Annotated in this window: 43 protein-coding genes, 3 pseudogenes and 1 riboswitch (2 of these 47 only partly in view); of the genes and pseudogenes, 16 read left to right on the top strand and 30 right to left on the bottom strand. The window is 71.5% G+C overall.

Annotated elements, in window-relative coordinates:
* The 3 genes in view from ACZ7M7_RS14810 to ACZ7M7_RS14800 are tightly spaced (each overlapping or abutting the next) and all read right to left on the bottom strand, a layout consistent with a single transcriptional unit that may run on beyond the window.
* On the bottom strand, window positions 1-3,060 hold the 5' portion of the coding sequence (locus tag ACZ7M7_RS14810; protein ID WP_472116353.1) for a TIGR02680 family protein. It extends 1,263 nt beyond the left edge of the window; 3,060 of the gene's 4,323 nt are visible here — the first part of the coding sequence; the start codon lies at window positions 3,058-3,060; the stop codon falls past the left edge of the window.
* A complete protein-coding gene (locus tag ACZ7M7_RS14805; protein ID WP_472116350.1) occupies window positions 3,057-4,394 on the bottom strand; it encodes a TIGR02678 family protein in 1,338 nt (445 codons plus the stop codon). The genes ACZ7M7_RS14810 and ACZ7M7_RS14805 overlap by 4 nt, the downstream gene beginning before the upstream one ends.
* Complete coding sequence (locus ACZ7M7_RS14800; protein ID WP_472116347.1) at window positions 4,394-6,514, bottom strand: TIGR02677 family protein; 2,121 nt, start codon at window positions 6,512-6,514, stop codon at window positions 4,394-4,396. The genes ACZ7M7_RS14805 and ACZ7M7_RS14800 overlap by 1 nt, the downstream gene beginning before the upstream one ends.
* A gap of 152 nt (window positions 6,515-6,666) precedes the next feature.
* Between ACZ7M7_RS14800 and ACZ7M7_RS14795 the strand changes: the two are divergent.
* Window positions 6,667-6,999: pseudogene (locus ACZ7M7_RS14795) on the top strand (carbohydrate ABC transporter permease); the annotation flags it as partial.
* A 54-nt stretch (window positions 7,000-7,053) separates the two neighbouring features.
* On the opposite strand, the gene ACZ7M7_RS14790 reads toward ACZ7M7_RS14795, so the two are convergent.
* A complete protein-coding gene (locus ACZ7M7_RS14790) occupies window positions 7,054-8,574 on the bottom strand; it encodes a catalase (RefSeq protein ID WP_472116344.1) in 1,521 nt (506 codons plus the stop codon).
* 426 nt (window positions 8,575-9,000) lie between these two features.
* On the opposite strand from ACZ7M7_RS14790, the gene ACZ7M7_RS14785 reads away from it, so the two are divergent.
* On the top strand, window positions 9,001-9,498 hold the full coding sequence (locus ACZ7M7_RS14785) for a hypothetical protein (protein WP_383599970.1): 498 nt from the start codon (window positions 9,001-9,003) through the stop codon (window positions 9,496-9,498).
* 18 nt (window positions 9,499-9,516) lie between these two features.
* Here the strand turns inward: ACZ7M7_RS14785 and ACZ7M7_RS14780 are convergent, their stop codons facing one another.
* The 3 genes from ACZ7M7_RS14780 to ACZ7M7_RS14770 form a co-directional block, all read right to left on the bottom strand.
* Window positions 9,517-11,124 (bottom strand): serine/threonine-protein kinase, encoded by a 1,608-nt coding sequence (locus ACZ7M7_RS14780; RefSeq protein WP_472116341.1) that lies wholly within the window; start codon window positions 11,122-11,124, stop codon window positions 9,517-9,519.
* Between the two features lie 149 nt (window positions 11,125-11,273).
* Window positions 11,274-15,197, bottom strand: coding sequence for a glycoside hydrolase family 2 TIM barrel-domain containing protein (locus ACZ7M7_RS14775; protein ID WP_472116338.1), 3,924 nt, complete (start codon window positions 15,195-15,197; stop codon window positions 11,274-11,276).
* A 93-nt stretch (window positions 15,198-15,290) separates the two neighbouring features.
* A complete protein-coding gene (locus tag ACZ7M7_RS14770) occupies window positions 15,291-17,228 on the bottom strand; it encodes an ABC transporter ATP-binding protein (protein WP_472116677.1) in 1,938 nt (645 codons plus the stop codon).
* A gap of 171 nt (window positions 17,229-17,399) precedes the next feature.
* Here ACZ7M7_RS14770 and ACZ7M7_RS14765 point away from each other — a divergent pair, with 171 nt between their 5' ends.
* The 3 genes from ACZ7M7_RS14765 to ACZ7M7_RS14755 all read left to right on the top strand — a co-directional run bounded on the left by ACZ7M7_RS14765 (window position 17,400) and on the right by ACZ7M7_RS14755 (window position 20,710).
* A complete protein-coding gene (locus ACZ7M7_RS14765; RefSeq protein ID WP_383599979.1) occupies window positions 17,400-18,365 on the top strand; it encodes a lysylphosphatidylglycerol synthase transmembrane domain-containing protein in 966 nt (321 codons plus the stop codon).
* Window positions 18,366-18,453: 88 nt separating this feature from the next.
* Window positions 18,454-19,218, top strand: coding sequence for a crotonase/enoyl-CoA hydratase family protein (locus ACZ7M7_RS14760; protein ID WP_472116336.1), 765 nt, complete (start codon window positions 18,454-18,456; stop codon window positions 19,216-19,218).
* A gap of 382 nt (window positions 19,219-19,600) precedes the next feature.
* Window positions 19,601-20,710, top strand: coding sequence for a mechanosensitive ion channel family protein (locus ACZ7M7_RS14755; RefSeq protein WP_383599985.1), 1,110 nt, complete (start codon window positions 19,601-19,603; stop codon window positions 20,708-20,710).
* Window positions 20,711-20,725: 15 nt separating this feature from the next.
* Here ACZ7M7_RS14755 and ACZ7M7_RS14750 read toward each other — a convergent pair whose 3' ends face one another.
* A complete protein-coding gene (locus ACZ7M7_RS14750; RefSeq protein ID WP_472116333.1) occupies window positions 20,726-22,294 on the bottom strand; it encodes a M1 family metallopeptidase in 1,569 nt (522 codons plus the stop codon).
* A 235-nt stretch (window positions 22,295-22,529) separates the two neighbouring features.
* Between ACZ7M7_RS14750 and ACZ7M7_RS14745 the strand changes: the two genes are divergently transcribed.
* The 5 genes from ACZ7M7_RS14745 to ACZ7M7_RS14725 all read left to right on the top strand — a co-directional run bounded on the left by ACZ7M7_RS14745 (window position 22,530) and on the right by ACZ7M7_RS14725 (window position 27,557).
* Window positions 22,530-24,749 carry an NADP-dependent isocitrate dehydrogenase gene (locus ACZ7M7_RS14745; RefSeq protein WP_383599991.1) on the top strand — a complete coding sequence of 740 codons (2,220 nt, stop codon included), beginning with the start codon at window positions 22,530-22,532 and terminating at the stop codon, window positions 24,747-24,749.
* Window positions 24,750-24,981: 232 nt separating this feature from the next.
* Window positions 24,982-25,845 carry a helix-turn-helix domain-containing protein gene (locus ACZ7M7_RS14740; protein ID WP_472116330.1) on the top strand — a complete coding sequence of 288 codons (864 nt, stop codon included), beginning with the start codon at window positions 24,982-24,984 and terminating at the stop codon, window positions 25,843-25,845.
* Complete coding sequence (locus tag ACZ7M7_RS14735; protein ID WP_383599994.1) at window positions 25,842-26,060, top strand: DUF397 domain-containing protein; 219 nt, start codon at window positions 25,842-25,844, stop codon at window positions 26,058-26,060. Before ACZ7M7_RS14740 ends, ACZ7M7_RS14735 begins: the two co-directional genes overlap by 4 nt.
* Before the next feature lie 49 nt (window positions 26,061-26,109).
* Entirely contained in the window at window positions 26,110-26,760 is a 651-nt protein-coding gene (locus ACZ7M7_RS14730) for a hypothetical protein (protein ID WP_383621766.1), read from the top strand.
* Between the two features lie 8 nt (window positions 26,761-26,768).
* A complete protein-coding gene (locus ACZ7M7_RS14725; protein WP_472116327.1) occupies window positions 26,769-27,557 on the top strand; it encodes an N-formylglutamate amidohydrolase in 789 nt (262 codons plus the stop codon).
* A 9-nt stretch (window positions 27,558-27,566) separates the two neighbouring features.
* Here the strand turns inward: ACZ7M7_RS14725 and ACZ7M7_RS14720 are convergent, their stop codons facing one another.
* Genes ACZ7M7_RS14720 through ACZ7M7_RS14710 form a run of 3 tightly spaced genes read right to left on the bottom strand, consistent with a single transcriptional unit; the run spans window position 27,567 to window position 30,138 of the window.
* Window positions 27,567-28,058, bottom strand: a complete 492-nt coding sequence (locus tag ACZ7M7_RS14720; protein WP_383623327.1) for a hypothetical protein — start codon at window positions 28,056-28,058, stop codon at window positions 27,567-27,569.
* Window positions 28,059-28,066: 8 nt separating this feature from the next.
* Window positions 28,067-28,642, bottom strand: coding sequence for an RNA polymerase sigma factor (locus ACZ7M7_RS14715; RefSeq protein ID WP_328877796.1), 576 nt, complete (start codon window positions 28,640-28,642; stop codon window positions 28,067-28,069).
* Between the two features lie 59 nt (window positions 28,643-28,701).
* Window positions 28,702-30,138, bottom strand: coding sequence for a S8/S53 family peptidase (locus ACZ7M7_RS14710; protein WP_472116324.1), 1,437 nt, complete (start codon window positions 30,136-30,138; stop codon window positions 28,702-28,704).
* A gap of 148 nt (window positions 30,139-30,286) precedes the next feature.
* Between ACZ7M7_RS14710 and ACZ7M7_RS14705 the strand changes: the two genes are divergently transcribed.
* Complete coding sequence (locus ACZ7M7_RS14705; RefSeq protein ID WP_472116674.1) at window positions 30,287-32,854, top strand: CHAT domain-containing protein; 2,568 nt, start codon at window positions 30,287-30,289, stop codon at window positions 32,852-32,854.
* 25 nt (window positions 32,855-32,879) lie between these two features.
* Here ACZ7M7_RS14705 and ACZ7M7_RS14700 read toward each other — a convergent pair whose 3' ends face one another.
* Window positions 32,880-34,847, bottom strand: a complete 1,968-nt coding sequence (locus ACZ7M7_RS14700; RefSeq protein WP_472116321.1) for a LuxR family transcriptional regulator AbsR2 — start codon at window positions 34,845-34,847, stop codon at window positions 32,880-32,882.
* A 94-nt stretch (window positions 34,848-34,941) separates the two neighbouring features.
* Here ACZ7M7_RS14700 and absR1 point away from each other — a divergent pair, with 94 nt between their 5' ends.
* Window positions 34,942-36,027, top strand: coding sequence for a beta-glucuronidase AbsR1 (absR1, locus tag ACZ7M7_RS14695; protein WP_383600009.1), 1,086 nt, complete (start codon window positions 34,942-34,944; stop codon window positions 36,025-36,027).
* A gap of 329 nt (window positions 36,028-36,356) precedes the next feature.
* Window positions 36,357-36,453: riboswitch (SAM riboswitch) on the bottom strand.
* Window positions 36,454-36,520: 67 nt separating this feature from the next.
* Here the strand turns inward: absR1 and ACZ7M7_RS14690 are convergent.
* Window positions 36,521-37,417, bottom strand: coding sequence for a glutathione S-transferase family protein (locus tag ACZ7M7_RS14690; protein ID WP_472116318.1), 897 nt, complete (start codon window positions 37,415-37,417; stop codon window positions 36,521-36,523).
* 66 nt (window positions 37,418-37,483) lie between these two features.
* The gene (locus ACZ7M7_RS14685; protein WP_328877807.1) at window positions 37,484-37,582 is read right to left on the bottom strand and encodes a putative leader peptide; all 99 of its coding nucleotides are present in this window, start codon (window positions 37,580-37,582) and stop codon (window positions 37,484-37,486) included.
* Window positions 37,583-37,744: 162 nt separating this feature from the next.
* Between ACZ7M7_RS14685 and ACZ7M7_RS14680 the strand changes: the two genes are divergently transcribed.
* Window positions 37,745-38,317 (top strand): MarR family winged helix-turn-helix transcriptional regulator, encoded by a 573-nt coding sequence (locus ACZ7M7_RS14680; RefSeq protein ID WP_383600045.1) that lies wholly within the window; start codon window positions 37,745-37,747, stop codon window positions 38,315-38,317.
* Window positions 38,318-38,330: 13 nt separating this feature from the next.
* Here ACZ7M7_RS14680 and ACZ7M7_RS14675 read toward each other — a convergent pair whose 3' ends face one another.
* The 3 genes from ACZ7M7_RS14675 to ACZ7M7_RS14665 form a co-directional block, all read right to left on the bottom strand.
* Entirely contained in the window at window positions 38,331-39,032 is a 702-nt protein-coding gene (locus ACZ7M7_RS14675) for a gamma-glutamyl-gamma-aminobutyrate hydrolase family protein (RefSeq protein WP_383621798.1), read from the bottom strand.
* Window positions 39,029-40,519 carry an aldehyde dehydrogenase gene (locus ACZ7M7_RS14670; protein WP_472116314.1) on the bottom strand — a complete coding sequence of 497 codons (1,491 nt, stop codon included), beginning with the start codon at window positions 40,517-40,519 and terminating at the stop codon, window positions 39,029-39,031. The genes ACZ7M7_RS14675 and ACZ7M7_RS14670 overlap by 4 nt, the downstream gene beginning before the upstream one ends.
* Before the next feature lie 117 nt (window positions 40,520-40,636).
* Window positions 40,637-41,983 (bottom strand): APC family permease, encoded by a 1,347-nt coding sequence (locus ACZ7M7_RS14665; protein WP_472116311.1) that lies wholly within the window; start codon window positions 41,981-41,983, stop codon window positions 40,637-40,639.
* Here ACZ7M7_RS14665 and ACZ7M7_RS14660 point away from each other — a divergent pair.
* Window positions 41,972-43,144 (top strand): annotated as a pseudogene (locus ACZ7M7_RS14660) (cytochrome P450); the annotation flags it as partial. The gene ACZ7M7_RS14665 and the pseudogene ACZ7M7_RS14660 sit on opposite strands and share 12 nt — an antisense overlap.
* 65 nt (window positions 43,145-43,209) lie before the next feature.
* On the opposite strand, the gene ACZ7M7_RS14655 reads toward ACZ7M7_RS14660, so the two are convergent.
* Window positions 43,210-44,799: an FAD-binding oxidoreductase gene (locus ACZ7M7_RS14655; protein WP_472116308.1), complete on the bottom strand. Its 1,590-nt coding sequence runs from the start codon at window positions 44,797-44,799 to the stop codon at window positions 43,210-43,212.
* A 173-nt stretch (window positions 44,800-44,972) separates the two neighbouring features.
* On the opposite strand from ACZ7M7_RS14655, the gene ACZ7M7_RS14650 reads away from it, so the two are divergent.
* Window positions 44,973-45,716, top strand: a complete 744-nt coding sequence (locus ACZ7M7_RS14650; protein ID WP_472116305.1) for a class I SAM-dependent DNA methyltransferase — start codon at window positions 44,973-44,975, stop codon at window positions 45,714-45,716.
* 51 nt (window positions 45,717-45,767) lie between these two features.
* On the opposite strand, the gene ACZ7M7_RS14645 is transcribed toward ACZ7M7_RS14650, so the two are convergent.
* From ACZ7M7_RS14645 to ACZ7M7_RS14615, 7 genes and pseudogenes are all read right to left on the bottom strand, one after another.
* Complete coding sequence (locus ACZ7M7_RS14645) at window positions 45,768-46,226, bottom strand: RrF2 family transcriptional regulator (protein ID WP_472116302.1); 459 nt, start codon at window positions 46,224-46,226, stop codon at window positions 45,768-45,770.
* A gap of 52 nt (window positions 46,227-46,278) precedes the next feature.
* Entirely contained in the window at window positions 46,279-47,484 is a 1,206-nt protein-coding gene (locus tag ACZ7M7_RS14640) for an acyl-CoA dehydrogenase family protein (protein ID WP_472116299.1), read from the bottom strand.
* Between the two features lie 150 nt (window positions 47,485-47,634).
* Window positions 47,635-48,786, bottom strand: a complete 1,152-nt coding sequence (locus tag ACZ7M7_RS14635; RefSeq protein WP_472116296.1) for an LLM class flavin-dependent oxidoreductase — start codon at window positions 48,784-48,786, stop codon at window positions 47,635-47,637.
* A 41-nt stretch (window positions 48,787-48,827) separates the two neighbouring features.
* A pseudogene (locus ACZ7M7_RS14630) lies at window positions 48,828-50,077 on the bottom strand (SfnB family sulfur acquisition oxidoreductase).
* Entirely contained in the window at window positions 50,074-50,631 is a 558-nt protein-coding gene (gene ssuE / locus ACZ7M7_RS14625) for an NADPH-dependent FMN reductase (RefSeq protein WP_472116292.1), read from the bottom strand. Before ssuE ends, ACZ7M7_RS14630 begins: the two are co-directional and overlap by 4 nt.
* Before the next feature lie 63 nt (window positions 50,632-50,694).
* Complete coding sequence (sfnG, locus tag ACZ7M7_RS14620) at window positions 50,695-51,822, bottom strand: dimethylsulfone monooxygenase SfnG (protein ID WP_472116289.1); 1,128 nt, start codon at window positions 51,820-51,822, stop codon at window positions 50,695-50,697.
* A 212-nt stretch (window positions 51,823-52,034) separates the two neighbouring features.
* Window positions 52,035-52,115 (bottom strand): putative leader peptide, encoded by an 81-nt coding sequence (locus ACZ7M7_RS14615; protein ID WP_351078001.1) that lies wholly within the window; start codon window positions 52,113-52,115, stop codon window positions 52,035-52,037.
* 137 nt (window positions 52,116-52,252) lie between these two features.
* Here ACZ7M7_RS14615 and ACZ7M7_RS14610 point away from each other — a divergent pair, with 137 nt between their 5' ends.
* Window positions 52,253-53,161 carry a LysR family transcriptional regulator gene (locus ACZ7M7_RS14610; protein ID WP_472116286.1) on the top strand — a complete coding sequence of 303 codons (909 nt, stop codon included), beginning with the start codon at window positions 52,253-52,255 and terminating at the stop codon, window positions 53,159-53,161.
* Between the two features lie 11 nt (window positions 53,162-53,172).
* Here ACZ7M7_RS14610 and ACZ7M7_RS14605 read toward each other — a convergent pair whose 3' ends face one another.
* From ACZ7M7_RS14605 to ACZ7M7_RS14585, 5 genes are all read right to left on the bottom strand, one after another.
* The gene (locus tag ACZ7M7_RS14605; protein ID WP_383600095.1) at window positions 53,173-54,462 is read right to left on the bottom strand and encodes a sulfite oxidase; all 1,290 of its coding nucleotides are present in this window, start codon (window positions 54,460-54,462) and stop codon (window positions 53,173-53,175) included.
* Window positions 54,463-54,659: 197 nt separating this feature from the next.
* Window positions 54,660-55,424, bottom strand: a complete 765-nt coding sequence (locus ACZ7M7_RS14600) for an amino acid ABC transporter ATP-binding protein (RefSeq protein WP_472116283.1) — start codon at window positions 55,422-55,424, stop codon at window positions 54,660-54,662.
* Window positions 55,421-56,392: an ABC transporter substrate-binding protein gene (locus tag ACZ7M7_RS14595; protein WP_472116280.1), complete on the bottom strand. Its 972-nt coding sequence runs from the start codon at window positions 56,390-56,392 to the stop codon at window positions 55,421-55,423. Before ACZ7M7_RS14595 ends, ACZ7M7_RS14600 begins: the two co-directional genes overlap by 4 nt.
* A complete protein-coding gene (locus ACZ7M7_RS14590; RefSeq protein ID WP_383600104.1) occupies window positions 56,389-56,904 on the bottom strand; it encodes a GNAT family N-acetyltransferase in 516 nt (171 codons plus the stop codon). The genes ACZ7M7_RS14595 and ACZ7M7_RS14590 overlap by 4 nt, the downstream gene beginning before the upstream one ends.
* Window positions 56,901-57,671, bottom strand: the 3' portion of a protein-coding gene (locus ACZ7M7_RS14585) for an LLM class flavin-dependent oxidoreductase (RefSeq protein WP_472116277.1). It continues 381 nt past the right edge of the window; 771 of the gene's 1,152 nt are visible here — the last part of the coding sequence; its start codon lies off the right edge, out of view; its stop codon occupies window positions 56,901-56,903. Before ACZ7M7_RS14585 ends, ACZ7M7_RS14590 begins: the two co-directional genes overlap by 4 nt.

Here is a 57,671-nt window from a genome sequence, read left to right as displayed (position 1 = left end):
CTCTTCCGCCCGCACTCTCCGGTCGTGTACGTCGGCCATGTCCCTTCGTGCGCCCGGGAGCTGGCGTCCGGCGGCGTCCAGGCGGCGCTTCGTCTCGGCCTCGCGGGCGAGGATCTCCTGCTCCGTGGCACCGAGAGCCTCTTCCAGGGCCCGGACGGTGCGGCGGGCGGCTTCCAGACGAGCCAGCGGCTCCGCGTAGTCGGACTCGGCCTCCTGGCGCGCCGACTCGGCACGCTCGTAGTCCGCGCGGCCGACGCGGTGGCCGTCGGCGGCGGAGAGGACCGCGCCGACCCGTCGGCGCAGCCGCTGCGCACCCTGCCCGAGGCGGTCCAGGGCCAGTCGAACCGTCTGGAGTGCGGCTGGGTCCGCCGGGAGGTCGTGGGCACTCGCCGTGGCCTCGGCTTCGCGCCGGGCGACGACCGCGCGGGCCCGTGCCTGTTCCGCCTCGCGGGCCGCGGTGTACGCCTGTGAGGCGAGGGTTTCGGCGGCACGCTCGGCCTCGGCGGTACGAGCCCAGGCGTCCGTCAGCCCACGGGCCGGGGGCGGGCGGCGCAGGGTGTCCGTGACCAGGTCGCGGTGTTCGGTGAGAATCCGCAGACCGCGCCTGCGTTCCAGCAGCTCCTTCTCCAGGTCGAGCAGTCGACGGTCGAGTTCCGCCAGCGCCCGGCGGCGGGTCTCGGCACGCACCTCGGCGCCCACGTACTCGGCGGCCTCCTTGGTGTGGCGGCCGTGGGCGATGCCGAGCCACCAGGAGCCGTCGGTACCGATCGCGGTGTGCGGCTCCACCACCTCCACATCCACGTCCGCGCCGACCTCCACCTCCGCGCCCACGTGCACGCCCACGCCCACGGTGCCGGGCTCGCCGGTGAGGGTCTCACCGCCGACGAGAGCCACCGCGCCCAGCACCCGCTCGACCTGCTCCGCCGTCACACCGCTGTCGGGCGCGGCAACCGGTCGCAGCACGTGGGCGAGTGTCGCCCCGGGCACGGGTGCTCCTGGAACGAGAAGGGTGTCCCGCATGGTCGGGTCGAGGACGGTGCCGTCGGCGCGCACCCAGGCGTCGAGCAGGCCGCTCGCCTCCAGCGCGGCTTCCAGCCCTGCCCGCGCGTCCGGTCCCACGTCGTGGGCGAAGTCCACCAGGCGGTACAGGGGGGCTCCGGTGCCGGGTGTGCGGGGAGCCGTGCGGTGGGACGGGGGCGGGGGCTCGGGGTCGGTGCGGCGTTCCCAGTCCTCGCGCCGCTGCCGGAGGCGGTGCTGTTCCGTCTCCCGTTCGCGGACGGTCAGGGAAAGGTCGTCGCGCTCCGCGCCCAGTGCCGCCAGCCAGGGGTCGACGGCCGAACGGGCCGCTTCGACCACGGCCTCGGGGGTCTGCGCGGGCAGGGGGCCGTCGGCCAGCTCCGGCACAAGCAGGGCAAGCAGGGCGTCCAGGGGCACCCCGGTGGACTCCCGCAGCCGCTCGCTCCAGGCAGTGGCCGCGAGGGCGTACGCCTCGGACTCGTGCACGGTTTCCTGCAGCCGCTGCTCAGTCCGGCTGCGCGCGTGTTCCGCCTGTTCCTCCAGGCGCTCCCGGGCCGCGTCTGCCTCGGCGGCCTCCCTTCGGGCCTCGTCCGACTGTTCGATGAGGGTGCCGAGTTCGGTGACGAACCGGGAACGGTTCCTGATCACCGGCTGGGCGGTGTCCAGCCGTTCGCCCCAGGCTTGCAACGCGGCCGCGCACGTCTCTGTATCGACCGCCAGCACCGCACTGTGTCGTACGAGGTGGAAGTCGCCCTCCGGTGCGATCAGTTCGACGGTGGAGGCCGGCACGACAGGTGCGACGGGGGTCGCCACGGGCTCCCCCAGGTGCACGGGGTCAAGCCCGGACCGCTCTGCCTCCCGCACCAACTCGCCGTAGCTGGTGTTCAGTTCGACGATCTCTTCGCCGAGCCGCCCGGCTTCCGCCGTGAGACGGCCTCCGGCCTCCTCCTGGTTGCCGTGCGCCTGACGGACGGCCTTGAAGGCGGCGGCGGCCGCGCTGTGCAGGGCGGTGACGGTGGCGCGCTTCTCCCCGAGTTGCGTCAGGCTGCGGTATCCGGCGCCTGCGTGCAGCGCCGCCAGGTCCGTCGCGGCGGCGTTCGACTCGCCCTCAAGTGCCTCGACGCGGGCGCCGAGTTCCTGCTCGCGCTCGCGGAGCCCGTCCGCCGTGCGCGCCGCGTCGCCTGCGGACCTGCGGTGCGCCATAAGCTGCTCGAGCTCACCGCTGGCCTGGTCCGTGCGGCGGCGCAGCACCCCGTGCAGGTAGCCGCGGTAGTCGGTGAGGAAGGCGCGCAACGCCTGGTCGGTGCGTTCGAGGCGCCCGAGGTAGGCCCTGACCGAGTCGAGATCGTCCAGGCTGCGGGCCACCTTCTCCACGATCTCGTCGTCGAGGGCGGGCAGGGTCTCGGCGAGGACCGAGATCAGTCCGCCGGAGTCGATGCGGTCGCCGATGGTGGGGCGTCGCAACCGGTGCAGCAGGTGCAGCAGGTTGCGGTAGCGCGCCGGGTCGGTGAGGCCGAACAGTTCGCGGGCGACCCTGGCCCGGTGCTCGACGGGGCGATCGGTGACGTTCTCGGAGCCGACGAGCGACTTGAGCCGGTCGACGGGGAGTGGCTGCCCGGCGGGGGCGAGGTCGAGTCCCTCGCCGACCCGCAGCCGCGTGGTGAAGAAGAACGGCTTCGCCGTCTTGGTCGACTGGGAGGCGCGGACGGCCGCGCCGATCGTCAGGTGATGGTCGTTGCCCTCCTCGTCGGTGCGCGCGAACTCCAGCCACAGGTGACCCAGGCGGTTGGTCTGCCCGAAGCCGTCGAGCATCAGCCAGGCCAGGGTGGTGCGTCCGGTTCCCGTGGCGTCCAGCGCGCGGGCGTCGCCGTCGAGGAGGTAGGGCAGCAGCATCTCCAGGGCCTTGGACTTGCCGGCGCCGTTCTTGCCGCGCAGCAGCAGGCGCCCCTCTCCGAAGGTGAACTCCTGCTCGTCGTACTGCCAGATGTTGCGGATGCCCGCGCGGTGCAGTCGGTAGCGGTGCGGGGCCGGCGGGCGGTTCATCGGGGTGGCTCCTTGGAGTCGTCGTCCGCCGGGGACCGGTCGGTACGGTGCTTGACCGCCACGGTGGTGGCGTACCGGGCGGCCGCGGCGAGCAGGATCCAGCCGCCGTCCGCACTGCCTTGGCCGCGTGCCCGGGAGACGTCGGTGACGGAGCGGCCGTCGGCCACCGTCTGTTCGTATCCCTCGGGCAGGCCGTGTCCTTCCGCGCGCACGGGCCCGGCCGGGGCCATCAGACGCATCCGGACGAGCAGGTCGAGTACGGCCGCGAGGAATCCGTCCCGGTCCTCCAGGTGGCCGCGCTGCCAGCCGCTGCGCCTGCCGTACTCCTCGATCAGCTCGTCCAGCAGCTCGTCCAGCAGCCCGTCCGGGACGGGTACGCCGATGACCAGCCGTCCGCCGACCGCCGGATGCCCGGCTTCTTCGGGACGCAGCCGGTCGGCCAGCCGCTCCAGGAGGAGCAGCGCGGCTTGTGCGACCGTCCCGGTCCCCGGCAGGTGCAGGTCGGTGAGTTCGTCCTCGGTGTCGACCAGGGCGATGCCCTCGGCGCGGATCTCGGCTTCCAGGCCGAGCAGTTCGGAGAACGCCTGCGCCTCGCGGCGCTGCCGGGTGCGCAGCCATTCGCGCTCGGTGTCCGTGAGGTCGTCGAGGTGGACGACGGGGGTTTCGACGAGACGCCTGCGCACGTAGGTGCGCGGCCCTCCGAAACCGGGGTCGGCGGCCCGGCGCACGAGGTCCGCGCCGTCGCGGCTCTGGGCGAGCGGGCCGGCGACGACGACGCGTGCGATCTCGCGGTCCACGGTCAGCAGTGCCTCCCCGCCCCGTTCCTCGGCGACGGCCGCGACCTGGCCCTCGGTCTCCACCAGGACGCCCCAGTCGACGAGTTGCCGCAACGCGGCCGCGAGGGTTCGCCGCTCGGCCTGCCGTCCGGTGTCGGCGATCTCGATGCCGGCGTCGACGGCCGCGGCCCGCAGGTCGGCGACGAGCTGGGAGAGCAGGAGCTGTTCCGGGGCGGTGACGAGGACCGACAGCGCGAGGGCCAGGTAGGCGTACGTCCGTGGGCTGAACGGCGTTCCGGTCGAGGGACGTTCCAGGCGGTGGCCCGAGCCCGTGCCGAGGCCTGCCTTGAACAGCCGGGCGTAGGACGCCTCCACCAGCAGGCGGTATCCGAAGACCTGCTGGAAGCGCTGGGCCAGCCAGTCGGCGTGTCGCCTGATGAGCGGGAAGGCGTCGCTGTGCGGTCCGGTGCTGGTGACCAGGGGGTGGGCCAGCAGGAGCCGGGCGGCGGTGCGGCGCTCGGCCGCCAGAGCGACGTCATGCGCGGACGGCAGGGGCATCAGGCGCTCGCCTCCCCCACCGCGGGCCCGGACGCGCTGTCGACGGCGACGGTGAGATCATCCGCCGTCAAATCACCGTCCACGGACTTGAGGACCATGGACCTGCCGGGTGTGCGCCACGCGGTCAGCCGGATGCCGAGGTCCGCGTCGGCCGCCCGGGCGCCGTCGAGCAGGAAGTCGTGGGCGTCCTTGTGCAGCTGGGCGTTGCCGAGAGCGGTGGTCAACAGCTCCAGCAGGAGTTGCATCGCCGGCGCGCTGAGGCGCACCTGCTCGAACCTGCCCGAGGCGCTGCGCAGTTCGTCCGCCGCCGCCTGGCGGGCCTCGGCCTGCTGTCGTGCCTGCTCCACAAGGCGGAGTTTCTGCGCGGAGTGGTCCTCGGCCGCCGCGGCACGTCCGCGCGGAGCCCTGCTGCCGCGCTCGCGCAGCGCCACCGGCACCTCCACCACGGGTCCGGTCCACCAGCTCACATACGCCGGCACGGACCGGTCGGGATCCGGCGCCACCCCCAGATGGCGTGCGCCGTAGAGCCCCAAGGCGGCGACCGCCAGGTCGTGGGCCTCTTCCGGCTCCGCGGCGTCGAACCAGGCCGCGAGCCGCAGCAGGTCCTTGCGCCGGGACATCTCACCGGAGGCAGAACGCAGCATCCGCTTGGCGTTGGCGAGCAGCGACTGCAGCGCGCGCAGGGTGGCGTCCCGCAGCTGATCCACCTGGCTGGAGTGCCCTCCGGTGACGGTGAACCACTCCCGCAGCCCTTCCCAGTCCGCGCGGTCGCGTCCGCGGCTGCGCTGCACGCGCGTCTCCGGCAGCCCGTCGGCGAGCGCGCCGATGCCCGCCGCGTGCGCGTCGATCCGGGCGAGCAGCGCCGGCAGATGCGGCCAGACCGTGTCCAGGTGGGCCGCGATGCGCGGGGCCCGGAAGGAGACGTCCTCGGTGATGGCCTCCACGTAGTCGAGCAGCAGTTCCTTGAACCCCTGGTACTCGGCCGTGTCGAGGTCGTAGCGCGCCAGCACTTGGCCCAGGTAGGCGTAGAAGTCCCGGACGGACTCGGCGAATTCGGCGAACTGCACGAAGAGCGTGCTGATCCGCTCCAGCGCCTGCTGCGGATCGGCGCCGCCCGGGGTCGCGGCCATCGCGGCGATCTCCCGCAGACCGCGGTCGACGAGGGCCAGCAGCTCACTGCTGACCTCGCGTGCCGCGTCGGCCCCGGCGAGTACCTCGTCCGCGTCCCGCTGCACGCGCTCCCCCAGCTTCGACAACTGGTAGCGGGACCGCGAGCGCTGGTACTCGGCGATGCTGGTCGCTCTCACGGTGTGCGTGCTGCGCAGCAGATTGCCCCAGCGCACGAGTTCTTCGAGCCTGCGGGTGAGCGTTTCCGCATCCAGCGCCGCCCCCGGGCCGTCCGTCTCGGCCAGCTTGGCGAGAAGGTCCGGTACCGACAGGTCGGCGAGCAGCGTGCCGCAGAACACCCGCATCACGGCGACGTACTCCAGGCGCTCGGGCGCGCTGAGGTAGGCGTACGCACTCAGTCGCTGCCAGGCCTCGGCGCCGGCTTCCTCCCCGTGTGCGGTCTTCTGCTCGTTCCCCTCCATGACCTCGAGCCTACGGACTGTCACTGACAATCCGGAGTGGAGTGGGGAAACCTCGTGCCAGGGCTCCAGGCCGGGCCACCATGCGAGGTGAGGTGCCTCGCCCGGCGGTGCGACCAGCGTCTTGGGCTGGGCGAGCATGCCGCGGCAGCGGTCGCCGGTGTCGGTGAGGCCGACGCGGCGGGGGGTGGTGTGCAGCACGACGCGGGAACCGTCGGGGGCGTCGACGACACGCGGGGCGTACGCGCCCGTCGGGCCGAGCGGACCGCGGCGGGTCCACGGGCCGCGCAGCCGGGGCGCGGTCCACGCCTCGAAGCCCCGGGTGGCGCCGATCGAGCCGAGCAGCAGCCAGCTGCCGTCGTCGAGGCGTCCGAGGACCGGGCACTTCAGCTCGTCGACGTCGCCGGGGGAGACGAGCGGCGGGTGGACGGTCCAGTGCTCCAGGTCGTCGGAGGTGGCCCAGGCGACGCAGATCACCATGACCCAGCCGTCGGACTCGTCGTCGCGCACGACGAAGGGGTCGCACCAGCCCATGCGTTCGCCCGTGCGGTACCAGCGCGGGTCGGCCTCGACGACCGGGCCCGTGCCGTGGCGGCGCCAGCCAGTGCCGTCGGTGCACTCGGAGTGGGCCAGGCCGACTGACTGCAGGGGCCAGCCGGCCGGGGTGAGTCCTGGGCTCGATCATCGTGCTGTCGGTGTGGCAGGGCGTCGGCTTCCAGATGGTCATCCTGCTGGCCGGCCTCCAGCAGATCCCGGGCGAGCTCTACGAGGCCTCCCAGCTGGACCGTGCCTCCGGCTGGCAGCAGTTCCGGCACGTCACCCTGCCCTGCATCCGCGGCACCCTGGTGTTCGTCGCGATGCTGACCTCGGTGCTGTCCTTCCGGGTGTTCGACCAGGTGTACATCCTCATCCGGGGCGGTGGTCTGGACGAGGACGCCACCCGCACCGTGATGTACCAGGGAGTCACCACGGCCTTCGACCAGAACGACATCGGGCAGGCCTCGGCCGTCAGGGTGGTGTTCTTCCTGATCGTCGGCGTCAGCCGTCCTGGCCGCGGGGCCCGACCGGGCGATTCACGCCTTGTGCTGCATGGAACTCCGTGCCGGGCTGCCCTGTTCGGCGGCCTTGGGGTCCTTCTCGTCGGCCTTGGCCCGTACGCCGTCGGCGATGCGCTTGCCGATGGTCTCGTCGATGTTCGACCAGTAGGCAAAGGCGCGCTCGAGGACGGGCTCACTCACTCCGTTGAGGAGATGTCCGGTGACGTTGTCGACCAGACGGTCGCGGGCGGCGTCGTCCATGACCTCGCGCACCAGGGTGCCGGGCTGCCCCCACTCGTCGTCCTCGGGGTGGGAGACGTAGGCGGCCCGGGTGATCTCGCCGTCGGCCGTCCAACTGGGCGGGGATCCGTAACGCTCGGTGTCCGCCGCGGGGCCGCCTCGGGAGTTCGGGGCGTACACCGGGTCGGTCGTGTTCCGGTAGGCCATCGCCCCGTCCTTGGAGTAGGTGTGGACGTCGACGACGGGGGCGTTCACCGGAAGCTGCTGGTAGTTGCCGCCGATCCGATGGCGGTGGGCGTCCGCGTAGGAGAACAGCCGGGCCAGCAGCATGCGGTCCGGGCTCGGACCGATGCCGGGGACGAAGTTGTTGGGCTGGAACGCCGCCTGTTCGATCTGGGCGTGGTTGTCGGTGGGGTTGCGGTCGAGCGTCATACGGCCGACCGGGATGAGCGGGTGGTCCCCGTGCGGCCACACCTTGGTGAGGTCGAACGGGTTGAAGCGGTAGCCCGCGGCCTCCTCGTACGGCATCACCTGCACGTACAGGGTCCAGCTGGGGTGGTCACCGTCCCGGATGTGCTCGAAGAGATCCCGGGTGTGGTAGTCCGTGTCGGCCGCGGCCATCTGGTCGCCCTCGTGCTGGGTGAAGAACTCGACGCCCTGGTCGGTCTTGAAGGTGTACTTCACCCAGAACCGCTCGCCGGCGGCGTTGATCCACATGTAGGTGTGGGAGGTGTAGCCGTTCATGTGGCGCCAGGTCCGCGGGATGCCGCGGTCTCCCATCAGCCACGTGACCTGGTGGGCGGACTCCGGGGAGAGGGTCCAGAAGTCCCACTGCATGTCGTGGTCGCGCAGGTTGTTGTCCGCGCGGCGCTTCTGGGACCGGATGAAGTGCTGGAACTTCATCGGATCCTTCACGAAGAAGACCGGCGTGTTGTTGCCGACCATGTCGTAATTGCCCTCGCTGGTGTAGAACTTCACCGCGAAACCGCGCGGGTCACGCCAGGTGTCCGGGCTGCCGCGCTCGCCGGCGACGGTCGAGAAGCGGATGACCAGGTCGGTGCGCGTACCGGGCTGGAACAGAGCGGCCTTCGTGTACGCACTGACATCGTGTGTCACCTCGAAGTGGCCGAAGGCGCCGCTTCCCTTGGCATGCGGCTGCCGCTCGGGAATCCGCTCTCGGTTGAACTGCGCCATCTGTTCGATCAGATACGCGTCCTGGAGCAGGATCGGCCCCCCGGGGCCCACGGTGAGCGAGTGTTCGTCACTCTCCACCGGTGCGCCGGAATCGGAGGTGGTGGCGGGTCGGATCTCCGTCATGAGTCGTCCCTTTCCTGGTGTGTCGACGGCCAGGTCGCGACTCCGGTGCGGACGCGGCACAGACGATCCCAGCCGACACTTTTCCCCTATGGCGCGTGACCCGGAGCAGGCGGGATAAACGCCCTGGCCTCGACCCACCGGCATCGGGAGCGCAGGTGAGGAGCACGTGGGAAAATGTGCCCGCCGCGTCTCAGCCGACCTCATGCGCACCCGTGAAGGTCCTGCGCTCAGCGCGCAATACTCGGGTCCCGATCCATCCCCACCTGGCATTATGGGAGCGGACGGAGATCCACCCGTTCTGTGTCGCAGTGGGGGCTAGAGGCAGTGCCACAACGGAATTCAGCGGACGATCACTTGCGCGCCCTTCACCAGCAGGGATGGGAGGCCGCGTGTTCTCTCCACCGCCACCTCAGCAGCGGAGGGGAGTTGTCCCCGATCGCCACTCCAGGTGTGCTGCTCGAACAGGGTGAGATCGCCTACGGCGACGTAGGGGCGGACTACTCGCGCTTCTACGGCACGAACGTGACCTACAACCAGCGCTCGGGCTTCTACTTCGGGTCACCGATGTTCGTCGCCGCCGGGCTGGTCGGAGACGCGCTCGCCAACAACAGCGCCCGCAACCGGGCGCAGGCGATGGCTCAGGCGCAATGGCGGGACTTCTCCTCCTGCCGCGCGATACTCACCGACCGTCGCATGCTGCTGCATGTCGCGGCCGAGAACCGTTGGGTGACGGTTCGGCACCACGAGATCATCAGTTTTCTTCCCGTGCTCGACCAATGGGCGCTGTTCACCGACTACCAGCAGTGGGAGCCGATGCGGCTGGCCGGGCCGACCGTGCCGTGGTTGACCGCCGCGACGATCTCCGTGCTCAACCGGGGCCGCTCCGAGTACCAGCAGCTGCCTCCACTGCCGCTTCCGGACTGATCTGCTCATCTCTGCCCGTCACTTGCTGCGCCGCAGCGTTCCGGTGTCCTCCACGCTCGTCACCTGGTAGCGCAGACCGTCGTCGCCCGAGGGGGTCAGGATGAGATCGACCTCGTCGACGCAGTTCATCGGGTCGCTCTCCTTGGTGATCTCCTCTCGGACCTGGACCGAATGCCCCGTGTCCATGGTGAGGACCCATCGGCCGCTGCACGCCAGCGACGGGTACTCGACGGTGGCCACCTGGTCGCCGATCTCCCCGCCCTTGTAGTTCACCTGGATCGAGTAGAGGCTGCCGTCCGACTCGCGGATGTTCCCGGTCCACTTGCCCTTGTAGTCGGCAGGGGACGCCGTCGAGGAAGCACTCTCGGACGCCTCGGAGTCGGCCCGGTCCTTTTTCCCTCCGAGGCCGGGAACCACCACGGCCAGAACGATGGCGAGTACGACGATGGCGGCAAAGGCGAGCAGCACGGGGCCGACCCGGCTCGTGCTGCGGCCGCCGGGCTGGAAGCCGCCCGGTACCGGCGGCATCGGCGGTGTGGTCACCGTTGTCCGCGGTGTCGGCATCGGCGGCATGGGGGTCGGCGTCGGCGTGGGTACGGGAGGCATCGGTACGGGCGTCGGAGTGCCCGGCGGCGGAGGCGGGACGCGCCCGCCCAGCACGGTCGGCAGGGCGTGCACGTCGTCCCCGACACGACGGGCCGGGTTGTCGACCTGGGTCGGCGGCGGCGCCTCCTCGAGGTCGAGGAGGGCGGCGGCGTGCCGGCCGAGCTCCGCTGTCAGGGCGCCCGGAAGCCACGCGTCCGCGGTGGCGTCCGTCGTGGCCGCCGTGGCCGTCGCCACGATCTCCGGCAGCTGAATCCGGTGCTCGGGCTGCTTGGCGAGGCACCGCCGCACGAACTCGGCCAGCGGCTCGGACATCCCCTCCAGGTCCGGTTCGTCCTCGGTCACCCGCAGCATGACCGCGTGGGCGCCGCTGTCAGGGGCGCCGAACGCCTGGCGGCCCGTGGCGGCGAACACCAGCACCAGGCCGAGGCTGAACACGTCGCTCAGCCCGGTGACCTCGCTGCCCAGGATCTGCTCCGGCGACATGTACCCCGGAGAGCCGACCATCGCACCGGTGCGGGTCAGCACACTGGCCTCCGCCGCGCGGGCGACACCGAAGTCGATCACCCGGGGACCGTTGACCGTCAGCATGACGTTCGACGGCTTGAGGTCCCGGTGCACCAGCCCGCAGCCGTGGATGCTCTGCAGCGCACGCGCCAGACCGGCGGCCAGGTGCCACACCGATTCCTCCGGCAGCGGCCCGCCGATCCCGGTCACCGCGTCGTGCAGTGTGGGACCGGCGACGTAGCCGGTGGCGACCCAGGGCGTCTCCGCCTCGGTGTCGGCGTCCAGGACGGGGGCCGTCCACTCCCCGCCCACCTGTCGCGCCGCGGCCACCTCCGCACGGAACCGGCGGCGGAACTCCGCGTCGTACGCCAACTGCGCATGGACCAGCTTCACGGCGACCGTGCGCCCGCGCTGCGAGCGCCCGAGGAACACCTGCCCCATGCCCCCGGCCCCGAGCCGTCGGAGCAACCGGTAGTCCCCGACCTGCGTGGGATCGCCGGGCCGCAAGTTCTCCATGATCGTTCGTCCCCCTGATCGGCTGGGCGTGGCACTACAGCCCGACGCTCATTACAACATCACCGGTTGCGCCTGCGGGCGTCACAGATGGATCACGCCGGGAGCGGACGAGGTCGGCCCAGGTGTGGGGAGTTGGCGGTCGCGCCCGGTCACTCCACCGCGGTGGGCCGGCGGGACGCCGCCATCGCCTCGTCCACGTCCGTCAGCGGGCGCAGCCGGTAGGTGTAGGAGTAGTCGCGGCTCGGGAACAGCTTGTACCGGTCGTGGGTGTGCGCGCCCCAGCTGTTGTCACCGCCCAGGCCCATCTGGCGGTGGTTGACGCGCAGGACCACCTCGTCGCGCGGGGCGAGCTGGTAGTCGTGGCGGACGCCGGACGACAGGTCCTCCGGGGTGAAGTGGGAGGCGTTGACCTCCAGCAGGGGTTCGCCGGAGACGAGGAGGCCGGTACCCCTGGCGTCGGTCAGGGCGATCCAGCGGACGTCGGTCTTGTTGCCGTTCTCCTGGGGGCGGATGTACGGCGTCCACTGCTCGGTGACGGTTCCGGAGTACACGCCCACATCGGTGGCGTCGCGGCGGTCGACGTAGTTCTCCTCGGGCCCGCGGCCGTAGTAGCGCAGCCGCTCGAAACGTCCGGGCAGGTACAACAGCGCGCCGACCTCCGGGATGTAGGGCAAGGACGCGGCGCCCGGGTGCAGGGTGGTGTCGACCTTGATCTCGCCGTTGCCGAACACCGTGTAGGTGGTGGTGTACGTCGACTCGACGGAAGTCGGCAGCGTGCCGCTGACCTTGATCTCCACCGCCTTGTCGCGCAGGGCGCGCACCGCCACGTCCGTCACCTTGCGGTGGGTGCCCGCGTCGCGCCAGGTCTGGTTGCGGGTGTGCTGGCCGTTGCCGCGGTCGTTCTCGGTGGGCGCCCGCCAGAAGTTCGGTACGGGCCCGGAGGTGAGCAGCCGGATGCCGCGGGACTCGTACGAGGTGATGACGCCGGTGCCCTTGTCGACGGTGACCGAGAAGTTCTTGCCCTTGACGGTGACGGCCTTGTCGCCGTCCTCGTGGCGGAGGGACGGCACGTTCGACAGGGGGACGGGCGTGACGGCCGGGGTGCCGGCGTCGAGGGCGAGTTGCTGCTTGGCCACCTCGAAGCCGGCCTTCGCCCACGGCGTGGATTCCTTGGTGGTGAAGGAGAGCTGGAGGAAGTACTCGGTGCCCGGGGCCGGGTCGTCCGGCAGCTTCACCGGCACCGTGATGTCCGTGCTGCCGAGCGGCGGGACGTCCAGCTGGGCGCGGCTCAGCCTGCCGCGCCGCACCACCTCACCGTCGGCGAGCAGTTCCCAACGGCCGTCGAACTCACGGAGGTCGGTGAACAGGTACTCGTTGGTGAGGGTGATGGCCGCGCCGGGGGTCAGTGCGTCACCGGACGCCGGTGCCGCGTTGACCGCCTGGTAGATCTGCTTGATCTCGGCCGCCTTGGCGGTGTGGCGGCGGTCGGCGGTGACGATGCCGTCGGCGTTGGAGGTGCCGTCGTTGGGGTTGTCGCCCCAGTCGCCGCCGTACGGGAAGAAGGTCTTCGGGCGGGGCCGCTTCTCGGTGAGGTCGACGGTGGCCGCGTCGAACCAGAACCGTACGCCCTCGTCAGCGGGGCGGCGGCTGTCGGAGCCGAGTTCGGCGGCGCTCAGCGCACGGGCGTACACGCGGGCCCGGCGGATCGTGCCGCTGAACTCCCGGGTGGGGTTGTCGACGTCGGTGGCGAGGGCGAGGGGTGCGGTGTTGGTGGCGGGCCTGCGCGTGGTGGTGCGGGTGGATTTCACCTCGCCGTCGACATGGAGGGTCAACGTGCCCGTGTCCGCGTCGAAGACTCCGGCGATGTGGTGCTCGCGGCCGGTCCAGTCGGCCGGGAGGGTCCAGTTGGCGGTGATCCACTGGCCGCCGCCGTGGATGAAGAACTCCAGGGTGTTGTCCGACTGCTTCAGGGCGTACTGGGTGTCGCCCTTGGCGATGATCGGCTGGTGGTAGCCGATGTGGTGCGGGGTGACCCAGGCTTCCAGGGTGAGGGAGCCGGTGAGGTCGAGGCGCTCGTCGCGGGGGAAGACGGTGGCGCCAAAGACGCCCTTGGCGCGGTCGAAGGTGCCGCTCGCGGTGAGGATCTCGCCGCGCAGGGCGCCCGGCCCGGCCTCGGTGAGGAACTTGCGGGTCGGCACGGGCCAGTTCAGTGACTGGTCGACGAAGTCCCAGATCCAGCCGCCCTGGAGGACGTCGTAGCGGCGGACGATGTCCCAGTACTCCTTGAAGTTGCCGTTCGAGTTCCCCATCGCGTGCGCGTACTCGATCATGACGTACGGCCGGGTGTCGGCGGTGTCCTTCGCGCGCTGCTCGACGCGGGACGGGCTGTCGTACATCTCCGAGCGGATGTCGCTGATGGTCGGCCGGTCGTCGCCCTCGTACTGGATCACGCGCGTCGGGTCGTAGGACTTGATCCAGTCGTGCATGGCGACGAAGGTGCTGCCGCCGCCGGCCTCGTTGCCGAGCGACCAGATGACGACCGAGGGGTGGTTCTTGTCGCGGTGGACCATGCTCTGGGCGCGCGCCACGCACGCCTTGGTCCAGTCGGCGTGGTTGCCGGGGTACTCGCCGCGGATTCCGTGGGTCTCGAGGTTGGTCTCGTCGACGAGGTAGAGGCCGTACTCGTCCGCGAGTTCGTACCACAGCGGGTTGTTGGGGTAGTGCGAGGTGCGGACGGAGTTCATGTTCATCCGCTTGATGATCTCGATGTCCTCGACCATGTGCGCGCGGGTGAGTGCCATGCCGCTGTCGGGATGCATCTCGTGCCGGTTCGCGCCGCGGAAGGACACCGGCTTGCCGTTGATCCGCATCAGGCCGTCCTTGAGCGCGAACTCGCGCAGACCGACGCGGTGCGAGAGGGTCTCGATCACCTTCCCGGCCGGGTCGCGCAGTTGCAGTACGGCGGTGTAGAGGTTCGGGTGCTCGGCGGACCACAGCTTCGGCTCGGGCACGGCTCTGCTCGCCCGGACGGTCACGTCCTCACCGGCAGGGGCGGACGCGAGGTCGACCGCCTGCAGGAGCGGCCTGGACCAGACGGCGTGGCCGCGGGCGTCGTACAGCTGCGTCTCGACGGAGTAGCCACCCTCCCCCGGTCCCCGGTACGAGCGCACGCTCGCCGTGACGGCCAACTCGGCGGCCGTGTGGTCGTCGCTGAGCGGGGTGTCCAGCTTGAAGTCGCGCAGGCGGACTTGGGGCGTGGAGTAGAGGTGGACCGAGCGGAAGATGCCGCTCAGCCGGATCATGTCCTGGTCCTCCAGCCAGTCGCCGTCGGAGAAGCGGTAGACCTCGACGGCGATCTGGTTGGTGCCGGGCTTGAGGTGCGCCGTGATGTCGTACTCGGCCGGGGTGAAGGAGTCCTCGGCGTACCCCACCAACTCCCCGTTGATCCACACGTAGTGCGCGGACTTGACGCCCTCGAAGTGCAGGAAGGTGCGCCGCCCCGACCAGCCGCGCGGCACGGTGAAGGTACGGCGGTACTGCCCCACCGGGTTGAAGCGGGTCGGAGCGGCCGGGGGCTGCGCCTCCTCGCCGAGGCCGTTCGGACCCCACCAGGGGTAGGTGATGTTGACGAAGATCGGGCGGTCGTAGCCGTGCATCTGCCAGACGGAGGGGACCGGAATGGTGTCCCAGTCGCTGTCGTCGACGTCGGTGCGGTGGAAGTCGGCGTCCCGGTCGTCGGGGCGGTCGGCGTAGGCGAACTTCCATGAGCCGTCGAGGCTCAGCCGGTACGGCGAGCGGGTGCGGTCGGCGTCCAGCGCCTGCCTGACGTCCGCGTACGGCATGAGGGTGGTGTGCGGCGGCTGGGTGCCGATGCGGAAGACGTCGATGTGGCCGTTCCACTCCGGGGTGTCGGCCACCGCTCCGGCCCCGTCGGCCGCGTGCACCGTGGCGGACGATCCGGAGACGGCGAGCGCACCGAGCAGGGCGGCTCCTCCCTCCAGCAGACGGCGGCGGCTGACCGGCACGCCCGGCGCGTGGGACGGGCCGGTGGGGGGCACGGGGGTGAGCGGCATCGACGGTGGCCTTCCTCGGGACGACAGTGCGGCGCTGCGCGGCTTGAGGGAGCGTCAGATCATGTGCGGTGCTGTTGGGAAACCCAACGCACACTAGGTTGTGAACACAGTGGAAGCAATGATGCTGTCGAGCTTTGTGTGTTCCTGATGGGTACGGCCGTCGACCTTGGCCGAATCCGGCTGCTCGAACTGTGTCCGGTACAGCTCGGCGTAGCGTCCGCCGACCGCCAGCAACTCGTCGTGCGTGCCGCGTTCGACGATCCGACCGGCCTCGACCACCAGGATCAGGTCCGCGGCCCGCACGGTGGACAGCCGGTGGGCGATCACGACCGCGGTCCTGCCCTCCAGCGCCTCGGTGAGCGCCTCCTGGACGGCGGCCTCGGAGGTGTTGTCGAGGTGGGCGGTGGCCTCGTCGAGGATGACGACGCGCTGGCGGGCCAGCAACAGCCGGGCGATGGTCATCCGCTGGCGTTCACCGCCGGAGAGCCGGTAGCCGCGCTCGCCGACCACCGTGTCGAGGCCGTCGGGCAGGGACCGTACGAGACCGTCGAGGCGGGACCGGCGCAGCGCGTCCCACAGTTCGGCGTCGGTGGCCGTGGGGCGGGCCAGCAGCAGGTTGGCGCGCACGGTGTCGTGGAAGAGGTGGCCGTCCTGGGTGACCATGCCGAGGGTGCCGCGCAGGGACTCCGCGCTCAGGTCGCGGACATCGGTGCCGGCCACGCGTACGGCGCCCTCGTCGACGTCGTAGAGCCGCGGGAGGAGTTGGGCGACGGTCGACTTGCCCGCGCCGGACGAGCCGACGAGGGCGACCGTCTGGCCGGGTTCGGCGCGGAAGGAGACGCCGTGCAGCACCTCGGCGCCACCGCGCGTGTCGAGGGTCGCGACCTCCTCCAGGGAGGCGAGGGAGACCTTGTCGGCGGAGGGGTAGCCGAAGCGGACGTTGTCGAACTCCACCGACACCGGGCCGTCGGGGACCTCTTTCGCGTCCGGCTTCTCCTCGATCAGCGGCTTCAGGTCGAGCACCTCGAAGACGCGCTCGAAGCTGACCAGGGCGCTCATGACCTCGACGCGGGCGCCTGCGAGCGCGGTCATGGGCGCGTACATACGGGTCAGCAGCAGCGCCAGTGAGACGACGGCGCCGGGCTCCAGGGAGCCGCGCAGGGCGAACCAGCCGCCGAGGCCGTAGACCAGGGCGAGGGCGAGCGCGGACACCAGGGTGAGCGCGGTGATGAACACCGACTGCGCGGTGGCCGTCCGCACGCCGATGTCGGCCACCCTGCGAGCCCTGGCCGTGAACTCCTCCGACTCCTCCCCCGGGCGCCCGAAGAGCTTGATCAGCGTGGCGCCGGGCGCCGAGAAGCGCTCGGTCATGCGGGTGCCCATCGAGGCGTTGAGCGCGGCGGCCTCCCGCTGCATGCGGGCCATGCGGTGGCCCATACGGCGGGCCGGGATCACGAACACCGGGAGCAGGACGAGGGCGAGCAGGGTGATCTGCCAGGACAGGGTGAGCATGACGGCGAGGGTGAGCAGCAGTGTGACGAGGTTGCTGACCACGCCGGACAGCGTGTTGCTGAAGGCGCGCTGGGCGCCGATGACGTCGTTGTTGAGACGGGAGACCAGCGCTCCCGTACGAGTACGTGTGAAGAACGCGACCGGCATGCGCTGCACATGATCGAACACAGCCGTACGCAGATCGAGGATGAGTCCCTCGCCGAGCGTCGCCGACAGGCGCCTGGCGATGACCCCGAGCACGGCCTCCGCGACCGCGATCAGGGCGATCAACAGGGCCAGGCGGACGACGGTGCCCTCGTCGCCCCCCGTCACGATCGCGTCGACGACGCGTCCGGCGAGTACGGGGGTCGCGACGGCGAGCAGCGCGGTCATCACCCCGAGCACGACGAAGAACGCGATCCGGCGGCGGTGCGGGCGGGCGAAGGCGGCGATGCGGCGCAGCGTGGCGCGGGCGAAGGGACGGCGCTCCTGCTCGGCGTTCATGACGCTGTGCAGCTGGGTCCAGGCTGTGGTCTCCATGCTCATGCGAGAGAACGTAGAACCTCAAGCATTGTTGAGGTCAACATCACATCGGCCGAGGCCGATATCGACGGGTTCGCCGAGATCGGTGCCCGTCCGCAGCCGGTCCGTAAGGCGCCGTCCCCGCTCCCGCTACCCGCCGTTGTCGCAGCGTGGAGAACCTCTCCGAATGTGACAGCCGTACGACTTCCCGCGGGACGCCTGCTCAGACGTCTCCCGATCCGCCGGATACTGGTCCTGCTTCCGCTCGCCCTCGTCATCGTGGTCGCGGTGCAGCATCGCTCCGTGCTCGCTGAGGGCATCGGCCATCTTGCGACGGCCAAGTGGCCGTGGCTGCTCGCAGCGGCCTGCGCCACCTGCCTGACCTGGGTCGCGGCGGCCGTCACCCGGCAGGGCGCCGTGATCGACAGGCTGCCCAGACTGCGGCTGCTCGTCACGCAGTTCGCGGCGGGCTCCGCCAACCACCTGCTGCCCACCGGGCTGGGCGCGAGCGCGGTCAACCTGCGCTTCATGACGGTGTGCGGGCTGCCGCTCGCCCGTTCCTCGGCCGCGCTGGCGCTGTATCTGCTCGCGGAGAGCGTCGCCCGCGTCGGTCTGCTGGCCGCGCTGCTGATCGCCTTCCCGCACGCGCTGCAACTCGGGCCGCTCCTGCCGGAGGGGGCGTGGGGCCCGCTGCTGCTGATCATCGGCGCGGCGGCGATCGTGGTCGCGGCCGTCTTCGCACTCGTACGCCGGCTGCGCACCGCCGTTTTCTCCTTCCTGCGCACCGCGCTGGACGAAGCGCGCTCGGTGCACACCCGTCCGTCCCGGGCACTGGCGTTGTGGGGCGGTTCGCTGGCCTTTCCCGCGTTGCAGGCGGCCGGGCTGGTCCTGGTCGGGCTCGCCCTGGGCCTCGACGTGCCGCCGGCCCACATGGCGCTCGCCTATCTGGCGGCGACCGTCGCCGTCGCCCTGGTGCCGACGCCGGGCGGGCTCGGCTCGGTCGAGGCGGCGCTGATCGTGGCGCTGGTGGCGGCGGGCGGCCCGGTGGCGGTGGCGACGGCGGTCGTGCTGGCGTACCGGATCATCACGGTATGGCTGCCGCTGCTGCCTGGGGCGTTGACCCTGGGGGCGCTCGTGCGCTTCAAGGTCATCTGATCAAGGTCGTCCGACCCAGCGGTACCGGTGGAAGGTCATGTGACCAGTCAGTAACGTACGGGGTCCGACCCACGGAAAGGACCCCGCCATGCCGGTCCGCGTCGAGCGCCAGGGGCACGTCACCACCGTCGTTCTCTCCCGACCGGAGGTCCGCAACGCGGTCGACGGGCCCACGGCCGCCGATCTCGCCGGCGCCTTCCGGGAGTTCGACGCCGACCACGAGGCGCGGGTAGCGGTGCTGTGGGGCGAGGGTGGCACGTTCTGCGCGGGCGCCGACCTGAAGGCGCTCGGCAGCGGGCGGGGCAACGCGGTCACGGAGGACGGTGACGGCCCGATGGGGCCGACCCGGCTGCGGCTGTCCAAGCCGGTGATCGCCGCGGTCGCCGGGCACGCCGTGGCGGGAGGCCTCGAGCTGGCGTTGTGGTGCGATCTGCGGGTCGCCGAGGAGGACGCCGTCTTCGGAGTGTTCTGCCGCCGCTGGGGTGTGCCGCTGATCGACGGCGGCACGGTACGGCTGCCCCGGCTGATCGGCACGAGCCGCGCCATGGACATGATCCTGACCGGACGTCCGGTGCCGGCGAACGAGGCGTACGAGATGGGGCTCGCCAACCGTGTCGTGCCGAGCGGACGTGCCCGCGCCGAGGCCGAGGAACTGGCCGCCACGATCGCGCGGTTCCCGCAGGCGTGCCTGCGCGCCGACCGCGACTCCGTGCTCGACCAGGAGGGGCTGGCCGAGCCGGCCGCGCTGCGCACCGAACTCCGGTACGGCATGGGCGTGTTGACGGAGAGCCTGGAGGGCGCGGCCCGCTTCTCCTCCGGTGCGGGGCGGCACGGGTCGTTCTCGGACATGTGACGCGGTTCACCGCTGGGGCATCCCGTACGCCGCCGCGTACGCCATCCCGTGCCCCGTCGCTGCGGGAGCGTGCGCGGCGTGGAGCGCCCCCCGAGCGGCGCTCGCGCATCAAGCGCCCCTCCGGAGGCGGGCGTTCCGCCCTCGAGGGCCCGGAAGTTCAGGGGAGAATGCCCGAAAGCGGCTGATGAGGCCGTCCGGCCGACGCTCCTGGTGCGAACACGTGTACCCGATACGGCAGGATGAGCCCTCGTGCCGGTCTCGGGGGACGGGGTGGTCGGCGCGACGGCACATCGCGGAATCGAGCAGGTGACAACGTGACGAGACTTCACATCCGGCCGTCGGCGAAGGGATTCGCCGCAGCTTTTCTCCCCGGGGGTGACCGGTGACGCGAGCGCTCACAGTGGACGACCTGGTGATCGCCGGGATCGCGCTGGCGGCGGGGTTGCTCGCGGCGTTCCTGCTGCGGATGCTGCTGCGCTGGCTGGGCAAGCACGCCGACCGCACCCGCTGGAGCGGCGACGACCTCATCGTGGACACGCTGCGCAGCGTGGTGCCGTGGGCGGCGTTCCTCGGCGGCGCGGCTTCCGCGGGCGCCGCGCTGCCGCTGACGAAGACGGTCCAGCACAACGTCAACCAGATCCTGACGGTGCTGCTCATCTTCGTCGTGACGCTGTCGGTGGCCCGCGGGATCGCCGGCCTGATGCGGACGGTCACCCAGTCCCGCCCCGGCGTCGCCGGCTCGGCCACGATCTTCGTCAACATCACCCGGGTCCTGATCCTGGCCATCGGTTTCCTGGTGGTGCTGCAGACCCTGGGCATCTCCATAGCGCCCCTGCTCACCGCCCTGGGCGTCGGTGGTCTGGCGGTCGCGCTGGCCCTGCAGGACACGCTCGCCAACCTCTTCGCGGGCATCCACATCCTCGCCTCCAAGACCGTCCAGCCCGGCGACTACATCCGGCTGAGCAGCGGCGAGGAGGGCTATGTCGAGGACATCAACTGGCGCCAGACGACGGTGCGCGCGCTCTCCAACAACCTGATCGTCATCCCCAACGGGGAGCTCGCCAAGACGAACATGACCAACTTCATGCGTCCCGAGCAGGAGTTGACGATCCTGCTGCAGGTCGGCGTCGCCTACGACAGTGACCTGGACCATGTCGAGCGGGTGACGAACGAGGTCATCGCCGAGGTGATGTCCGAGGTCGAGGGCGCCCTCCCGGACCACGAGCCGATCATCCGCTTCCACACCTTCGGCGACTCACGGATCGGCTTCACGGTCATCCTGGGCGTCGGCGAGTTCAGCGACCAGTACCGGATCAAGCACGAGTTCATCAAGCGCCTGCACAAGCGCTACCGCACGGAGGGCATCCGCATTCCGGCGCCCACGCGGACGGTGGCGATCCAGCAGGGGACGGTGTCGATACCGCCGCAGTCGATACCGCATCCGCGGCTCCCCGGAGAGGCGGACGAGGTGACCCCCGTCCGCCTCGACTGACCTGCTCGGACGTGGCTAGAGGGTGGCCGAGTTGTCGTGGGACCGGCTGCGCCCCCGGCTGTGCGGCGCGGCGAGGGCCGGGTTCACCGGAGTGACCGTCCAGTCCGGGTGCCCCGGCATCCGCGGCGTCTTCGTGCCGTACAGCCAGTCCCGCAGGAATCCGGTCAGATCCTGGCCGGAGACCTCGGAGGCCACGGCGATGTAGTCCTCCGTCGACGCCGAGGAGTTGCGGTACCGGGCGAGGAAGGCGCGCTCGAGGGCGTTGAAGGCCTGCTCGCCGACGAGGTTGCGCAGCGCGTACAGGACCAGGACGCCGCCCAGGTAGCGCTGGCTGTCGAAGAGGTTCACCGCGTTCGGTGCCGCGACCGGCCCCGAGTCGTGGCGCCACTGGTCGCCGCGCGCGTAGGTGTCCTTCATCCGCGCTTCCATGGAGGTCAGGCCGAGGGAGTCGGGCCAGCCGCGCTCGTAGCGGTAGAGCAGCCCGTAGAAGTCGGCGTGGCCCTCGTTGATCCACAGGTCGGCCCAGGTGGCGGGGCTGGCACTGTTGCCGAAGTAGGAGTGGACCAGCTCGTGCATCATGTGCGAGCCGATCTTCGGCTCCGCCTGGAGCAGGTAGTTCGGCTTGTAGATGGTGAGGGTCTGGGTCTCCAGGCCCGTGAAGTCGAAGGCGTTCGGGTCGTCGGAGTTGCAGGGCAGCAGTCCGTACGTCTCGAACGGATACGCCCCGAGCCGCGCCTCCAGCCATGCCACGATCCCCGGCGTGAGTGCGAGCGCCGGCTCCAGCGCCTCGGCCCGTGCGGTCGGGACGACGTCCCGCAGCGGGAGCCCGTGCGGGCCCTGCCGATGCTTCACCACGTAGTCGCCGACCGTTATCTGGACCAGCTCCGTGGCCATGGGCTCGCGGGAGCGGTACGTGTATGCCGTACGGTCGCCGCCCAGGCGCTGGGTGCGCACGAGCAGGCCGGTCGCCACGCCGCTCAGTCCGTTCGGGACGACGAGGCGGAAGGAGAAGTCGGCCTTGTCGGACGGGTGGTCGTTGCAGGGAAAGACGGTGTGGGCCAAGTTCGGCTGGCAGCACACGGCGAACCCGTCCAGCGTGTCGACCCAGCCGGTGTGCGGCTGCGGGATACGGCGTGGGTCCGCCGAATACTCGACGCAGACGGTGACCCGGCACTTGGCCGGCAGGGTCCGGGCGGGCGTGATGCGCAGCTTCTCGTCGACCTGCTCGAAGGTCGCCTTGCGGCCGTCGACGCGTACGGAGCGGATGTCGAGGCCGAGGGAGTCGAGGGAGAAGCGGCTCAGGGCCTGGGTGGTGCGGATCTTCAGGGTCGCGGTGGCGTCGACCAGGCGGGTCGTGGCGTCGTAGGAGAAGTCGAGGTCGTAGGCGGCGACGCGGTAGCCGTCGTTGCCGAGGGCCGGGTAGACGGGGTCACCGAGGGTCTCGGGGCCCGGCGTGCCGGAGGTCTTGGCGGCCGACGTCCCCGTCAGTGTCGGCGTCGCGTGGGCGGAGGGGGCGGCGGTCAGGGCCGCCGCCGTGCCGATCAGGGCGGCCGCGGGGGCCGTCACTCTGCTGCGATATCTCATGGTCCGCTTTCGCTCGGGCGGCCGGATGGTCAGGGCCGGCCGCCGGATCGGTGGTGATCGCCTTACATGACTCCGTGACCCGGCGATCCGGTTGCACGGAGGCGGTAGGTCCGTTTGCGGGGATCAGGGATCGCGGCGCATATCCCGCGCCTCGGTGCGGACCCCTGTCGAGTACGGGTCGATCACGAGATATCTTGATGTCGAGCAATGTTGCAGACGTGGAGCGGAGCACCCGGTGACTGACTCGACCATCATCTATACGCACACTGACGAGGCCCCGGCCCTGGCAACGTATTCCTTCCTGCCGGTGGTCCAGGCGTACGCCTCGCAGGCGGGTGTCGCCGTGGAGACGCGGGACATCTCGCTGGCCGGCCGCATCATCGCGGTGTTCCCGGAGCACCTGGCCGAGGACCAGCGCATCCCGGACGCCCTGGCCGAGCTCGGTGAGCTCGCCAAGACGCCCGCGGCCAACATCATCAAGCTGCCGAACATCTCGGCGTCGATCCCGCAGCTCAAGGCCGCGATCGCCGAGCTCCAGGGCCAGGGCTACGCGCTGCCGAACTACCCGGACGACCCGAAGACCGACGAGGAGCGGGAGATCCAGGCCCGCTACGACAAGGTCAAGGGCTCCGCCGTGAACCCGGTCCTGCGTGAGGGCAACTCCGACCGGCGCGCCCCCGCCTCGGTCAAGAACTACGCCAAGGCCCACCCGCACCGCATGGGCGCCTGGACTCCCGAGTCCAAGACGAACGTGGCGACCATGGGCCAGAACGACTTCCGCTCCACCGAGAAGTCCGTCGTGATCTCCGAGGCCGGCGCGCTGCGGATCGAGCACGTCGCCGCGGACGGCACGACCACCGTCCTGCGCGAGTCCGTACCGGTCCTCGCCGGTGAGGTCGTCGACGCCTCCGTGATGCACGTGGCCAAGCTGCGCGAGTTCCTCACCGCGCAGATCGCCGAGGCCAAGGCCCAGGGCGTGCTGTTCTCCGTGCACCTCAAGGCCACGATGATGAAGGTCTCCGACCCGATCGTCTTCGGCCACGTCGTGCGCGCCTTCTTCCCGAAGACGTTCCAGCAGTACGGCGCCGCCCTCGCCGCCGCCGGCCTGTCCCCGAACGACGGTCTGGGCGGCATCCTCAAGGGCCTGGGCGCGCTGCCGAACGGTGCCGAGATCCAGGCGTCCTTCGAGGCGGAGATCGCCGAGGGGCCGGAGCTGGCCATGGTCGACTCCGACAAGGGCATCACCAACCTGCACGTGCCGTCCGACGTGATCGTCGACGCCTCGATGCCGGCCATGATCCGCACCTCCGGCCACATGTGGGGCCCGGACGGTCAGGAGGCCGACACCCTGGCCGTGCTGCCGGACTCGTCCTACGCCGGCGTCTACCAGGCCGTGATCGACGACTGCCGTGCGAACGGCGCCTACGACCCGTCGACGATGGGCTCGGTCCCGAACGTCGGCCTGATGGCGCAGAAGGCCGAGGAGTACGGCTCCCACGACAAGACCTTCGAGGCCAAGGCCGCGGGCACGATCCGCCTGGTCGACCAGGCCGGCAACGTCGTGATCGAGCAGGCCGTCTCCCCCGGTGACATCTTCCGCGCCTGCCAGACCAAGGACGCCCCGATCAAGGACTGGGTGAAGCTGGCCGTCACCCGCGCCCGCGCCAGCGGCGACCCGGCCGTCTTCTGGCTGGACGAGACCCGCGCGCACGACGCCAACCTGATCGCCAAGGTCAACGCGTACCTGCCGGAGCACGACACCGAGGGCCTGGACATCCGCATCCTCGCCCCGGTCGACGCCACCAAGCTGTCGGTGGAGCGCATCCGCCGCGGCGAGAACACCATCTCGGTGACCGGCAACGTCCTGCGTGACTACCTGACGGACCTCTTCCCCATCCTGGAGCTGGGCACCAGCGCCAAGATGCTGTCGGTCGTCCCGCTGATGGCGGGCGGCGGCCTGTTCGAGACGGGCGCCGGCGGCTCCGCGCCGAAGCACGTCCAGCAGCTGGTCAAGGAGGACTACCTGCGCTGGGACTCTCTCGGTGAGTTCTTCGCGCTGGTGCCCTCCCTGGAGCAGTTGGCGACGGCCACCGGCAACACCCGCGCCCAGGTCCTCGCCGACACCCTCGACCGCGCCACGGCGACCTTCCTCAACGAGGACAAGTCCCCGACCCGTCGCGTCGGCGGCATCGACAACCGCGGCAGCCACTTCTACCTGTCCATGTACTGGGCGCAGGAGCTGGCCAAGCAGACCGACGACGCGGACCTGGCGAAGGCCTTCGCCCCGCTCGCCGAGACGCTCTCCGGCAACGAGCAGAAGATCGTCGAGGAGCTGAACGCCGTCCAGGGCAAGCCGGCCGAGATCGGCGGCTACTACCAGCCCGACCCGGCCAAGGCGGCCGCGGTCATGCGTCCGTCGGCCACCTGGAACGAGGCGCTCGCCTCGCTGAGCTGACCCATCGGGCCTGCGGGCCTTGCCGTCTCCGCCCCGACCGGTGCACCGCCCGGCCGGGGCGGAGTCATGTCCGGGGCTGGGTTCCGAAGTCGTTGACGAGGGCGTTCCGAAGTCGGGCGATTTCTCTCACGCAATTGCGTGAGCCATGTGCATGATCTCAACTATCCTCAGGTACAAGGAGATTGACGGCCGGACGCACTTGCCCGGCGCAACAGACGCGAGGGGTGAGGCAATGGCCACGGCCGGCGGACCCACGCTGCGGCGGCGCCAGCTCGGCGCCGAACTCCGCCGCCTGCGCGAACACGCGGGCAAGCGGATCGAGGACGTCGCGGCGCACCTGGAGTGCTCGATGTCCAAGATCAGCAGGGTGGAGACCGGACAGGCCCCCATCAAGGCCCGGGACGTCCGCGATCTGCTCCAGTGGTACGGCGTGACCGAGCCGGAGCTCACCGAGGCCGTCATGCTGATCCACAAGGGCGCCCAGCAGCAGGGCTGGTGGGCGCACTACAACGAGGTGTTGCCCTCCGGCATGGCCACCTATGCGGGCCTGGAGGCGGACGCCAGTGTCCTGCGCGGCTATGAACCCACCTTTGTGCACGGCCTGTTGCAGACCGCGGACTACGCCCGTGCCGTGATCGCCGCCGTACGGCCCAACGAGCCGTACGAGGTGGACCAGTTGGTGCGTTTCCGCAAGGAACGGCAGGCCCTGCTGACCAGGACTCCGGAGCCGCTGGAGCTGTGGGTGGTGGTGGAGGAGAGCGCGCTGCGCCGGCCGGTCGGCGGCACCGAGGTCATGGTGGACCAGCTGGAACACCTGGCCCGGGCGACGGAGCTGCCGAACGTCACCATCCAGATCATGCCGACCGCGAAGGGCGCCCACGCGGCCCTCGCCGGGACCTTCTCGCTGCTGGAGTTCGGGCCGCGCGAGCCCACCGTCGTCTACGTCAACTCCATCGCCGGAAACGTGTACCTGGAGAAGGAGCGTGATGTGCGCACCTTCATCCAGACCTTCGACCTCGTGCGGGCCGCCGCTCCCGACCCGCAGGAGACACCCACCACGCTGGAGCGGATCGCAAGGGAGATGCAGGGGTCATGAGCGCGCACGACGGGCGGAGGCTGTCGCGGGTCGACCTGGACGGGGCCGACTGGCGCAGGAGCAGCCGCAGTTCGGGCAACGGAGCGTGTGTCGAGGTCGCGGCCGTCGCCGGCCTCGTCGCGGTCCGGGACTCCAAGAACGCTCAGGGGCCGGCACTCGTGTTCACACCGCGCGAGTGGCGGGCGTTCCTCGGCGGAGGAGTAGGCCGCATGTGAGTCGTGAAGGAAGCCGTCGGCGGGCCGGGACGGAGAGTCACCGCAACAGTTGCCGCACGTACGAACGGAGTACGACGCGCGACCGGCCCCTTGGCGCGTCGGGCTGCCCGTGAACGAGGTCACCTCTCTCCCGCCCGTCGCGTCCGGTGCCTTCTACACCGGGGAGACCTTCTGGACGGCGGCCGGCGTCGCCGGGACCGTACTCGTCGGCTTCCTCGCGATGTGGACCGCGTTCCGCTCCACCCATCCCAAGCGGCGGCTCAACTACACCGTGAGCCACCAGCCGTTGGTACAGCAGATCATGTACGGGAGCCTGGAGATCCGGTGGAACGGTGCGATACTGACCGATCCACACGTGGTTCGGCTGGTGCTGACCAACCCCGGTCGGTGGGACATCCCCAGCGAAGCGTTCGACCGGGGGGACCCGTTCCAGGTCGACCTGGGCGTGCCCTGTCTGGAGGTGCTGCGCACCGAGGCGGGCCCCGGCGCGGCCCGGGCCCCGCAGACCGAGGTGTGCGGTTCGCTCCTGCGCATCGGCCCCGGGCTCATCGGCCGCGGCACGACGATCACCTACCTCCTGCTCGTGGACACGGCACCGGCGTACGACTGCCGGCACTCCCTCGTCGACGTGAAGGTGCAGCAGGTCTCCCTGCCCCCGCCACGCCGCACCACCCGCCCGCCCCTGACCAGAACGCCTTGAGAGCCCCCATGTCTGCTTCCTTCGAGCTGCTGCCCGGCGCCGTCGGCTCCCCCGTGATCCTGCACGTACCGCACTCCGCCCGGCAGATCCCGGCCGACGCACGGGCCTCGATCGTGCTGGACGACCGGGCGCTGGAGCGCGAACTCGACCACATCACCGACGCGCACACCGCGGAGCTCGCCGAGGCGGCGGCCGAGCGGGCGTCGCTCACGCCCTGGCGGTTCGTCAACCGGCTGTCCCGGCTGGTCGTGGATCCGGAGCGGTTCCCGGACGAGCGGGAGGAGATGCTCGCCGTGGGCATGGGCGCCGTCTACACACGGACCACGCATCTCGCGGATCTACGGCCGGCCGACACGGACCCGGAACCGCTCGTCGAGCGGTACTTCCGACCGTACGCGAGGGCCATGACGGCCGCCGTGGCCGACCGTCTCGCCGCCACCGGCCGGGCCGTCATCATCGACGTGCACTCCTATCCGACCGCCCGCCTCCCCTACGAACTGCACGGCGAGGGCCCGCGGCCGCCGGTCTGCCTGGGCACCGACTCGTTCCACACGCCGCCCGAGCTGCTTGCCGCCGCCCGGGAGGCGTTCGCGCCGTGCGGGCAGACGGGGCTGGACAGTCCGTTCAGCGGGACGTACGTACCGCTGGAGTTCTACGGCGGCGAGCCCCGGGTCGGCGCGCTGATGATCGAGATTCGGCGGGACACGTACATGACCGAGCCGGGCGGCCCCGCAGGTGCGGGACTCACCCGGCTCTCGGCGGCGCTGGCGGCGCTGGTGGACACCGCCGCTCGCTGACCCGGTGGCTCAGGCCCGCAGCCACTCCGTGACCACGACATCCGCGCCCGTGCGCAGCCGCAGCGCGAAGGGGCCGTTCGGCGGTGCGTCGCTGGTGAAGCGGCCCATGTCGTCGGCCACCACCGGGGTGGCCGTCTGCGGGCCGCCCAGCACCTCGATCCGTGCCTGCTGGGGCGGCAGCACCTGCCCCATCAGCCCCTGTGCGGTCACCTCCACGTCGACGGTCACGTCGCCCGCGCGGAAGGTCAGCATCCGCGGTACGTCCGTGGCCCCCCTGACCGGAATGGCGTCCACCACCGAGTCGAACGTCAACTCGGCGATACGGGCGTCGAGGTCGTGCAGTGCGAAGGCCTCGACGGCGAGCTGCCGCAGCTGCGCCGGCACGGGGTCCAGGATGGCGGCCGCCTGGCGGAGTTCCTCCTCCAGCAGTTCGATGTCGAACCCGTCGTCGCCGGACCCGGTGTGGTCGACGGGCTCCTCGCCGGTCGCTTCGTCGTGCATGTCGTCGTTCACAGCGCTCCCCGTGCGTCGAGTCGGGCCCGGAGCCGGCGCAGACAGCGCTGGCGCAGCGGCCCGATGCTGCCCACGGCGATGCCCAGTGCGGCGGACACCTCCTGGTAGCTGGGCGGCGGCGAGGCCATCAGCACGCGCAGCAACTGGCGGCAGCGGTCGCCCAGTTCCTCGAACTCCTGCCACATCCAGCGGATGCGCTCCGACTCGGCGGCGGCCTCCTCGGAGTCCAGGAGCGACTGTTCGGGCGTACGTTCCTCGCTGACCCGATCCAGCAGCTGCGGATCGCTCGTCACGGTCAGCCGCCTTAAGCTCTTGAGCACCTTCAGGCACTCGTGCCGTGCGGTGCTCGCGAGCCAGGACCCGGCCTTCTCGGGTTCACGGATGCGCCCGAGGTGCTGGGCGAAACGGAACCACACGGTCTGGTACACCTCGTGGGCGTCGGCGTCATTGAGCCGGTGCGCGCGCACGACGGACCACACCAGTGGGCTCATTCCTTCCACGAGCGCCTTCCAGGCCGCCGCGTCGCCGTCGACGGCGGACTGGACCAACGCACCGACATCTGCACGGTCCACAGCCCCACCCCTCGTGTACGGCAAGTCATCGTACGCCGCGGAGGGGGCGGTTCCGACCCTCATGAGCGAGGAGCCGGCGGTGCGACGGGGGCAGGGCGCCAGGTCGGGGGGCGAAGCGCGGGTACGTGCGCCCCCCGCACCTCCGCGAACCCGGTGTTCGCCGCGAGCATCTTGTACCGGGCGACCCGCGGGTCGTTCTCCTGCTGTGTGCTCATGTGGGTGGCGATCATCGCGGCGACGACGGGAGTGGCGAACGAGGTGCCGCTCCAGTTCGCGAACCCCTCGAACATCACCTGGTCGGGCTTGGTGCCGCCGCTTGCCCCCGCCTCGCTCAACAGGCCGGTGTGGCGCGGGGAGACGCAGGAGCAGGAGTAGCCGAAGCCGTACCGGCAGGCGTCGTAGGTGGAGTGCTGGTACACGTACGGCACGGGCGTGTCGAAGCCGGTGAGGCCGCTGGTGAGGCGCTCGCCGGGCGCGTACACCTTGACCCAGGGGCCGTGGTTGCTGAAGCAGGCGCCGAACTCGCCGTCGCCGCGCAGCGCGCCGACCGACAGCACGGTGTCCTGGTAGTCGGGCAGGTCGGCGTAGGCGGCGGGCCAGAAGGGCGTGGCGCTGCCGTTGTTGCCGGCCGCGGCGACGAGCAGGGTGCGCTGACCGCGCAGTTCCTGCATGAAGGCCTCGACGCCGAGCAGGCCGTCGGTGCGGCCGTTCGAGGTGCCCGCGGAGAGGCTGAGGATGTCGGGCCAGCCGCCCGCGTCGACGGCCTCGAAGAGCTTCTCGCCGAACTCGGACTCCAGGATGGCGCCGGCGTCGTTGAGGGAGTTGCGAACCGTGACGTTGGTGTTCGGCGCGACCGCGGCGACCAGCCCCGCGATGAACGTGCCGTGGCCGACGTACTGCTGGAGGATGCCGTCGTCGTCGCACTCCTTGAGCTGCGCGTCACCGTCGGTGTGGGCGAGCAGCGGGGAGGACCGGAAGTCGCCCATGAGGCCGGTGTCGATGACGAGGACGCCGACGGCGGTGTCCGGGTCGTGGGCGCCCTCGGCCACGGCGGGGTTGAGCTGCTCGGTGGCCGGGACGGGCACGGGCTCGTCGCCGGGGCAGGAGTTGACCGCGATCGACACCAGGTGGTTGCGGCTGACCAGGCGGCGTCGGGCCCGGCCCTCCGTCTCCCGCAGGGCACGCAGGGCGTGCGCGACGGGGCGGTCGCCTGCGCGGTCGCCCTCGCCGGGGTCGCCGACCTGGATGCGGGTGATGCCCGAGCGGTTGGTCTGCGGGCTCACGCGCCGCACGTTGTCCTGCACGAGGTCGGGCTCGGCGGTGAAGTGCGCGCGTACGGTGTCCTCGACGAGGCGGGCGTCCTCGCCGTCGCGGACCAGCACATAGCCCTTCTCGTAGATGAACTCGGCGGAGTCGTCCGGTCCCATCGCGAGGGGGACGTCGGGCATGGAGCGTTGGATCTGCTCGAACTGCTCGTGGAATCGCTGTGGTGCCATGGCGTGTCCTCCCACTGAGGCGACGGTCGTCAATCAGAGCCGTGCGGTCACTGATTGATACAGCGCCAAACCTGTGTGGCACGGTCCTGGGGCAACTACCATCCGTGGAGTGACAGCGGGAAGCGAATCGGTTCTCGAACTGCTGCCGATGGTGTTCGCCGCCCCGAACGACGCGCTGGCGAGGGCGGAAGGCGTGCTCGACGCCGATCCGACGCCGTTGCACGCCTCCGTCGCCCACCAGGTGATCGGCATCTGGCAGCGGGACTGGGGCGACATACGCATCGCCCTGTATCACCTGCGGCGTGCGCGTGACCTCGCGGCACGCGCGGAGTCGGCCGACCGGGAGGCGGACGTCCTGGCCGCGCTCGGGGTCGCGCTGGTGCACGCGGGGCGCACTCAGCAGGGGCTGGCCGCGCTGGAGCGCGGTGTCGAGCGCGGCAGCGGGCACACACGCGCCCGCGTGCTGTTCCGCCGGGCCTACGCCCGCTGGGTGCTGGGCCATCACCGGGAGGCACTGGAGGACGTACGCAAGGCGATACCCGTGCTGCGGCAGATGGACGACGTGATCTGGACGGCGCGGGCGCTGACCCTGCGGGCGACCGTGCATCTGGCGGTCGGCGCGGTGGACCGGGCGGATGCCGACTTCACCGCGGCCGAGGCGCTGTGGGACACCACGGGCCAGGAGCACGACAAGGCCGACGCGGTGGAGAGCCGGGGTCTGGCGGCGTTCCGGTCGGGCGACATCCCGGCCGCGCTGCGGCTGCTCGACGAGGCCGAGGAGCGGTACGCCAAGCTCGGCACGCCGACGTTCATGCTCAACATCCGCCGCTGCGAGGTGCTGATGGCCGCGGGGCTGGCCCGGGAGGCGCTGACCGAGGCCGACTCGGCGATCGCCGTGCTCGACCGCATCGGCGGCCAGTCCACCCGCAAGGCCGAGCTGCTGCTGGCCGCCGCGCGTGCCGCCCGGCCGGCCGGCGAGGCGCACACCGCGATCGCGCGCGCCGACATGGCCGTACGGCTGTTCGCGGGGCAGCGGCGCGGCTGGTGGGAGGCACATGCCCGGCTGGTGCTGATCGAGGCGCGGGTGGCTGCCGGACGCAGTTCGGGGCGGCTGGTGGCCGACACGGCGGCGGTCGCCGAACGGCTGGCCGCCTTCGGCGCGCCGGCCGCGCCGGAGGCCTCGCTGCTCGCCGGCCGCATCGCGCTCGGTCTGGGCTGGCGGGCCGATGCCGAGCAGCATCTGGCGGTGGCCGCCCGCAGCAGGCGCAGCGGGCCGCCGCTGGCGCGGCTGACGGGCTGGGCGGCGCAGGCCCTGCGGGCCCAGGCGGCCGGATCGGGGCGCGGCGTCCTGGAGGCCTGTCGGCGTGGCCTGGACGTGCTCGATGCCCACCGGATGACGCTGGGCGCCTCGGAGTTGCGTGCCCGCGCCACCGAGCAGGGCGCGGAGCTGGCCGCGCTGGCCCAGCAGGCCAGCCTGGTCTCCGGCAGTCCACGTCGGCTGCTGGTGTGGAGCGAGCGCTGGCGGGCCACCGCGCTGTCGACCCCGCCGACGCGGCCGCCCGCGGACCCGGAGCTGCAGAGCAACCTGACGGCGTTCCGGGAGATCGCGGCACGCGCCGAGGCCGCCCGCATGGAGGCGCGCCCCGTTCCGGCCCTGGAACGCGAACAGCGGCGCCTGGAGCGGGAGATACGCTCCCGGACCCTGCACATACGCGGCGACGCACCCGGCGACGGCTACCGCTTCGACCCGGGCCGGCTGCTGGAACGGCTGGGCGACGACGTACGGCTGGCCGAACTCGCCGTGCTGGACGGGCGGGTTCAGGTGCTGCTGTGCGGGCAGGGCCGGGTACGTCGGTACGAGGCCGGGCTGCTCGCCGATGCGGAGCGGGAGGCCGAGCACGTCCAGGCCGGGCTGCGGCGGCTGGCCCACCCGGGTGCGGAGGGGCGGCTTTTGGTGGTGGAGGCCGCGGGGCGGCGCCTGGAGGAGCTGCTGCTCGGTCCGGCGGCGGCCCATCTTGGTGACGGCCCCGTGGTGGTCGTACCGCCGGCCCGGCTGCACCGTGTGCCGTGGGCGCTGCTGCCGTCGCTGCGGGAGCGGGTCCTCAGCGTGTCGCCGTCCGCGAGCAGCTGGCTGCGCGCCCGGGAGACCGAACCGCCACCCGGTGGCCGGCATGTGCTGGTGCGCGGGCCGGGACTGGCGACCGGTGGCGCGGAGGTGCCGCACCTGGCCGGCCGGTACGGCGGATCGGTCGTCCTGGAGTACGCGGACGCGCGCGTGCCGCGGGTCCTCGAGGAGCTCGACGGGGCCGAACTGGCGCACATCGCGGCGCACGGCACGTTCCGCGCGGACAGCCCGCTCTTCTCGGACCTGCGGATGGCCGACGGGCCGCTCATCGTCCATGACTTCGAGCGCCTGGACCGCAGCCCGTACCGGATCATCCTCTCCTGCTGCGAAACCGCCCGCTTCGCGTCCGTCGGCGCCGACGAACTGCTCGGCCTGGTCACCGCCCTGCTGCCGCTGGGCACGGCGGGCGTGGTGGCGAGCAGCGCGCCGGTCAACGACGCCGCTGTGGTGCCGCTGATGCTCGCACTGCACAAGGGGCTGAGCCAGGGCCTGTCCCTGGCGGAGGCCCTGCGCGACGCGCGGGCGGCTCTGCCGGGGGACGCGCTGCATCAGGCGACGGGGTGGGCGTTCTCGGCGTTCGGCGCGGCCTGATCCCGGTACGGCCCGGACAACTCCCTCACGCCGGCTGCGCATCCGGCAGATCCACCAGCCACGGCAGGGCGCCCCGGTCGCCGGCGCCCAGGCGGGCGTAGGCGCTGTAGAGGTGGTTCCCGACCGTGCGGACGGAGAGAGTCAGCTTCTCGGCGATCTGGCGGTTGCTCAGGCCCGTGGCCGCGAGCGTGACGATCTGGCGCTGCCGGGTGGTCAGTTCACCGAGGACCAGGCCGGACAGGGCGGGGGTGCGGGCGCCCTGGCAGCGGCGGGCCAGGGCGACGGCACGCGTGCGTGCGGTGCGAGCCGCGCGCGGGTCGCGGTGGGCCCGTACGGCATGCGCGTGCGCCTCGGCCGCGAACAGCAGGAAGCCGCGCTGCTCCAACTCCTCGGCCACCCGGTCCAGCGCGGGGCCGTCGCCACGGTCGAGCGCGGCGGCATGCTCGGCGAAGACACCGGTCAGACGGCCCGCGGCACGCTCCGGGTCGCCGAGGCGGACGGCGTCGTACGCATCGCCGGAGAGTGCCTGGACACTCCCGTCGAGGTCGCTGCCGGTCGCCTCGACGGTCCCGTCGGCGTGACCGCGGGCCGCTGTCGGCCGGGTGACCGCCCCACCCCCGTGGGGGCGGCCACCCAGGATCTTGTGCGCGGCCGTCGGATCGCCCGACTGCGCGGCGGCGAGGGCGAGTTCGAGGCGGCAGGACGGATCGTCACCGCCGTTGCGCAGGCCCTCCCGCGCCCATGCCGCCGCCTCACGCAACTCGCCGCGCAGCCGCGCGAACTCTGCGCGCACGGCCGCGTATCCGGCGGGCATCGAGGCGCCCTCCGCGACCAGCCACTCCCCCACCGGCGTCGGCAGCTCCCTTACGTCCGCCCGCTCGATGGCGCCGGTCAGCGCGGCCCGCTCGGCTTCGAGGGCGGGCCCGCACCGATCCGGCGTGCGAAGCGAGATGGGGGTCCCCCCGGCCGCGGGCTGGGGGAGGGACAGCCGCCTCGCCCGGAGCCGGCCGGCCGCGGCCCGCAGCGCCGGGCCGTGCAGGGGGTGGGCGAGGCGGACGGCGCCCTGGTCGTCGACGTGGATCAGCGAGTCGGCCTCCAGGCGTTCGAGGACGCGAAGATCGAGTCGGTAAGGCTCCAAGCCATTTTCGGGCCCCTGTTCCAGACCCGGTTCCGGATCGGGTTCCAGGTTCAAGGGCAACGGCTCGGAGAAGGCCAGGCGCTCGAGGATCTCGCGCTCTTCGGAGCAGGCACGGTCGAGGACGTGTGCGGTGTGCTCGCGCACCGTCGCGGTGACCGGCACCGGGCCGCGCCACGCCCACTCGTCGGAGTCCGAGTCCGGGCCCGCGTCGACGACCCGGCTGAGCAGCCCGCCCTCGCGCACCGCGCCCACCAGGTCGCGCAGCAGCCGCAGGTCCCCCCGGCACAGGCGGTGCAGCCGGTTCACGGTGAGAGGTTCGAGGCCACCGCCGCCCATTCCCGTGCCGGCCGCGAGCAGTTGGGCGGTCTCCTCGCGGGGCAGCGACTCCAGGGTGAGGCGGGGCAGGAGTTCGCCGGTCCACAGCCGGGAGATCGCGCCCGGGGCCGGGGCGCCGTCGGTGGTGACGACCAGGAGACGGGTGCGTCCGTGTACCGCCAGCTGATGGACGAGGGCGGCGGAGGCGTCGTCGAGCAGGTGCGCGTCGTCGACCAGGAGCAGCCGTACGCCGGACAGATGCTGGAAGGCGCCGTGCAGGGAGGCCGACTCCGGTACGAGGTGTGCGAACGCGGCGAAGCGGATCCGGCGGGTCTCGGGGGTGCCGGCCACCCGGGCGCAGTCGGTGCCGCGGACGGCCTCCGTGACGAGGCGGGTCTTGCCGCAGCCCGCCGGACCGGTGATCACGAGGCCCTGGCGGCCCGCGGTCAAGGAGCCGCGCACCAGCTCGAGTTCGTCCTCCCGGCCGGTGAACGGCCAGGGCAGCTCCAGGGTCTTCGCGTCACGTTCGAAGTTCGTCACGGCAGTAGGAGCACCGTGACTCACCTTTGATACAGGGGTACTTGAGTAGCCCTCGACTCAGGCGCCCGCGGCGGGCCGACGGCAGGCTGTCCGCATGACCGCTCGCTACTGCTCCCTCGCGCAGCAGTCGGCCCCCGCCTTCGCCCCGGGGCTGGCCGCCGAGCGGCTCAGTGCGCTCATCGGCGGACGCCGGATGTGGGTCAACGGCACCGTGCTGCACTACTGCTTCTTCGACCGGGAATCCGACGGCTCCGTGATCCCCGATCCGGAGACCGGCGAGACCCGGCGCGTGTCGTGGGTCGGCAGCAAGGAGCAGCAGGACGTCGTGCGCGAGTGCTTCCAGGAGTGGCAGGGCCTCGGCATCGGCCTGTCGTTCGTGGAGGTGGGCGACCGGTCGGAGGCCGAACTGCGCATCGGGTTCCAGCTCGGCGACGGCTCCTGGTCGACCGTGGGCAAGGACGCGCTCGGTGTCGGCCTCAACGAACGCACGATGAACTTCGGCTGGGACCTGACCGTGCCCGGGGAGCGCGGCACGGCCCTGCACGAGATCGGGCACGCGCTCGGCCTGCTGCACGAGCACCAGAGCCCGTTCGCGGGCATCCACTGGGACGACGAGGCCGTGTACGCCGATCTGGCGGGCCCGCCGAACTTCTGGAGCCGGGACAGGACGTTCTTCAACATCCTGCGCAAGCTCGATCCGAACGAGGTCAACGGTTCCGCCTGGGACCCGCACTCGATCATGGAGTATCCCTTCTCGGCCGGGCTGATCCTGGAGCCCGAGCAGTTCCGCGCGGGTCTGAACCCGCCGGGTGTGCTGTCCAAGGCCGACAGGGAGTTCGTCCAGCGCTGGTACCCGCCGGCCGAGACTCCGGAGCCGCGGGAGCTGGTGCCGTTCCGTTCGGTGCCGCTGCGGCTGGGGCCGGCGGAGCAGGCCGACTTCGTCGTCGAGCCGCCGGAGACCCGCGAGTACACGGTGGGCACCTTCGGCGACAGCGACACCGTCGTCGTGGTCTTCGAGGAACGGGACGGCGAACCCCGGTACCTCACCGCCCAGGACGACGGCGGCACCCCGGACAACGCCACCGTCAGGGCCCGCCTCGTCAAGGGCCGCCGCTATCACGTCAGAGTGCGCCTGTACTCCAGCTGGGGTTCGGGGGAGACAGCGGTCATGTGCTGGTGACGGCACGGATCGGCTGACGCGCACGACGGGAGAGTCCACAGTCCGGCGCCGGGGAAAGTGGCCGGGAACGCCACCTTCGGGGGAGGGTGACGTTCCCGGCCACGCCGACGCCACGGCACCGCTGACACAGGATGTCTTGCCGGTGTTCCAGAGAATGGACGCCTCTTGGTGACGTGCTGCGCCTGAGGTAGAAATAGGCCTCATGATTCCCGAGCTCTTGGTGCGACGCCTGGTCATCGACCTGTGCCGACGCCCGGGCTCGGGTTGTTGTTGCTGACTTAGCCCTGTCCCACGTGCCGCGCCGCCCGGTGGTCCCACCCGGCGAGGGCGGTTCGCGCACCCTGTCGCAGGGTCACCTGGGGCACCCCACCGCGATGCGAGGGTTGCCGGTCAGCGAGCCAGGGCTTGTCGCTGACGCTCATGACCGTTCTGGGCCGTAAGTTAAGACAGTTGCCCGAACGGATGTCAACGCCGGTCCACTGTGCGGACCGGCTCATGGCCACTCGACCTGCGCTCGCGCCCCGGTCCCGGCCGCCGCGTGGGCCGCCCAGTCCAGGATCTGGACGGCCGCTCCGGCGTCCTCCAGGCCTCGGCAACGGGCATGGTGGCGCCGCGAGATGGCGTCGAGGTCGAGATGTGCGCCGAAGGCCGGGTGCGCGGCGAGCCGGCGGGCGTAGGCCCACAGGGTGGCGTGCGCGGCGACCCGCTGTACCGCGGCGGCGTCCAGGTGATGCCGGTGGACGGCGTCGAGTTGGACGAGGGAGACCCACAACTCCACGTCGGCGGCGGTGATCTGATCACGAATCAGGTACTCGCGGCCGTCCAGCCACCGGTCCAGCGCGCCCAGCGCACGCAGCAGTGTCCCGAGCGCCTCGTCCCGCTCCGCCCGCTCGGCGCCGGCCGCCCCCGCGGCCTGTGCGGCCTCCTCGATGTCCTGCGCACACATCCGCTCGACCGCCTCGATCTCCGACTCCGCGCCGCCCGGGTACAGCTCCCGGCGACAACCGCCGAAGCGCCGGGCCAGGTCGCGGGTGATGTCGGGGGCGTGCGTGCTCACGATGCGCCCGGACCAGTCGTCGCTGAGGACCGGCGCGAGGGCCGGTCCGGCGTACCGGTGGACGCTGGCGTCGTACAGCGGACGCAGCGCCGCGTGCCCGCCGTCGGCGCAGTCGGGGATCTCGGGCAGGAAGGCCGCCGGGCAGACGTCGTCGAGGGCCAGCAGGCTGTGGGCGACGGCGATGCGCAGGCCGTCCGCACAGGCGGTCGTCAGGTGGAGGCGGTAGCGGCGCGGCACGGCGTAGTGGCCGCTGCGCTCGTCCCGGCCGATCCGGCCCCGGAAGGCGGGAGCGGTCGGTGCGGACGGGTGGGCGGCCAGCGGTGTGACGGACATGACTCTCCCCGGAGCAGGCGTGTGGACGTACACGTACGGAAGCGACGTGGAGGCTCGGCTCGGGGGTCAGATCGCGCTGCAGACGCGGAGCAGATCGATGTGACGGCGGGACGTGAGAAGGGGCGTACGGCTCACTCGACCGGTGACCGACTCAGGACGCCCCATGCTTCCCTACCAATTCACTAGGAAACCTGATGAGAGTGTCGGTCCGCGCGCGGCCTGCGTCAAGACGGCGTCCGCGGATTGAGCAGCGTCTGGGCCTTCGTACAATTTGATCCCGAACGAAACCCCTCCGGGGTCGAACTCCGGGGACGAAGGAGTGAGCCCATGCCCGGCCAACGATCGATCACCGCGGCGGAGAAACTGGCCGAGGCCAAGCTCGGCGGTATTCCGCTGCACCGGGAGCAGATGGCCGTGGTCGCCAACATCTACCGCGCGGCCTCGACCGTCCGCCAGCACCTGGAGAACTCCGTGCTGCGCGGGGCCGACCTGACCTGGACGGCCTTCGTGGTGCTCTGGGTCGTATGGGTGTGGGGCGAGTCGGAGACCCGGCATGTCGCGGAGGAGGCAGGCATCTCCAAGGGGACGCTCACCGGGGTGTCGCGGACGCTGGAAGGGCGGGGGCTGCTGAAGCGGACCGGGCACCCCAGTGACGGCAGGTTGGTGCTGCTGAGCCTCACCGAGGAGGGCGAGGAGTTGATGCGGCGGCTGTTCCCGGCGTTCAACGAGGAGGAGGCCTTCGTCGCCGGGCAGCTGAGCGAGGAGGAGTGCCGGAGCGTCGCGGACGGGCTGCGCCGGGTGGTGCTCCAGGTCGAGGAGCAGGGCGAGGAGCGCCGGCTCGCCCTCCTCGACGGGGCCGAGCCGGCGCCCCGGCGCAGCGGACGCCGGCCGAAGGCCTGACCCACCCGTCCGGTCAGCGGCGTTCGCGTGCGGCCCGTACCAGAGCGTCGAAGAGCCCCTGTTGCGCCGGGTCCTGGTGCGCGGTGTCCTCCGGGTGCCACTGCACGGCCGTGAACCACCCCTTCGCGCCCGGGAGTTCGAGCCCTTCCACCGTCCCGTCGGCGGCGCGCGCGGTCACCGTGAGCCCCTCACCGAGACGCTCCACCCGCTGGTGGTGGAAGCAGGAGGCCTCGGCCTTCTCGGTACCGGCGGCCTGTTCCAGCAGCGTGCCGGGCCGGATCGGCACCGGGTGCACCACATGCCGGTGCTCGCGTTCGGGGCCGCCCATGTCCTGCTCCAGTGTGCCGCCGAGTACGACGTTCACGACCTGCATGCCACGGCAGACGGCCAGCAGGGGTACGCCCAAGTCCAGTGCGCTTTGCGCGACTTGGAGGTCGAAGGCGTCCTGGAGGTCGTCGACGTCGTAGACGCTGTCGTGGACGTCGGCGGCGCCGTACCGGTACGGCGCGAGGTCACCGCCGCCCGGGAGCAGGACGCCGTCGAAGCGGGCGAGGCGTGCGGCGACGTCCCCGGAAGCGGGGTGGATGCCCGCCGGTTCACCGCCCGCTCGCCACACCGCCTCGATCAGGGCGCGGGCGCTCACCTCGGCGGCGTGGCGGAGTGCCGAGGTGGTGGCGGAGAAGCGGGCGGGTACGGCGATGAGAGGGCGGGTCACAGCTGGATCCAGGTGGTCTTGAGCTCGGTGTACTTCTCCAGGGCGTGCACGGACTTGTCACGGCCGTTCCCGGACTGCTTCATGCCGCCGAAGGGGACGGTCAGGTCGCCCTCCTCGTAACAGTTGACCCAGACCGTGCCGGCCTTCAGGGCGCGGGAGACGCGGTGGGCCGTGGAGAGGTCAGAGGTCCACAGGCCGGCGGCGAGGCCGTACTCCGTCGCGTTGGCCAGCCGTACCGCCTCGTCCAGGTCGTCGAAGGCGAGGACGGACAGGACGGGGCCGAAGATCTCCTCGCGGGCCAGCCGCGCGCCCGGGTCGACCCGGTCGAAGACGGTCGGCGCCAGGTATGTGCCGCCCGACTCGGCGTTCACGCGCTCGCCGCCGGTGCGCAGCCGGGCGCCCTGGTCGCGGCCGGTGCCGATGTGGTCGAGGACGCGGCCGAGGTGGCCCTCACCGACCAGGGCGCCCATCTCGGTGGCCGGGTCGAGGGGGTCACCGACGCGCAGCTCTCGGGCCCGGCGTACGACGGCCTCGGTGACCTGTTCGGCGATGGAGGAGTGGACGAGGAGCCGGGACGGGGCCGTGCACATCTCGCCCTGGTTGAAGAAGATGCCCCAGGCCGCGGTGGCGGCGGCCTGCTCCAGGTCGGGGGCGTCGGGGAGGACGATGTTCGGTGACTTTCCGCCGAGTTCGAGCCAGACGCGCTTGAGGTTGGAGTCGGCCGCATAGTGCAGGAAGTGCCGGCCGACGGCGGTGGAGCCCGTGAAGGCCAGGACGTCGACGTCGGGGTGGAGTCCGAGGGCGCGTCCGGCAACGGGCCCGTGGCCGTTCACCACGTTGAGCACGCCGGGCGGCAGACCGGCCTCGGTGGCCAGGCGGCCGAGGAGCAGGGCGGACAGCGGAGAGTTCTCGGACGGCTTCAGTACGACCGTGCAGCCGGCCGCCAGCGCCGGGGCGACCTTCCAACTCGCCAGCGCCAGGGGGAAGTTCCAGGGGACGACCGCTCCGACGACGCCGGTCGGTTCGCGGGTGACCAGCGCGAGGGCGTCGGGGGCGGTGTGCGGGGACTCGTCGGTGAGCTTGTCGGCCAGTTGGCCGTACCAGCGGAAGGTGCCGATGGCGGCGCGCAGTTCGATGTCGTAGGCGTCCGTGATCGGTTTGCCCATCTCCAGGCTGACGGTCAGCGCCAGTTCCGGGCGCCGTTCCTCCAGCAGGTCGGCGATGCGCAGCAGCACGCGGCCGCGCTCCGCGGGTGCGAGGCGCGGCCACGGCCCGGCGTCGAAGGCCCTGCGGGCGGCGGCGACGGCCGCGTCCACCTCGGCGGCGCCCGCGTCGGCGACCTGTGCCAGGGTCTGACCGTCCCGGGGCGAGACCACCGCGAAGGCCCCTGACCCGCCCGGCTCGTCGGCGCCGTCGATGTGATGGACGCCGGACGGCTCCAGGGACTTGGCGCGACGCAGCCACTCCTCGTGGGGGGCGTCCAGCATGCGGGGACCTCCAGATAACGTTTGATCTCAAACAATAAAGTCGGAAAGCGTGCCGGGAAGAGGCAGCCACCCGCCATCCCCGCCCGATGACAGCTCGGACCGGATGGCGGGCAGGCGCTACGGACGGGCCGAGCGTGTCAGCCGGCCGACGACGATGCCCAGCACCAGCACGGCCGGGACCGTCAGCTGAAGCCATAGGGCGGTGGTCCGGTCGCCACCGATGAGGGTCGTGAAGTTCTCGACGATCAGCCAGATGGCGCCGGCGATCCCGACGGCCCCCAGCACGGGGGCGATCAGCGTGTTCCACGGCCGCGTGTCGAGGCGCTCACGCCGGAAGAAGACGACGACCGAGGCCGAGGTCAGGAAGTACAGGAGCATGATCGCCAGTACGGCGATGCCGCTCCCCCACGAGAACAGGGTGAGCACCGGGTCCTTGCCGGCCAGCGCGAACGGGAGCACCAGCAGGACGGCGATCAAGGTCTGCACGAAGCCCGCGACACCGGGCGAGTGCCGGCGGTTGACCGCCGACAGTCCGCGCGGCAGGAGGCCTTCGCGGCTGAGCGAGAACAGGTAGCGGTTGGCCGAGTTGTGGAAGGCGAGGATGCCGGCGAAGAGCGAGGTGGCCAGCAGGATGGGCAGGACGTCGTTGACCCAGGTGCCGAACTCGGCGGCGATCGGCGGGAAGACGAACGCGGTCGAGTCGCCGCCCTCCAGCGCCTGCCCCGAGGCCGCGGCCGCCTTCGAGGCACCGTAGGACGAGATCAGCATCCAGGAGGCGAAGGCGAAGAAGCCCGTGACGAGGGCGACGGCCAGGTAGGTGGCCCGGGGGACGGTCCTTCTCGGTTCCCGTGCCTCCTCGCCGTAGATCGCGGTGGCCTCGAAGCCGATCATCGACGCGACGGCGAACATCAGCGCCACACCCGGAGCGCCGTCCAGCGCCGCCCCGGGCGAGAAGGTGTCCGCGAAGCCGAGCCCCTCGGGCCCGCCGCCCTTGGCGAAGGTCACGACCGCGAAGACGCACAGGATGCTGAACTCGGCCAGTACGAACACGGCCAGCACCTTCGCGCCCATCTCGATGCCCAGGGCGCCGAGGATCTGCACGATCGCCATGGTGATCAGGGCACACGCCCACCAGGGCACGTCCACCTCGGCGTAGTGCGCGAGCAGGCCGTTGACGGTCGCCCCGTACAGGCCGTACATGGCTGCCTGGATCGCGCAGTACGCGAAGAGGGCGATGCCCGCGCTGCCGTTGCCGAGGTTCCGGCCGAGCCCTTTGCCGATGTAACGGTAGAAGGCTCCGGCGTCCACCACGTGCCGGCCCATGGCGACGAAGCCGACCGAGAACAGCAGGACGATCAGACCGGCCGCGAGATAGGCGGCGGGGGCCCCGGCGCCGTTGCCGATGGCCACGGCGATGGGGACGGCGCCCGCGATGCCGGTGAGCGGCGCCTGACCTCGCGCCACGAGGACCCGGTTCACTGGCAGCCGGAGGAGGCGCCCAACTCCGGTTTCTGGGCGGTGACCCGGCACGCGGACATCGCCCGCGTCGACCGCGACCCGGAGACCTTCACGTCGACGAGGTTCGTCAACCTGGAGGAGGTCGACGACGACCAGATCAAGAAACGCGCCTCGATCCTGGAGATGGACGGCGTACGCCACCGCGCGCTGCGCAGCGTGATCCAGCGGCAGTTCGGCGCGAGCGTGATCAACAGCTACGCCGACTTCCTGCGCGGTCTGACCGCGACGACCCTGGACGCGGCCCTGGCCAAGGGCACGTTCGACTTCGTCGCCGATGTCTCCGCGGACTTCCCGATCAATGTGCTGGCCCGGCTGCTCGACGTACCGCCGGAGGACAACCAGCAGCTCATCGACTGGGGCAACCGCATCATCGGCAACACCGACCCCGACTACGCGGACGTGCTGCTGCACAGCGCGGAGAGCGAGAAGTACCGCGATCTGCCGTTCCGCTCCCCCGCGTCCGTCGAGGTCTTCGAGTACGGCCGGGAGCTGGCCCGCCGGCGGCGCGGCGGTGACGGCACGGACCTGGTCTCGCGGCTGGTCAACACGACCCCGCGCGACGGCGTCCCGCTCTCCGCGCAGGACTTCGACAACTACTTCCTGCTCCTGGTGGTGGCCGGCAACGAGACCACCCGGCACACCATCTCCCACTCCATGCTGGCCCTGCTCCAGCACCCCGAGCAGCTCGCCCGCCTCCAGGAGGACCCGTCCCTGATCCCCACGGCGGTCGAGGAGTTCCTCCGCTGGGCCTCCCCCGTCTATCACTTCCGCCGTACGGCGACGTGTGACGTCGAGCTGGGCGGCAAGCGGGTCAAGGCGGGCGACAAGGTCGTCATGTGGTTCGCCTCCGGCAACCGTGACGAGGAGGTCTTCGGCAACCCGTACGACTTCGACGTCGCCCGCGCCGACAACGACCACGTCACCTTCGGCAAGGGCAGCCCGCATCTGTGCCTGGGCAATCTGCTGGCCCGTACCGAGATCCGCATCATGTTCGAGGAGCTGATCCCGCGCATCGCCGACATCAGGCCGGCCGGCGACGTGCCGCGTGTGCGCTCCAACTTCGTCAACGGCATCAAGAAGCTGCCGGTCGAGGTCAAGCTCGCCTGATCTCCGGGCGGGGCGGCGGGGCGGGCGCGGGAGCGACGGTGTCGTGCTCCCACGCCCGCCGCGGTTCAGGCGGCGCGTACCGACAGGGCGTGGTGGAAGACGTCGCGGGGGTCCCACTTCGCCTTGACGCGCTGGAGCCGACGGTAGTTGTCACCGAAGTACAGGGCGTGCCAGGGCGCGCCGGTGTTCCGGGCGGGGTCCGCCAGGTCGGTGTCCGGGTAGTTGATGAACGCGCCGTCGGCCGCCGCGGGGGCGCCGCCGGTGTCGGCGTACAGGTCCTCGTAGAGCTCGCGCAGCCAGCCGATGTGCCGGGCGTCGTCCCGGGGGTCCTCCCAGCCGTTGACGTAGAACATCTTGATGCTCGCCTCACGGTGCGGGGTCGCCGTCGCGTCGGGGGCCACGGTGTTGACCTTGCCGCCGTGGGTGTAGAGGCTCACGCCCCCGCCGGGGTGGTCGTAGTCCGTCCGGGTCAGGTGGTGGTGCAGGGCCTCGATCTGGCGGTCGGTGAAACGCCTGCGCAGATAGCCCGACTTGACCTTGAGCCGGTAGACGGGGCCGGGGTCGCCCGGCGAGCCGGCCAGGGCCGCGGCCAGCCAGGCCTGGTTCCGCACCGTGCGGACGGGCTGGACCGGTACGCCCCGGTTGAGCGCCGCGATGTGCTCGTCCAGCATCCGCTCGGCGCCGGAGTCCGCGGCCACCTGGCCGATCATGAAGACCGTCCCGGACGGGCGGCGGGTGAGCGCGAGTTCGCTGTAGAGGGCGAGATACGGCGAATCGGGGGCGCTGTGCTGCTCCGCCCACGCGCCATGGTTGCGGACCAGCCGGGCGAACGACGTCCTGTCCAGCTTCTCCCAGTCCCAGGAGACCTGGAAGCTCAGTACGCCGGCCGGCGGCGCGGGCAGCAGACCGGACGGGTCGTCGCCGTCGGCGCCGGGTGTCCGGAACCAGTAGCGGGTGACGATGCCGAAGGTGCCGGGTCCGCCGCCGGTGTGGGCCCACCACAAGTCCCGGTGCGGATCGGAGGGTTCGCGGGTGGCCACCACGGCGCGCGCCCTGCCCCGCCGGTCCACGACGACCACCTCGACCGCGTACAGATGGTCGACGGACAGGCCCATCAGCCGCGACAGCGGACCGTAGCCACCGCCGAGGATGTGGCCGCCGACACCGACGTCGGCGCACCAGCCGGCCGGAATCGTCACTCCCCAGCCCAGATACAGCCGCCGGTACACGTCGCCCAGCAGGGCGCCGGCCTCGACCGCGAAGGCACGGCGGGCCGGGTCGTAGGAGACGCCCGTCATGGCGGACATGTCGACGACCACCTCCACGGCCGGGTCGGCGACGAAGTTCTCGAAGCCGTGGCCGCCGCTGCGGACCGTGATCCGCCGGCCGCTGTCGACGGCCTGCTGTACGGCCCGTACGACGTGCGCGGTCGTACCGACCACCCAGACGTGCTCCGGCTCGCCCACGAACCGGCGGTTGTAGCCCCGGGACGCCAGGGACCGGTACCGCCCATCACCGTGCCCGACCATGGCCGGTCCGCGCGGCGCAGGACAGGACGCCCCGTCCGCAGCCGCGACCGTCCCGGGCGCCACGACCCCCGCCGTCGTGGCGACCAGACCGCCGCGCAGCACGTTCCTCCTGCTCAATGCGCTCATGACGTCTCCTAGGACTGCCTTGGGACACTTCACTTGCCCTCGGTCACGACGCTAGGCGGCGATGGCGCCTAGAGCAGTCGTCCCAACCCCCGGGTCACGGTGGTGCCAACACCCGGATCGACCGCCCGCGAAATTCACGTGCCTCGGCGCGGCGGCCGCAGTACGGTCCCGGCGTGATCGATGACGACGGCTATTTCGGAGAGAACATCGCTGCCGGCTACGACGATTCGGCCGCGGACATGTTCAGCCCTGACGTGGTGGACCCCGCGGTCGACGTGCTGGCCGAACTCGCCGGCGACGGCACGGCACTCGAACTCGGCGTCGGCACCGGCCGGATCGCGCTGCCGCTGTCCGGCCGCGGGGTCCCGGTGCACGGCATCGACATGTCCCGCGCCATGGTGGACCGGCTGCGTGCCAAGCCAGGCGGTGACGCCGTCCGGGTGACGATCGGGGACTTCGCGACGACACGGGTGGCGGGTGAGTTCGCTCTCGCCTACCTCGTGTTCAACACGATCGGCAATCTGACGACCCAGGACGCCCAGGTCGACTGCTTCCGCAACGCCGCCGCCCATCTGCGGCCCGGTGGCTGCTTCGTGGTGGAGGTGGGCGTGCCCGATCTGCGCCGGCTGCCTCCCGGTCAGAGCGCCGTACCGTTCCACATCAGCGACACCCGGTGGGCGTTCGACACCTACGACGTCGCCACCCAGGCCATGAGCTCGAACTACGTCACCATCGTCGACGGCCGCGCCGAGCACTGGTCCATCCCGTTCCGGTACGTCTGGCCGGCCGAGCTGGATCTGATGGCCCGGCTCGCCGGTCTGCGGCTGCGCGACCGGTGGGAGAACTGGACGCGCGAGCCGTTCACGAGCGAGAGCGGCAAGCATGTGTCGGTGTGGGAGAAGCCGGCCGACCGATAGCCGGGCAGCGCGGTCGGAGCGTCCCGCACCGGCGGGCGTGGGCCCACGGCGTCAGGGGTTCGTCCACGCGTCGGGGTCGTCCGCGAGGCTCAGTACGTCGTCGGGCAGCTTCGCCGCGGCCACGTGGGCCAGGGTGACCTCACCGAGGATCTTGCGGACGTTGGCGCGTACGGCGATCCACAGCGGCAGCAGGGACTCCGCGGGGCCGATGTAGGAGAGGTCGGGCGGGCGTACGCCGCGCACCGAGACCAGGGGGCCGTCGGCCAGGCGGATCACGTCCGCGATGGGGATCGAGTCGGCCGGACGGGCGAGCCGGTAGCCGCCCTTGCCGCCGCGCTGGCTGACCACGAGGCCGCCCCGGCGCAGGTCGCCGAGGATGCCCTCCAGGAACTTGTGCGGGATCCCCTGCGCCTCGGCGATCGCCTCGGCCTTGAGCGAGGTGTCGTCACCGGCCGCGGCCAGCTCCAACGCCGCCCGCACCGCATAGTCCGCCCTCGCCGAGATCCGCATGCTGAGATTATCCATCACTGCGGTGCCCGTCCCCACCGGCCGGCCCGTCGGGTCAGGCGGGAAGGCTGAACGGCGGATGCGCGCCGTTGAGGAAGTAGTCCCCGACCTCGCGCAGTCTGTGCGCGATCGGCTCACGCAGGGTGTGCGTGCGGGTGTCGCGCCAGAAGCGGTCCAGGCCGTGCCGGGCGAAGGCGGCCGGCGCGCCGACAGCGTCCAGGGCGCGGGTGGTGATCTCCTGCGCGGCCCTGGAGGCGGCGGCCTCGGCCGCGCTCGCGAGCACGGCGATCTCCGCGCACTCCTCGTCGTCGAGCTCCTCGCCCCGCCCCAGGCCGCGATTCAGGGCGTCCACCGCCTGGGCGGCGAGGGCCGAGGCGGCACGTGCGCCGACGGCGAGTTCGCCGAACGCGGTGAGGACGTACGAGTCCTGCGGCGGGTGGCCCGGCCAGGGTTGCGGGGAGAACGGCTGCCAGGGGGACCGCACCGCCCGTCCGTGCTCGCGGACTTCGCCGAGCAGCCCCTCGGCGACGCCGAGGCAGAAGTGGGCGGAGACCAGCCGTGCGGTCGGCGCGGCGAGGCCGGCGAAGGGGGACAGGGCGCCCTCGTCGGAGGAGAGGGAACCGAGTACGTCGTCGGCCGCCACCGGCACGGCGTCGAACCCGACATCGCCGGCCGCTGCCAGCCGCCGGCCGAAGGTGTCACCGCCGCTGCCGCTGACCAGGCCCGGGTGGGCGGGGTCGACCAGGACGGCGAGGGGCTCGCCGATGCCGGGCGCGGCGGCGCGGACGACCAGCCGGTCGGCGACGCCGACTCCGGAGCCGTACCGCTGATGGCCGTCCAGCAGATAGCCGTTGGCCGTGGGGGTCAGCATGAGCGGCGGTTCCTGCGAGGCGATACCGCCTCCCCAGTGCCACTCCCCCGCCGTGAACGCCCGCTCGATCCGTGCGGCACGGTCGGGGCCGGCGAAGAACCGGGCGCAGAAGGACAGGAAGTAGTGGCTGCCCAGCAGGTGGCCGATGGCGCCGTCGGCCGCGGCGATGGTCCGGACGACGGTGTAGGCGGTGCGCCAGTCCGCGCCGCCTCCGCCGCGTTCGGCCGGTACGAGCAGGGTGAGCAGGCCCGATTCACGCAGCCGGGCGACCTCGTCGAGGGGTGGCTTGCCGGCCTGCTCGCGCTCGACCGCGTCCGTGGCGAGGTCGTCCGCCAGCTCGCGGGCCGTGTGCAGCCAGTCGGCACACCTCGTTCCTGTTTCGGTTGTCATGGCGGACTTCCTTCATGGCCGAAGAGAACGCGGTGTCTGGCTGCCCGGCCGACCGGGTCAGCGTCATCCTCACTCGCTCCACCGACCAGGGTCAACACTTCCCTAGTAATTCGATAGGAAATCTAGGGAATATGTGTCCCCGGTGACCGATTACCGCTCGGCGAAGGGGATCTGAGCCTCGGGACGAGCTGCCGTCACACTGCGGAACGGATGGGTCCACAGCCCCTGCGCCTCCAGCCGGGGCAGTACGCCCTCGCCGAACCAGTACGCCTCCTCCAGGTGCGGATAGCCGGAGAGCACGAACTCGTCGATGCCCAGCCGGTGGTACTCGGCGATCCGCTCGGCCACCTCGTCGTGACTGCCGACCAGCGCGGTGCCCGCACCGCCGCGCACCAGCCCGATCCCGGCCCACAGGTTCGGGTGGATCTCCAGCCCATCGGTGCTGCCACCGTGCAGGGCGAGCATGCGCTGCTGCCCCTCGGACTCACTGCGGGCGAGCCCGGCCTGTACGGCCCGCACGGTCTCCGCGTCGAAGCCGGCCAGCAGCCGCCGGGCCTCGGCCCACGCCTGATCGGCGGCGTCCCGGGTGATGACGTGCAGGCGGATGCCGAAGCGGACGCTGCGGCCCTCCTTCTCGGCCAGCGCCCGGATGCGGGCGATCTTCTCGGCGACGGCGGCCGGCGGCTCTCCCCAGGTGAGGTAGACGTCGACGTGCCGGGCGGCGATCTCCCCGGCGATCGGTGAGGAGCCGCCGAAGTACACCTCCGGGACCGGGTCGGGCACCCGGGCCAGCCTCGCGTCCTCGACCTGCAGGTGCTCGCCGACCAGGTCGACGGTCTTGCCCTCCCACAACCCCCGTACGATCTGCAGGAATTCACCGGTGCGGCGATACCGGTCGTCCTTGTCGAGGAAGTCGCCGTAGGCGCGCTGCTCGTGGTTCTCCCCGCCCGTGACGACGTTCAGCAGGAGCCGTCCGCCGGACTGCCGCTGGAAGGTGGCCGCCATCTGCGCGGCGAGGGTCGGCGAGACGAACCCGGGCCGGAAGGCGACCAGGAACTTCAGGCGCTCGGTGTGCCGGCTGACCATGGCGGTGGTGAGCCAGGCGTCCTCGCACCAGGCGCCGGTGGGGGTGAGCGCGCCGACGAAGCCCAGGTCCTCTGCGGCGCGGGCGATCTGGCTGAGGTAGGCGACCGTGGGCGGCCGGTCGCGGCCGGACGCCGTCGCGGGGGTGCCGTGGCCGCCGCCGACGACATGGCGGCTGTCGCCGTTCGTGGGCAGGAACCAGTGGAAGATCAGGGACACGCGGGGACTCCGATCGGGAAGGTGGCTGAGGGGAACGGTCGTCACAGCAGGCCGTGCCGGGGCGGCCTGGTGCCGTTCAGCGCATAGCGGCCGATGTGCTGGACCTTCCGGTGGGCCGGGTCGTGCCATCAAAAGGGGTGGCGCGAAGCGCCTCGTTGCGGGGCGGTGGCCGGGAGACGGGTGGGCGGGTGCGGGCGTCGCGCCAGTGGCGGTGCAGGCCCAGGGAGTCGAGCGCGGAGCGGGTGCCGGCCACCTCGAAGAGGGCGCTGCCGGCCTCCACGGCCGCCTCCGCAGCCGTCACCTTGGCGGCGGCCACGGCGATCGAGGCCTCGGCGGCCGAGTCGTCGGTCAGGTCGGCGCGGGCGGCGTCCACGGACCGCGCCGCGGTGGCGAGCAGCGCGTCGGCGGCCCGCACCCGGATCGCCAGTTCGCCGAAGCGCTGGATCAGCAGCGGATCCTCGGCGGCGGTGGCGTGGCCTTCGTCGACGCTCTCGAACCAGGGGCGGCTCTTGGTGCGGACGAACTCCACGGCCTCGGCGAGCGCTCCGGAGGCGATTCCAGCGTCGATGGCCGCGTGCAGCAACTGGGCCACGGCGCCGTGGAGTTGGGGTCCCCGGAAGGTGAGGTGGTGCGGCACCACCCGGTCGGCGGGCACGGGCACCGACTCCAGGCGGACGGTTCCGCTGGCCGTGGTGCGCTGGCCCATGTCGTCCCAGTCGTCCACGACCGTGAGGCCGGGGGCGTCCCGCGGGACGTACGCCACATGCAGGTTGTCGTCGTCGGCGCGGGCGAGGACGGGGATCCAGTCGGCGAACAGGGCGCCGGTCGAGTAGTGCTTGACGCCGTCGAGGACGTACGAGCCGTCCGGGCGCCGCCTGAGCCGGGTACGGATGTCCTGGACATGGCTGGTGCCCGCCTCGGACTGGGCGTTGCCGAACCGCCTGCCCGCCAGCACCTCGCCGAAGAGGAACTCCTGCTGCTCCCGTGTCCCCTGCCGGCGCAGCACGCCCACGTACACGAAGTGGCTCTGCGGGATCTGCGCGAGGCTGGCGTCGGCCGAGGCCAGCAACCGGAAGACCTCGGCGAGGGTCTCTGTACGGACGTCCGCGCCGCCGAACTCCGCGGGCACCGTCACACCCAGCAGCCCGGAGGCGGACAGCCGCTCCAGTTCCACGCGCGGAAGGCGGCGCCGTGCGTCCCGCTCGGCGGCGTCCTTGCGGAAGTCCGCGGCCAGTTCGGCGGCGACACCGAGGGCCGCGGCGTCGCCGGTGAGCACGGTCGCGGCGGTCATCCGGTGGCCGCCAGCACCGTCGGGCGGCCACCGAGGGCGAGCGAGAACTGGTCGGTGAGCTGGGCCAGGGCCTCGGCGGCGCCGGGCGCGACGGTCAGGGTGCCGTCTTCGGCCACGGTGATCTCCTTGTCGAGCGTGAACCAGCCCGGCGTGATGTGGGCGGGGCCCATGGAGTTCAGGACCGGGCGCAGGGCGTAGTCGATGGCCAGGACGTGGGCGGTGGTGCCGCCGGTGGCCAGCGGAAGGACCGTCTTGCCCGCCAGTGCGTACTGCGGCAGCAGGTCGAGCAGCGCCTTCAGCAGACCGGAGTAGGCGGCCTTGTAGACAGGGGTGCCGATCACGATGCCGTCCGCCCGCTCGACCAGGGCGGTGGCCTCGACGATCGCCGGGTGCCGGAACTGGGCGTGCAGCAGGGCCTCGGGCGGGAGTGTGCGGACGTCGAGCGGGATCACGTCGTGCCCCTGGGCGATCAGCCGGTCGTCCAGGTGGCGCAGCAGCCGGGCGGTGCGGGAGGTCGCGGAGGGACTGCCGGAGACGGAGAGGATGGTGGCCATGGGAGGACCTTTCGGGAGGAGTACCGGGTGGGCTGCGGCGGTGCGCCGGTGGGGACGTGCGGGTCAGGCGTGGGCGCCGACGGGCGCCGACTCGGCTTCCTGGGCCTCCAGTTCGCGTACGAGCGGCAGCACCCGCTTGCCGAAGTACTCGACCTCCTCCAGGTAGTGCAGGAAGCCGAGGAGGAAGAGGTCGACGCCGAGCCGCTTGTAGGCGACGATCCGTTCGGCGATCTGCTCGGGCGTGCCGATCAGCCCCGTCCGGAAGCCGTCGTTGTACTGGACGAGGTCCTCGAAGCCGGAGTCCTGCCACATGCCCTTGCCGTCGCCGGTGGACGGACCTGCCTGCTGGACGGCGTCGCGGAAGCCGTGGACGGCCTCGGTGTTGGCCTTGGCCACGATCTCGCGGAGCGTCTCGCGGGCCTCGGCCTCGGTGTCGCGGGCGATGAGGAAGCCGTTGAGCCCGAACTTCGGTGCGCTGCGGCCCGCTCGGACGGCGGAGGCGCGGACGTCGTTGATCTGCTCGGTGACGCCGTCGAAGTCCTTGCCGTTGCTGAAGTACCAGTCGGAGACGCGACCGGCCATGGCGCGGGCGGCGGTGGAGTCGCCGCCCTGGAAGATCTCCGGGTGCGGTCGCTCGGGGGTGTTGAGCGGCTTGGGCTTGAGGGAGAAGTCGCGTACCCGGTAGAAGTCCCCGGCGAGTTCGGCGTGGTCCTCGGTCCAGATCTTGCGCAGCGCGCTGATGAACTCCTCGGCGCGCCGGTAGCGCTCGTCGTGCTCCAGCCAGGGTTCGCCGAGGGCGGTGAACTCGCCCTTGAACCAGCCGCTGACGACGTTGACGGCGAACCGGCCGTTCGACAGGTGGTCGGCGGTGGCGCCGAGTTTGGCGAGGACGCCGGGGTGCCACAGGCCGGGGTGGACGGCGGCGATGACCTTCAGGCGCTGGGTGGCGAGGAGCAGGGCGAGGCTGAAGCTGGTCGACTCGTGCTGGAACTCGGCGCCGTAGCCGGCCATGTAGCGGACCTGGCTGAGGGCGTAACCGAAGCCGTTGTTCTCGGCGAGGACGGCGAGTTCGCGGTTGTAGTCGTAGCCCCAGTCGGTGCGCTGCTCGATGGTGCTGGTGACCAGGCCGCCGCTGACGTTCGGCACCCAGTAGGCGAAGCGGAGGGGGTCGGATCCGGGCGGTACGGGCATGGGGAACTCCTGGCATGACTGCGCACGCGAAAAGGACGCGTGCGTGGCAGGGAAAGGTGTTCGGTGATCGGGATTCAGTGATCGGGATCAGTGACCGGGATTCAGGCGTGCGAAATCGCCGTCCCGGGGAAAGCCGAAATCGGCACGGAAATCGGCCGACGGTGAAATGTGCGAGGAGAGCGGCGCGAGTGCGAGGGTTTCCCTCGGTGCGCTCAGACCCGACAGCGACAGCAGGAGCTGGAGACACGCGCGAGGTCGACGTGGCGTCGCCGCGTGAGGTCCTGTCGCTTCATGCCTTCGATCAAAGCAGCGGGGACTCCGGGGGGTCAAGAATGCCCGGTTGGGATTCCACATGCTGAGAGTCGGTATTCACGAGGTTGTGACAGGGTTTCCCTTGAACGCGGCGCGCGGCCCGGGTCACGCTCCTGGCGTGCGTATCGAACAGCTCGAATACATCGCCGCCGTCACGCGATTGGGTTCACTGCGGCGCGCCGCCGAGGAGCTCCATCTGCCCCAGCCGGCGCTCAGCGAGACCGTGCGCAATCTGGAGCGTGAGCTCGGCGTGGACCTGCTGGAGCGCAAGCGGTCCGGTGCGAAGGTCAGTGACGAGGGACGGGAGCTGCCGCCGCACATCATGAGCGTGCTGGACGCGGTCGACCGGCTGCGCGGCGCGGCCGACGACCAGCACCGCATCAGCCGTATGGTCCGGCTCGGCACCGTCAACACGGCCACCGTCCCGCTGGTCATCCCGACGGTCCGGGAGTTCCGCGCCTCGCACCCGGCCACCCAGGTCGAACTGGTCGGCGCACAGCAGTCCGAGATCCAGCGCGGACTGCTGGAGGGTGCGTTCGATCTGGGGCTGGTGAACTACCTCGGGGGCGACGACATGCCGCCCGGCTTCGAGACCGCGGAGCTGCTGCGCGGCCGGCCGGTGGTGTGCGTGCGTCCGGACAGTCCGCTGGCCGCCCTGGAGGCGGTGGACGCGGACAGCCTGCTCGCCGAACCGCTGGTGGTGATGCGGTCCGGCTATGTCATGCACCGCTTCGTGCACCGGCTGCTCGGCGGTCGTACGCCGTCCTTCTCGTACTCCACCGACGGCGCCGAGATGGGCAAGCTGATGGTCGCCGAGGGACTGGGGGCGACCGTGCTGCCCGACTTCAGTGTCCTCGGGGACCCGCTGGAACGGCGGGGCGCGATCACCGTACGGCCGCTCGCCGGTGACGCGACCGACGTGTTGCTGGTCCTGCAGAGCCGCCCGTCCGGCCCGGTTCCCCGGGCCGTCCGCGATCTGCGCGAGCTGTTCGTGCGCAACGCACGGGCGCACAGCGCCCCTTCGTAGCCCGTACTCGATCAGATCACGGTCACCGGATGCCGGACCACCGCGTCGAACAGATAGCCCTGGGTGTTGGGCACGGCGACGTCCGGCTGACGGCGGCCTGTCGTGTCGGTGGCGCGGGCCAGGAGGTGGGTGGCACCGGTCGTGTCGGGCTTCCAGCTGACGGACCAGCGGGTCCAGGTGTCGGCTCGGGGCCGGTCGTGCAGCCGGGCCGTGCGCCAGTTCGCGCCGCCGTCGGTGCTGACGTCGACCCGCGCGACGGCGCCGGTGCCCGACCAGGAGCGACCGTGCAGCACCTGTCCCCGCCCCACCGGGAAGGTCGCGCCGCTCGCCAGCTCGAAGGCGCTCTTGATGGTCTGCCGGGTCAGCGGCGCGCTGCCCGCCTGCGGGTGGGCGGGGCCGAACAGCCGGTAGAAGGTGGTGTTCCACGGCGAGAACAGCGGCTGCGCCGACACCTCGATGTCGCCGACCCACTTGATCGACGCGATCCCCACCCACGAGGGCACCAGCACCCGCACCGGATACCCGTGGTCGTACGGCAGCGGCTCGCCGTTCATCTCGTAGGCGAGCAGGACGTCGTCCAGCGCCTTGGCCAAGGGCAGCGGCCGGCGCACCCGGCCGAGGCTTTCGCCCCCGCTGACGTACTCGGCGTCCAGCCCGCGCGGCTGCAGGTCCACGGCGTACGGGGACAGCCCGGCCTTGCGCAGTACGTCGGCCAGGCGCACCCCGCGCCAACGCGCCACGCCGATCGCGCCCTGCGTCCACGAGGTTCCGGCGACCGTTTCCTGCTGCTGGGTGGTGTAGTAGGTGCGGCCGTTTCCTGCGCACTCGACGAACGCGGTCCGGGTGACGGCGGGCAGGGCGCGCAGATCGTCGTACCCGAACTCGACCGGGCGGCCCTCGGAGGGCTTGCCGCGCAGCCCGTCACCCCAGAGTCTCAGCCGCCAGTCGGCGGCATCCAGCACGGGGGTCGCCGTGTGGTTGCGTACGAAGAACAGCTCGTTGGGGGTGTGATGGCCCGTTCCGCGCAGCGCCTCCCAGCGGGTCTCGGCGTTGGTGCCGCGCCGGATGAACCACTCGGCCGGCAGCGGTTTGACGATCGGAGTGTCGGCCGCGTGCGCGGGACGCGGGGAGGGCAGCGCGGTCGCGGCCGCCGTGGCGGCGAGCAGGGTGAGCAGCCGGCGGCGGCTGACCCCGTCGGCCCGGGCATCGCCGGCGAGCCACTGGCGCAGCCTGCGGCGGTCGTAGACGGTCTCGTCGACGCGGGACGCGGAACGGGGTGAGGGCGCAGAGAAAGCAGGCATGACGGGTCCTCGTCGTCGATGGTCGGGCCGGACGGTGATACCGCCTGTGAGGGGCAGCGGCAAGGCAGGTCAGACTGCCAGGGTTAACGACACCGGTGCGTACGGGTGTTGGAGGCGTGGCCGGGAAGCGTGTGTCAGCCGGGGAGCCGACACACGGCGGCGGCCACGCGGACGAGGTCCACGGCGCGGGCGCACTTTCAGAGAACTTTGGCAAGGAAAGTACGGGTGCGTTCCTGGCGCGGGTGGTCCAGGACGTCGGCGGGCGGTCCCTGCTCCACCACGACTCCGCCGTCCATGAACACCACGGTGTCGGCGACCTCGCGGGCGAAGCCGATCTCGTGGGTCACGACGATCATGGTGGTGCCGCTGCCCGCCAGGTCCTTGATGACGTCGAGGACTTCGCCGACCAGCTCCGGGTCCAGCGCGGAGGTGGGCTCGTCGAAGAGGAGCACCTTCGGTTCGAGGGCGAGCGCGCGGGCGATGGCCACGCGCTGCTGCTGGCCGCCGGAGAGCCGGCGCGGGTAGGTGTCGGCCTTGTCCGCGAGGCCGACCCGGTCCAGGAGCCGGCGGGCCGTCTCCGCCGCCTCCCTGCGCGGGCGGCGCAGGGCGGAGACAGGGGCTTCCACGAGGTTCTCCAGCACGGTCAGATGCGGGAAGAGGTTGAAGTTCTGGAAGACGAACCCGATGCCGGTCCGCTGCCTCCGGGCGTCCTTCTCCTTCAGCTCGTGGAGCTTGTTGCCCGCGCGGCGGTAGCCGATGAGCTCACCGTCGATGCTGACCCAGCCGCGGTTGACCTTCTCCAGGTGGTTGATGGTGCGCAGCAGCGTGGACTTCCCGGAGCCGGACGGTCCGAGGATCACGGTGACCTCTCCGGCGCGGACCTGCAGGTCGACGCCGCGCAGCACCTCCAGCGGGCCGAAGCTCTTGTGGACGCCGTGGACGTCGACCATGACGTCGCTCATGCCTGCTCCGGCGGGTTGACCCGCGATGTCTCGATCGCGGAGGCAGAGGTACCCCACTTGGCGAGGATCCGGGCGTACGTTCCGTTCCTGATCAGCTCGTTGACGGCCGCCTGGAACGCCTTGGTGAGCGGGGAGCCCTTCTTGAAGGCGAAGCCGACGTCCAGGCGGTGGTACTCGCCGAGGAAAGTGGTCTGCGACGCCGGTTGTGCCGCCTGGTGGCGCAGGCCGTTGATGGTCGACATGATCACGTCGATACGGCCCTGTTGGAGCGCGGTGAGCGTGGCCGCGTTCTCCGAGTAGACCTTCACGTCGTACGGCTTCTTGCCCACCTTCGCGCACACCCCCTTCTGCGCGGTGAGGGTCGCCTCGAAGGTGGTGCCGGCGCCGGTGCCGATGGTCAGCCCGCACAGCTGGGTGAGGTCGGTGATCTTCGACTTGAGGGCGGTGTTGCCCTTCTTCACCGCGAAACCCTGGCCGTCGTTGATGTAGGTGACGAAGTCGATGGTCTTCAGGCGCTCGGCGGTGACGCCGAAGTTGCCGGTGCCGAAGTCGTACTTGCCGCTGCCGAGGGCCGGCAGGATCGCCTCGAAGGAGGCGTCCTGACGCTCCAGCCCGACCCCGAGCACCTTGGCGACCGCGTCCGCGAGGTCGATGTCCTGGCCGGCGGGCGCCTTGTCCGTGCCGTTCGGGTAGTAGGCGCCGGGCGGGAATCCGATCGAGCTGCCCACGCGCAGCTTGCCCGCCTTGCGTACGTCGGCGGGGAGCAGGGCGGCCGCGGAGTCCAGCTTGCGGACGGTGGCCACCGGGTCGTCGGTCGGCGCGGGAGAGGCCTCCGCACCGACTGCCGCCGTACCGCCGGTGTCGCCGGAGCCGCAGGCCGTCAGCGCGAGCAGCGGCAGCAGGGCTAGGGCGGCGGTGCCGCGCAGGCGGGTCCTGAGGGTGCGGGTTCTGAGCGTGCGGATGTTCACTGGTCGGGGGCCTTTCCCGTGCGTTCCCGCACTGCGAGGTGCTTCTCGAAGGGCAATGGGCCGATGGTCTCCGGGTCGGCCTCCGTGTCGAACAGGGGTGTGTAGCCGGTGGCCAGGTACAGGCCGCGCGCCTCGGGCTGGCGTGGACCGGTGGTCAGGTGGATCCGCCGGTATCCGTGCGTGCCCGCCGCCCGCTCCAGCTCGGCGATCACGCGGCGGGCGAGGCCGCGTCTGCGGTGGGCGGAGTGGGTCCAGATCCGCTTCAGTTCGGCGGTGGTCGCGTCGTACCTGCGGAAGGCGCCGCCCGCGACGGGCTCGCCGCCCTCCAGCAGCAGCAGGAGCAGACCGCCGTGGGGTTCGGTGAACTCCTCGTCGGGGTAGCGGGAGATCTCGGCGTGCGCGTCCTTGCCGTAGCGGGTGGAGTACTCGTGGCCGAGTTCGCGCAGCAGCGGTCTGACGCGCGGGTCGGACACCGGTACCTGAACGACGGACAACTCGGGTGCGGAGGTCATGCGTTCACCGACACCGGCGTCCGCGCCTCGCGTGCCGCCCGCTCGGCGTCGCGCTTGGCGACCTCCTCGCGGACGATCGGGATCACGTGCCGGCCGAAGTCGATGGCGTCGCCGAGCAGGTCGTAGCCGCGGGCGGAGAGGATGTCCACGCCGAGGTCGTAGTAGTCGAGGAGTGCCTGGGCGACCGTCTCGGGGGTGCCGACCAGGGCGTTGGAGTTGCCCGCGCCGCCGGTCGCGGCGGCGGTCGGGGTCCACAGGGCGCGGTCGTAGCGCTCGCCCGCCTCGGCGATGGCGATCAGCCGCTGCGAGCCGACGTTTTGAGGTGTTGCAGCCTGCGGCTGCTCATGCCCGTTGTGGCGCTTGGTGATCGCCTCTCCCCGCTCCTTGCGGGCCTTGATCGCACCTACCGTGCGGTGAGCCTTCTCCCAGGCCAGTTCCTCGGTCGGGGCGATGATCGGGCGGAAGGCGACCTGGATGCGCGGCACGTCGGTGCGGCCCGCGGCCTTCGCGGCGGCCTTCACGTTCTCGATCTGCTCGGCGGTCCTGGCCAGGGGCTCGCCCCACAGGCAGTAGATGTCGGCCTCGGCGCCTCCGGCCGCCAGCGCGGCGGGCGACGAACCGCCGAACGACACATGGGGGCGGGGCTGCTGGACAGGGAAGACGTCGCTGACGAAGTCGTGGAAGCGGTAGTGCTCGCCCTCGTGGTCGAACGGCTCGTGGGTGGTCCAGATCTTCTTGACGATCCGGATGTACTCACGGGTGCGGGC

This window comes from Streptomyces sp. NPDC111606 (assembly GCF_055656945.1).
Note: the sequence above shows the minus strand (reverse complement) of the source record. Positions and strands in the feature narration are given on the sequence as shown.

Coding starts and splice junctions, on each gene's coding strand:
- ssuE (WP_472116292.1), bottom strand. CDS start 50,631: ATGGCCACCATCCTCTCCGTCTCCGGCAGTCCCTCCGCGACCTCCCGC.
- ACZ7M7_RS14640 (WP_472116299.1), bottom strand. CDS start 47,484: ATGACAACCGAAACAGGAACGAGGTGTGCCGACTGGCTGCACACGGCC.
- ACZ7M7_RS14770 (WP_472116677.1), bottom strand. CDS start 17,228: ATGGAGACCACAGCCTGGACCCAGCTGCACAGCGTCATGAACGCCGAG.
- ACZ7M7_RS14805 (WP_472116350.1), bottom strand. CDS start 4,394: ATGCCCCTGCCGTCCGCGCATGACGTCGCTCTGGCGGCCGAGCGCCGC.
- ACZ7M7_RS14800 (WP_472116347.1), bottom strand. CDS start 6,514: ATGGGCTGGTGCGACCCCTTCGTCGTGCGCGACGACGAGTCCGACGGC.
- ACZ7M7_RS14750 (WP_472116333.1), bottom strand. CDS start 22,294: ATGAGATATCGCAGCAGAGTGACGGCCCCCGCGGCCGCCCTGATCGGC.
- ACZ7M7_RS14775 (WP_472116338.1), bottom strand. CDS start 15,197: ATGCCGCTCACCCCCGTGCCCCCCACCGGCCCGTCCCACGCGCCGGGC.
- ACZ7M7_RS14780 (WP_472116341.1), bottom strand. CDS start 11,124: ATGGAGAACTTGCGGCCCGGCGATCCCACGCAGGTCGGGGACTACCGG.
- ACZ7M7_RS14645 (WP_472116302.1), bottom strand. CDS start 46,226: ATGCGGATCTCGGCGAGGGCGGACTATGCGGTGCGGGCGGCGTTGGAG.
- ACZ7M7_RS14720 (WP_383623327.1), bottom strand. CDS start 28,058: ATGCACGACGAAGCGACCGGCGAGGAGCCCGTCGACCACACCGGGTCC.
- ACZ7M7_RS14790 (WP_472116344.1), bottom strand. CDS start 8,574: ATGACGGAGATCCGACCCGCCACCACCTCCGATTCCGGCGCACCGGTG.
- ACZ7M7_RS14600 (WP_472116283.1), bottom strand. CDS start 55,424: ATGAGCGACGTCATGGTCGACGTCCACGGCGTCCACAAGAGCTTCGGC.
- ACZ7M7_RS14590 (WP_383600104.1), bottom strand. CDS start 56,904: ATGACCTCCGCACCCGAGTTGTCCGTCGTTCAGGTACCGGTGTCCGAC.
- absR1 (WP_383600009.1), top strand. CDS start 34,942: ATGACCGCTCGCTACTGCTCCCTCGCGCAGCAGTCGGCCCCCGCCTTC.
- ACZ7M7_RS14655 (WP_472116308.1), bottom strand. CDS start 44,799: ATGAGCGCATTGAGCAGGAGGAACGTGCTGCGCGGCGGTCTGGTCGCC.
- sfnG (WP_472116289.1), bottom strand. CDS start 51,822: ATGCCCGTACCGCCCGGATCCGACCCCCTCCGCTTCGCCTACTGGGTG.
- ACZ7M7_RS14710 (WP_472116324.1), bottom strand. CDS start 30,138: ATGGCACCACAGCGATTCCACGAGCAGTTCGAGCAGATCCAACGCTCC.
- ACZ7M7_RS14615 (WP_351078001.1), bottom strand. CDS start 52,115: ATGAAGCGACAGGACCTCACGCGGCGACGCCACGTCGACCTCGCGCGT.
- ACZ7M7_RS14760 (WP_472116336.1), top strand. CDS start 18,454: ATGCCGGTCCGCGTCGAGCGCCAGGGGCACGTCACCACCGTCGTTCTC.
- ACZ7M7_RS14725 (WP_472116327.1), top strand. CDS start 26,769: ATGTCTGCTTCCTTCGAGCTGCTGCCCGGCGCCGTCGGCTCCCCCGTG.
- ACZ7M7_RS14690 (WP_472116318.1), bottom strand. CDS start 37,417: ATGTCCGTCACACCGCTGGCCGCCCACCCGTCCGCACCGACCGCTCCC.
- ACZ7M7_RS14605 (WP_383600095.1), bottom strand. CDS start 54,462: ATGCCTGCTTTCTCTGCGCCCTCACCCCGTTCCGCGTCCCGCGTCGAC.
- ACZ7M7_RS14685 (WP_328877807.1), bottom strand. CDS start 37,582: ATGGGGCGTCCTGAGTCGGTCACCGGTCGAGTGAGCCGTACGCCCCTT.
- ACZ7M7_RS14680 (WP_383600045.1), top strand. CDS start 37,745: ATGCCCGGCCAACGATCGATCACCGCGGCGGAGAAACTGGCCGAGGCC.
- ACZ7M7_RS14670 (WP_472116314.1), bottom strand. CDS start 40,519: ATGCTGGACGCCCCCCACGAGGAGTGGCTGCGTCGCGCCAAGTCCCTG.
- ACZ7M7_RS14705 (WP_472116674.1), top strand. CDS start 30,287: ATGGTGTTCGCCGCCCCGAACGACGCGCTGGCGAGGGCGGAAGGCGTG.
- ACZ7M7_RS14735 (WP_383599994.1), top strand. CDS start 25,842: ATGAGCGCGCACGACGGGCGGAGGCTGTCGCGGGTCGACCTGGACGGG.
- ACZ7M7_RS14740 (WP_472116330.1), top strand. CDS start 24,982: ATGGCCACGGCCGGCGGACCCACGCTGCGGCGGCGCCAGCTCGGCGCC.